Source organism: uncultured Erythrobacter sp., assembly GCF_947492365.1.
In the GTDB taxonomy this organism is placed as follows: Bacteria; Pseudomonadota; Alphaproteobacteria; order Sphingomonadales; family Sphingomonadaceae; genus Erythrobacter.
Genome location: NZ_CANLMB010000001.1, coordinates 1,015,005 through 1,071,848, shown reverse-complemented (window position 1 = coordinate 1,071,848; position 56,844 = coordinate 1,015,005). Strand labels below are relative to the sequence as shown.

Below are 56,844 nucleotides of genomic sequence, written 5' to 3'. Positions count from 1 at the left end.
GGTCGGACCTTACCATGGTCAGCCCTATGATGCTGCTCGGGCCGCCATCGAATGTGGATCGCATTATTGCGATATCGCTGACGCACGCGACTTCGTAACAGGCATTGTTGAGCTCGACGATGCGGCGAAAGTGGCGGAAGTCGCGGTGCTTGCCGGGGCGAGTTCGGTGCCAACATTGACCGCCGCATATCTCGACGAAGCCTTGACCGATATGCGAGCCATTCATCGGGTTGACTACGGGATCAGCGCAGGCGAGCAATCGAATTTCGGTTCGGGGACTGTCGCAGCGGTTCTGAACTTCGTCGGAGAACGCTTCACGATTTTGAAGAACGGCGAAATGGTCCCGGTGCGCGGATGGAGCGGGTTGCATTCAAAGAAATATCCAGAGCTTGGCAGGCGCTGGTTTGGACGCGGAAACATCGTCGATCATGCGCTTTTCGCTGATCGGTATCCCGGCCTTCGGCATTCAACTTTCTGGGCCGGTCACGGTGTTGCACTAATGCATTTCGGTACGGTTATTCTGGGGTGGTTGAGGGCATTGCGTCTGCTGCCACGGCTCGATCAGTTCGCGCCGTTTCTTGCGAAGTTCTCCCGTCTTTTCGATAGGTTAGGGCGCGGTCTCAGCGGTTTTCATATGAAAATCGAAGGCGAGGCGGCCGATGGTTCGGCGACAGTCCGCCAGCATTGGATTATCGCAAGGCAAGGTCACGGACCCTATATACCTTGCACGGCTGTTGTCTTGATCGCAAAGATGCTGGCTGAGGGACAATCAATCCCGTCCGGGGCGCGACCTTGTTTGGATATCATTTCCCTCGATCAATACCGCGCTGGATTTGCGGGTCTTGATATTAATTGGATCGACGAATGACGTGCGATGCATATTCCTATCGCACAGACCCCGGTGTTCCCACTTTCGACGAAAGCCGGCCCTTATTCATCTTTGATGGTGTCTGCGTTCTGTGCTCGGGTGGGGCGGCTTTCCTGATGAAACGCGATACGTGCGGCAGAATTGCTTTTACGTCGGCACAAGGACCTTTGGGGCAGGCCTTGTGTGATCACTACCAAGTAGACTGGGACGAAAGTTACCTCTTTATCCGCAATGGTAAGCCATTCATCAAAAGTGCGGGCTATTTCGAGGTTGCGAAGGCGCTAGGTGGATTTTGGCAGTCGAGTCTGATCTTCAAGATAATTCCACGTCCGATCAGGGATTGGCTGTATGACCGAATTGCTCGCAATCGCTACAGATGGTTTGGCAAGACAGAGGAATCCTGCGCATTGTTAAGTGAAGACCAACGCGCACGCCTGCTCTGACCATTCGCGAGGCGGTTCGACAAAATTCTCTGCAATTTGAGCGTTTTGCTATGTCGGAGCGAGCCAGTGGCTTAAGCCGCTTCACCCGTCATCCGCCCGAATAGCGAGGTCGCGTGGGGCGAGTTGGTTGGGACATAGTCGCAGAAATTGACCATCTTTGCGCCCTTGCGTCCAAACAGCCCGCTGGCGGGGATCGATACGGGTTTGGCCTTTGCGATTGTCGTCATGTCCAACTCTTTCGCCGCGAAAATTGACGCAGCTGTCTTGATTGATTGCCTAGCCAGTGAACTAAGCCTGATCGCCCCGCACGAATTGTATCAATCTGCCATCGGCAACAATTGTCGGATCGATACAATGGCGCCGCGATGCTTGACCTGACGCGCTGGCTCGCGAAGAACAGGTGCATGCACATCAAGGCTCTTCTCGGATCGGCACTCTGCGCGCTCCTTGCCCATCCGCTCGCCGCGCAGGACGATTCTAACCGGCCGCCTGAACACACCGAACCCTTTCCCAATATCGGCACCGGCCAGACCCGCGAGGAGATCGCAGACAGTTTTGACCTCGCCCCGCAGTTGCGGCGGGGAGTGCCGGCGCGTGAATTGCTTGAGCAACGCCGCAGGCTTGCGAGTGCGCTCGATGATCTTGCCCCCCAGCGGCCCGGCATAGTTGACGCCTATGTTGTCACCATCGCACTCGACAGCGATCCCGTCTTTGCCCGCGAAGCGCGCGAGGCGGGGAGGGTGCTCTCGAAACGCTACGACGGCGCGGGGCGCACCTTGTCGCTCGCAGGACCGGATGGGGAGCGCGATGATCTGCCGCGCGGATCAATTGAGAGCCTGCTGGTCAGCCTCGCGCATATCGCCGAAGTGATGGATCCCGATGAGGACGTGCTGGTGCTTTATACGACCAGCCACGGCTTAAAGCTCGGCCTTGCCTATCATTACGGCGACACCGGCTACGGCATATTCTCTCCCGCGCGGCTGAAGGACACGCTTGAGGAGCTGGGGATTGAACGGCGTATCTTGATTCTCTCCGCGTGCTTTTCGGGCGTTTTCGTGCCCGAGCTGGCCAGCCCTGACACCGCGATCCTGACCGCCGCTGCGTCGGAGCGCAGCTCCTTTGGATGTCAGCCGGAAAATGACTGGACGTTCTATGGCGACGCGCTGATCAATCGCGCGATGCGCCAGCCGCAAAGCCTTTCGGAGGCGGCCCACGAAGCCAGCCTGACGGTTGCCGATTGGGAAAGCCGCCAACGCCTGCTCGCCTCGCTCCCGCAAAGTGCCATAGGTGCCAATGTTGCAAACTGGCTGCCGCAGCTCGAAGCACGCATGCCCAGCGTGGCGAGCGCATCTGTCGGACGGCCAGCCGTGGGCGAATAGGCTTATTCTGCTACTTCCAACCGGCGTGCATCAATAATCTCGACCGGCTCTGCGATCATCTGTCCCACCATCATACCTTCGCCCAGATTTGGATCAGTGGGTGACGCGTGGATGGCCGAGACTACGTCCATCCCGTCAATCACATAGCCGAACACCGCATAGCCGTTTTGCCACACCGGCTCGTCGGCATCGGGACGCGCGTCGAGGCCGATCTGGTCAGCGAGCATGATCGAAAAGTCGCCATTGGCGGTGCCCGGATCACCCATCGCCATCGAAAGTGCGCCATTGGTGTGACTGAGGCCGGTCTGAGTGGTCGGCTCATGCGCAATGCCGGGAAGGATGCGCGCAGGATCAAAGCGCGCGCCGCCCTGAATCAGTCCGTTGGGACGCGGCTCGCGCTCCAGCTTCATCGCCCGGTAGAACACCGTTCCGTCAAAACGGTCCTCATCCACATAGCGCAGGAAATTGGCTGCGGTGATCGGCGCGCGCTCGGTCTCGAGGCGGATCGTGATGTTGCCCAATGCGGTTTCGAGCACAACGTCGACCGTCTCGTAATTGACCTCCGGCTCGGGAGTCGCCGCGACCGGCGGGTCGGTGTTTCTGATCTCGAACTTCATCAGCAAGTTGCGCTGGTTGTCGGAAAAGTTGTTGTCGGAGACGAGGTAGAGATAGGTCTGCCCATATTGTTCGCGCACCGCCAGCCCTTCGAAATTATCGAGGGTGAGGGGCGGGAGCAGGGTCGCCAGCACCTGCGGCTCTCCGTCGGCCGGCAGCGCAAGGATGGAAGCGCGGTTTCCCTCGCCGCGGCGGTAGCTGCGGAACAGGACATAGCAGGTGCCGTCAGAGTCGCAGGCCGCATCGGTCGGCGCGCCGCCATGCTCCGCCAGTTCGGGCGGAGCGGGCAGTTCAAAGCGGGTGACGCCGCCCAAGGACGCGTGGATGCAATTGGGCCGTCCGGCCTCGGCCCATTCTCCGCATGCGAGAAGTGTGTTGGCAGTCATCGCAAGCGTTTCTAGCCCGCCATTCGGCGCGGCTTCGGCCACCAGTTCGATCGCGCCTGCGATATCCTCCCGCGCTGGAATGCCGGATGTGCGCTCACCGAGCGTGGGATAGCCCAAGATGCGGTGTGTCCGCTCGAACGCGACCAGCCAGCCGCCATCTGGATCGCGTGCAATCGCTTCGGCATCGCCTTCATCCTTACCTCGCAACCGCCGCCCGCGCTCGTCATTGAGGTCGTCGACGGTGATCGAGAACACGTCGATCAGCCGCCCGTTGATTTCGTCCGGCGTGATCAAGAGCCAGCGGCCATCATCGCTCACCGCGAAGAGCCGGTTGCCGAACCATTCGAGGCCCGAGATGCCGCCAATATCCTCGTCACCCGGCTCGATCGCGACCCCGCCGCGATAGATCAGCTCGCCGACTTCCACCTGCTCGGGGTCTTGCGGATTGAGCAGCACAGGCGCGGTGATTGCGAAGAGTTCGTCCTGATCGCGCACTTCGAGATCGCTTGCCGCGACATCCGGCTCGTCCTGACTGCAAGCGAATTGGAGAGTTCCCGAACCGAATTCCATCGCCCCGTGATGCGTCTCATCCTCCGGTGCTGCGTGCAGCGCGGGATCCAAAAAGTCGCGCCAACCCTGCGGAATTTCGCGTCCTTCAGCTTCGCCTTCGTGACCCGAATCCTGCGAACTCGCCCCTTCAACAATGATCGGGGTCTGCGCCGCTTCGGCTTCGGGATCGGCGGATTGTTGACCGGTTGATGCGGCGCTCAATGCAAGCGCGGCAAATGAAAGCGAAATCCATGTCATTCATCCGTTGTGATCGACAGCGGGCAGAGTTTCAAGCGGGGACGCCAGTGCTCTTTCCGTGAGCATTGATGCAATTCATATGAAATTCACTTCATCGCTCATAACGCACGGCTCATCGTAACAAAGGGGAGTGTGAGATGTCCGAAAAAGATCGAAGCCCAGGGATTAAATTGCTGCTGGCGGGCCTTGTGGGTTTCGCGCTCATCGTCCCCTTGGCAATGGTCTATTTTCTGGTTGATGATCGCCAACATCAGGCACGCATTGCGCAATCCTCAATAGAATCGGGTTGGGCCGGATCGCAAGTACTGGCAGGACCGGTTCTGGTCGTCCCTTACGTCCAAAATAGCCAGACCACAGAAGTTGTTGATGGACGAAGCGTGACGCGTAGCTCCGAAGTGCGCAAACGGCTTTACATTTCCCCTGACAGCCAAAGCATCGCCACAAATGTCGACCCCGAGAAACGCACTCGTGGGGTGATTTATCAAACCGTGGTCTACAATGCGCAAGTGAGCGGTGAGGCGCAATTTACGATGCCTGACGATCTGGTAGGTCTCGGTGTCTCGCCCGACCAATTGCGTTTGGACGAGGCCTTCATCCAGCTACCAATCAGCGACACGAAGGGTCTTCAAACCGACGCTGCACTGAGGGCCAGCGGAGAGGCACTTTCGCTCCAACCAGGCCTAGGCCCCAATTCCGCAGGGAGCGGAGTTCATGCATTCTTGGACTGGTCGGATAGCGAAACGGTGTCGCTCGAATTCTCCTATTCGCTTCGTGGATCCACGGCGCTGAGCTTCGTGCCGCGCGGCAAGGATACCGAATGGAGCGTGACTTCAAGCTGGCCGCATCCGAGCTTTACCGGAGGGTTCCTTCCTGGAGATGAAGACCGTGAGGTGAGCGCGGATGGATTTCGTGCGAAATGGTCGATCTCCAATCTCGCCTTGGGGGAATCTCTGGTCAGCACCAGTCCACCGGCATTCCCAACTTATATGGAGCCGGTTGATGTTGAATACGGACGAATAACAACGGAAGCAGAGACAGGTTCGAGCCTCGCATCAATCGGATTTGTCGAACCGGTTGATCTCTACAAGCAGGTCGAACGATCGCTCAAATACGGATTCCTGTTCATCGGCTTCACCTTTCTCGCCTTCCTGATGTTCGACATCGTTGCCGGGGCTAGGGTGGCATCGGCCGAATATCTACTGACCGGTGCGGGGTTGATCCTGTTCTTTGTGATGCTGCTCGCATTTGCCGAACTGTTAGGGTTCGCGCTCGCCTATGCCTTGTCGAGTGTTGCAGTCATTGGACTGCTCACAGCCTACAGCGCCGCGATCCTGAAGACATGGAAGCGGGCAGGGGTGATCGGCGGGATTCTCCTAGGGCTCTATGCGGTCCTCTATGTACTGCTCAATCTCGAAGCATGGTCTTTGGTGATTGGCTCGGTAATGCTCTTCGCAGCTTTGGCCGGAGTTATGTACGCGACGCGGAACATTGATTGGGGCGGGCTCACCTCGACAATTATCAACGAAGACAAAGAGTCAGCTGCTCCGGGCTAAGATTGGGTCCGAGATACAACGACCGAAGGGTCGGGGAGACCATCCCTGTCCCTTTGCCGTTTGTGTTGTTGGTCGGGATCAGGCTGCAGTTTGACGAAGACCTTAAGGGGAAGGGTACTGTTCATCGCACTGTAATGTTTACATCCGTAGTCGATAAGACTACAGACGTAATCAAAGCCCTGAACTGGCTCGCAAGAGTTCTCAGGGACGTGGGAGGGACTCTTGGCCAAGTCAGACGAAAGACCGGACCGGATCAGCGAAGCGGAGCACGCGGTGATGGAGGTCCTGTGGGATCGCGGCACCGCGACTGCAGCCGAAGTGTGCGACATAGTCTGCGAGGCGCGCGACTGGAGTCTTGCGACGGTCAAAACGCTGCTTTCCCGCCTCGTTCAAAAGAACGCCATCGCAACCCGCCCCGACGGTCGCCGTTACCTTTATACGCCGCTCATCGCGCGCTCGGACTATGTCGGCGGAGAATCGCGGCGTCTGGTCGACCGGCTATTTGGCGGGAAGGCGGCTTCACTGGTTGCCCATCTGGCTGAGACCGAAGCTTTGACGGACAATGATCTCACCGAGATCGAGGCGCTGCTTAAGGAGCTGAAGCAATGACCAGCTGGCTCCTGGAAACGCTCGTCTGGACTGCGGTTCTGATCGCGCTTGTCCTTTTGCTTCGCCGCCCGGTCACGCGCTGGTTCGGCCCGCAAGTCGCATATGCGTTGTGGGCACTGCCGGTACTGCGGCTGATCATGCCGCCTATCGAACTTCCTGCCTGGATGCAGCCGTCAGAGCCGGTTGTTCAAGCAGGCGAAGGGTCCCAGATTGTCTTCCTCGAACTCGCGATTCCAGTTGTGGCGCCTAACGGCCCTGCGGGTTCCGAGGCGGCGGCGTCGAGCATGCCAGTTGCAGTTACCCCTGTGCCGGGCTTTGACTTCGGACCCATGATCGAGCTTGGCATTGCTGTCTGGCTGCTGGGCGCCGCCATCTTTCTTTACCAGCGCTTTGCTGCCTATTTCCGGCTGCGCGACGACCTGCTCGATAGCGCCTGCGAAGTCGGCCGCGAGGGTAAGGTTCGCCTGATCGAAACATCGGGCACCGAGGCACCGCTCGCTTTCGGCGTGATCGACAAGGTAATCGCGCTTCCGCGAGGCTTCCTCGCCCAGCCTGACCGCACCGCGCGCGACCTCGCGCTGGCGCATGAAATGGCGCATCACAAGGGGCACGACCTGCTGATCAATGTGCTCGTGCAGCCGCTCTTCGCGATGCATTGGTTCAACCCGCTCGGCCGTTATGGCTGGCTTGCCTTGCGCCGCGATCAGGAGGCGGCTTGCGATGCGCGGGTGATACAGTCTGAACCTTCGGAGACGCGTCCCGAAACGCGAGACGCTTATGCCAATCTGATCGTCAGCTTTGCTGCCGGATCCAATTCTGCCCCCAGCCACGCTCTGGCCGCCCCGATGGCCTGTCCGGTGCTGGGAGAGAAATCGATAATCCACCGTTTGAGGAGCCTGAAAATGACCGATACCCCCAAGAGCCGCCGCATGGCGGGCCGATTGATGTTGGGCGCTGCCGTGATCGCACTGCCGCTGACCGCTTCGATTACCTACGCCGCCAGCGAAGCGCCGGTTGCTCCCGAAGCGCCCCAAGCGCTAGGCGCGCTTACAGCACCGCCGGCACCGCCTGCTCCCCCAGCGCCGCCAGCTCCGCCGCGCTTTCAGGACGAGGACGTGATTATTCAGATCGATCCGGACGGTGAAGTTTCGGGCGACGGAACCCGCGAGCGTCACGTCATGGTTATCCGGACAAACGACGAGCACGGCGAGCATGCCGAGGGAGCGGAACACCGCGAACACCGGATCGAACGCCGGATCGTGCGCAGTCACGGCGAAATGAGCGAAGAAGAGATCGAGGAAATCATGATCGAAGTGCGTGAGGGGCTCGCCGAAGCTGACGAGGCGCTTGAAGACCTGCCCCGTATCATTGCTGAATCGATGCAGGGTTTGGAAGGCATGGAAGGGCACGAAGGCCGCACTGTCGTTCATATGGAGTGCGACAGCAGCAGCGACGAAGTTGCCACCACCACCGAGGATGGCGAAGGCAATCGCACAGTCAAGATCTGCCAGACCCGCATAATGGCGCATGCTCTTGACGGGCTGCGTGAAGCGCGCGACGAGATTGCCCAAGACACCGAGATGAGCGCGGAAATCCGTGAGCGGGTGCTGCGCGAACTCGACCAGCAAATCGAACGCTGGGAAAACCGCGAGGGCTAACTTTCTCTGTTAGAGATGGCGCGAAGACCGGCGCGATGGGTTAACCTGTCGCGCCGGTTTTTCGTTGTGCGCGCTACTCGGCCTCTTCGGGGCGCGGGGAAGCCGGGTAGTCGCACCCGCGCTGTTGTCCCAGACCTTTCAGGAAACCGCGCCGCACCATGCCTGCGGTGATCGCGGTGTTGACCTCGCGCCGCCTCGCATTGGCTCCGGAAACTTCTCGCACGATCCCGCGAAAGGGGACGAAGGAGCCGATCACACTTTTCGCGATACGCCCGCGGCTGATGCGGCGGCCTTCTTCATCCACTGCCAGATCGAAGTCCGCGCCCAGCACCTGATCGAGCGCTGCGACTTCGCCGACAATGTCATTGCAACTGATTAGACCGTCAGCGGCGTAGGGGTCTTGCGCCGCGATAACGAGCACCTCGGGGATGTCGTCGCTGTCGATGTTGAAATCTTCGAGCGGCGTACGCGCGACGTCTTCGACATCGGGCTCTTCCTCCAGCATCTGGGCATGCGCGGGGGAGGCGGCCAGAAGCGCCAGCATGGCCGCCGAAAGCGCGGCCTTAACGGTAATCGTCGAAATAGACGTCGCAAACACTGTCATTGGCGCTCTCCAAACCTCGCCGGAGCGCTTCCATGCGCTGCCTGCTGGTGCCGTGGGTGAAGTTTTCGGGACTGATGCGCTGTCCGGCGCGGCTCATGATCGTGTCATCGCCGATGGCGCTGGCGGCGCGCAGGCCTTCTTCCATATCGCCGCGTTCGATCAGCCTGCGGTTCTTGCCCGCCCAGACACCTGCGTAGCAATCGGCCTGCAATTCCATGCTGACTTGCAGCTGATTGGCCTGACGCGGATTGGCGGCTTGCGCGCTGCGGACCTGCGATGCGAGGCCGGTCAGGTTCTGGATGTGATGGCCATATTCATGCGCGATCACATAAAGCCGCGCAAAATCACCGCCGGTTCCGCTGATCTGCGCAAGCTGATCGTAGAAGCGCACGTCGATATAGATGCCGTAATCAGCCGGGCAGTAGAACGGGCCCGCCGCCGCGCTCGCATTGCCGCAGCCCTTAGTGGAAACGCGCCCGTCGCGATACAAGTCGAGCACGGGCTGTTCGAAACCGATGCCTGCGCTGCGGAATTCGGGTTCCCATGTCTCGTTGAGGCTGGTCAGCGCTTCGCAGGCTTCCTGCGCGTACGGTCCGCTGGTGCAAATCTGCTGCTCGGTCAGGTCGCCGGACTGCGATGTTGGTGCGCCCTGCTGCTGATCCGCGCCGCCAAGGACCGCGATGGTTTGACCCGGATCGACCCCGAAGACCACCGCGGCAATCAATGCGATCACAATGGTTCCGCATCCAACGCCGCCTGCGCGCCGCATTCCGCCGCCTGCTGTGCTGGAGCGGACCTTGATCTTGTTGGTATCAAACGGATTGAGCCGCATGCGAATTTTCCCTCTTCAAACCATGTACGGCCGCTCTTGCGGTCCAGCGTTAGTTGACTGCCGCGCGCAAATGACTGGACACGGGCCAGCTGCACGGCAAATGTCGGTTTCAACAGCAAAATGCAGGAGTTGGCACAAATGCTCAAGGGAAAGCGCGCACTTATTACAGGCTCCACTTCGGGGATTGGCCTCGCCATGGCGCGCGCGCTCCATGCCGAAGGCGCCGAAGTGGTGCTCAACGGCTTTGGCGATGCGGACGAGATTGCTGCTATTTGCGATGAACTGGGTGCGAGCCACCAGGGTGCAAACTTGCTCGATGTGGGCGCAATCGAGGCGATGATGGCTGAGGTTGGCCCGGTCGATATCCTCATCAACAATGCCGGGATGCAGCACGTCTCTCCGGTCGAGGATTTCCCGACAGACAAATGGGACGCGATCATTGGCCTTAACCTCACCGCTGCGTTCCACACAACGCGGCTTGCGGTCGAAGGGATGAAGGCGAAGGGCTGGGGGCGGCTGATCAACACCGCAAGCGCGCACTCGCTCACAGCTTCGCCGTTTAAAAGCGCTTATAACGCTTCCAAGCACGGCATTGTCGGCTTCACTAAAACGGTCGCTCTCGAGCTCGCGCAGACCGGCGTAACGGCCAACTGCATCTCGCCCGGCTATGTCTGGACGCCGTTGATCGAGGGACAAATTCCCGACACGATGGAAGCGCGCGGCCTTTCGCGCGAGGAGGTCATCAACGATGTCCTGCTCGCCAAGCAACCGACCAAGAAGTTTGTCCAACCCAGCGAAATCGGCGCGCTGGCGGTGTTTTTGTGCCGTGAAGAAGCGGGCAATGTGACCGGTGCAAACTGGAGCATCGACGGGGGCTGGACCGCCGAATGATGCGGGCAGGGGGGCTAATTCTCGCCGCATGCGCGGCCCTCGCGCTTGGTGCATGCGCCAAAGCGCCGCTCGCCGTTGCGCCGACCCCTGAGCGCGACCTGATCGAAGCCAATCTGATGCGGGACATATCGCTGCTCGCCAGCGATGAATTCGGCGGACGCCGACCCGGAACGCCAGGGGAAGAACTGACGGTCGCTCACATAATCGAGCAGCTGGAGCTGGCCGGTTTCCAGTCAGGCACCAACGATCCGGGCAGCGCATGGCGCGCGCCGGTCGATCTGGTGAGCACGCAGGCGCTTGAATCGCGCATCATCGTGCGCACCAATCGCGGTGAAGTGGTGGTTCCCGAAAGCAGCGGGTCCGCTTTTTCTGGCAGCCGCCGTGCGCTGATCGACGGGGTCGAAGTTGTCTTTGTGGGCACCGAGGCGCGGAGCGTCGCGCCTGAAAGCATCACTGGAAAGATCGTGGTGATGCTGGGTGAGCCCGGCGTCAGCCCGCGCCGCCGCGCTACCCTGTTCGAGGCCAATCCGGCCGCAATCATCACCGTGGTTGAAAACGAAGAGTCCATCACAAATGTTCGCCGCGCATACGGACGCGAGCAGCTATTGCTGGCAAGCGAAGCCACCGACCGCCTGACTGCCTTTGTCACGGCCTCCGTGATGGAGCAGGCCTTTCCCGATGGCACTTGGTCCGCGCTGGTCGAAGCGACGAGAGCTGAAGAATTCGCACCGCAAGTGCTCGAGGCAACCATTGCCATCGACGCCCGCACAGCGAAGCGCGAATTTTCCAGCTCCAACGTGATCGGCCTGCTCCCCGGCGCAGTGCCGGACGCAGGCGCGGTTCTGCTGCTCGCTCACTGGGACCATCTGGGCGAATGCGGTAGCGAAGGAGCCGAGGACGTCATCTGCAACGGCGCGATCGACAATGCGAGCGGGATCGCTGTGATGCTGGAACTATCGCGCAGGCTTATCGCAAATGGCCCGCATGACCGTGACATCTATGTAATCGCCACTAGCGCAGAGGAGTCGGGACTACTCGGCGCGCGCGCCTTTGCAGAAGCGCCGCCAATGCCGCTGGAAAGCATCGTCGCCGCCTTCAATTTTGACACAGTCGCGGTTGCCCCCATGGGCGGCCCGGTCGGCTTTGTTGGGGAAGGGCGCACCCCGCTCGATCCAGTCATCCTGCAAGTGATGGAGGAAAGCGGTCGCACGCTAGGAAACCGCGAGTTCGCCGAAAGCTTTGTGCGCCGTCAGGATGGTTGGGCTCTGCTCGAAAAAGGCGTGCCGGCTGTGTTCCTTTCGACTGCATTCGGGTCCGAGATTACCCTCGGCCCCTATCTTTCGAGCCACTATCACCGCCCTTCGGACGAGATCTCGCGGATCGAGCTGGGCGGGGCCATCGACGATCTGTTGCTGCACGAGGAACTGGTGCGCCGTGTCGCCAGCACCACACTTTATCCGCTTTCGGCGCAATAGGCCGTCGATAGTCGCGCATCGGCCCTAGCGCCAATCGCATTGCCACCCTACAGGGACCTGCACGATTCGCTCCATTAGAGATGAAAGCTCACGTGCACATGGATATCCCCCTTGGTCTGACCTTCGACGACGTTCTCCTGCGACCGGCAGAGAGCAATGTTTTGCCGAGCATGGCCAACACCCAAACCCAGCTGACGCGCGAGATTGCGCTCAACATTCCCGTTCTCTCCTCCGCGATGGATACGGTGACAGAGGCGGACATGGCGATCGTCATGGCGCAGCTGGGCGGCATTGGCGTCCTCCACCGCAATCTGACGGTTGAACAGCAAAGCGCTGCTGCACGCGCTGTAAAGCGGTATGAGAGCGGCATGGTGGTCAACCCGATCACAATCGCTCCCGACGCGACGCTCGGCGATGCGCAGGCGCTGATGGACCAGAACCGGATCAGCGGGATTCCCGTGACCGATGCCGGCGGCAAGCTGCTGGGCATTCTCACCAATCGCGATGTGCGCTTTGCCGAAAACCCTGCGCAGCTGGTGCGCGAGCTGATGACGACCGAGAACCTCGCCACCGTGCCGCTGGGCACCGGTCAGGAAGAGGCGCGCCGTCTGCTCCACGCCCGCCGCATCGAAAAGCTGCTGGTGGTGGATGATGACTACAAGTGCATCGGCCTTATCACGGTAAAAGACATCGAAAAGGCGGTGAACTATCCCCACGCGACCAAGGACGCTGCTGGCCGCCTGAGGGTTGCCGCCGCGACCACGGTCGGCGATGCAGGCTTTGCGCGCACCGAAGCTCTGATCGAAGCGGAATGCGATGTCATCATCATCGACACTGCGCACGGCCACAATCAGGACGTTTCCAAGGCCGTTCGCCGTGCCAAGGAAGTCAGCAATTCGGTGCAGGTTGTCGCAGGCAATGTCGCGACTGCCGAAGCTACCCGCGCTTTGATCGACGCAGGCGCGGATGCGGTGAAGGTCGGGATCGGCCCTGGCTCTATCTGCACCACCCGCGTTGTCGCAGGCGTCGGCGTGCCGCAGCTGACCGCCGTGATGGAAAGCGCTGCTGAAGCCGCCAAGTCGGGCGTTCCGGTGATCGCCGATGGCGGCCTGCGCACTTCGGGTGACGCGGCCAAGGCTCTGGCAGCGGGCGCATCGACTGTGATGGTCGGATCGATGCTGGCTGGCACGACCGAAAGCCCGGGCGAAGTGTTCCTCTATCAAGGCCGTTCTTACAAAGCCTATCGCGGCATGGGCAGCGTCGGCGCCATGGCGCGCGGCTCTGCCGACCGCTATTTCCAGCAGGACGTTTCCGCGCTCAAACTCGTTCCCGAAGGGATCGAAGGGCAGGTGCCGTTCAAAGGCCCGGCGGCGGACGTGATCCATCAGCTTGTCGGCGGCGTGAAGGCCGCGATGGGCTATACCGGCTCCGCCACAATCAAAGATTTGCAGGCCCGCGCGAAATTCGTGCGGATCACCGGCGCTGGCCTTTCCGAAAGCCACGTCCACGATGTCGCCATTACCCGAGAGGCACCCAATTATCCCACGCGCTAGAACCGTCCGATGACCCCCTCAGCGCGCGTGCAAGCGGCGATTGAGCTGCTCGACCAGACCATTGAAGGAGCCAAAAGCGTCGGTGCGCCCGCCGACCGGCTGATCGCGGCCTATTTCAAACAGCGTCGCTATGCCGGATCGAAGGACCGGCGGGCAGTGCGCGAGTTGGTCTATCGCGCGATCCGCGAATGCAGCGAAGTGCCTACGACTGGCCGCACCGCGATGCTAGCGCTGGCAGAGAGCGATCCCGCCATTGCCGAGCTGTTCGACAGCTCGGCCCATGGCCCGCCGCGTATTGGCAAACACGAGAAACCGGCGAAGCACGGCGTGGCTCCGCAATGGCTGGTCGAGGCGCTCGACAAATCGGGCGTTTCCGCCGAGGAACAAGCCGCGATGCTGGGCCGCGCGCCGCTCGATTGCCGGGTGAACACGCTCAAGGCAGAGCGCGACTTGCTCGAACTGCCAGTCGCGGGCGAGCACCTTGCCGCGCCAGCAGGTCTGCGCTTCGAAGCGGGCACGCAGGTCGAGCAATGGGAGGCCTACCGCTCCGGACAAATCGAAGTGCAGGACCACGGCAGCCAGCTTGCCTGCCTCGCCGCGGCTGCGCAGCCCGGCGAAACAGTGATTGATCTGTGCGCAGGGGCAGGTGGCAAGACTATCGCGCTCGCCGCCGCGATGCAGAACACCGGCGAGTTGATCGCTTGCGACACTGACGCCCGCCGTCTTGGCCTACTGGGTCCGAGATCGGAGCGCGCGGGCCTGACCAATACGACGCGGCGCGTGCTCAATCCCAAAGCTGAGATGGAAGCACTGTCCGACCTGCGCCAGCGCGCCGATCTGGTGCTGGTTGACGCTCCGTGTTCGGGAACCGGCACATGGCGGCGCAAGCCTGAGGCGAAGTGGCGGCTCACGCCCAAACGCCTCGAACGTTTCGCAGACTTGCAGGATCATGTGCTTGATATCGCGGTGGAATGCACAAAGCCCGGCGGGCGGATTGCCTTCATCACTTGCTCGCTGCTCGACGCTGAGGGCGCTGACCGGGTCGAGGCTTTCTTGGAACGCCACCCAAGTTGGACGGCTGAACAGGCAGAACTACCTCTTGGAAGGCCACACGGGAGCAGGAACGCTAAGGGAATGCGCTTAACACCGTTCCATGACGGCACGGACGGCTTTTTTATCGCCATTCTGCGTTCTGCGTGATAGCGCTAGGGTCTATGGCCCTCAGCACATCTCGCGAGCCTCAGGCCTTCCGGCTCGACCGTTTCAAGGAGCTTTTCATGCGTTTCGCGCCCGCAGCCGCTGCCCTCTCGCTGTTTCTCGCCACCACGGCGAGCGTTTCTGTTGCCGATGATCGCGCTCCCGAACCGCGTGCAGCGATGCTGATTGCCGAAGGTCGCGCCGCTCTTGAAGCAGGCGACACGCAGGCCGCGATCGACGCGTTTGAGGCCGCGTTCACCGTCGATCCGGGCTACACGCCGATCCTGATCGAGCTGGCACAGGCTTCGCGCCGCGAAGGGCTGCAAGGCAAGGCGATCACCTATTACCGCGAAGCGTTGACCCGCGATCCGGGCAATTTCGCTGCAATTTCGGGCGAGGGCGAAGCGCTGGTCGAGAAAGGCGCGCTTGAAAAGGCGCAGCGCAATCTCGCCCGGCTCGAAAGCCTGTGCGGGATCAATTGTCCCGAAACGCTCGCGCTGCAAGCCCGCATCGCCGAAGGACCGCCCGCGCGTCTCGCGGCTGAAACGGCCGAGGATGGACCTGCGGCTAACTGACAGAAGGCTGCAACAATGCTGACGCTTCACCACCTCGAATATTCGCAAAGTTTCCGCATACTCTGGCTGCTTGAGGAATTGGGCGAGCCTTATGAGCTGAAGCTCTACAATCGCGATCCCGAAACCAACCTCGCACCCTCCGATTACAAGGCGCTTTCGCCGCTCGGCACCGCGCCGGTTGTGACTATCGGCACGCTGGTTCTGGCAGAGAGCAATGCGATCATTGACTACGTGCTCGATTCGCACCCCGACAGCACTCTTGCACCCGATCCAGGCGACAAGGATCGTGCACGGCATCTATTCTGGTATCATGCTGCGCCTGGCTCGTTCATGCCTTTGCAGAGCATTGCCATGGTGCTGGGCCTGCTGGAAACACGCGCTCCGTGGCCAATCAGCTCGCTGCTCAAATCGGTGTTCGGGCAGGTGCGCAAAATGTTCCTGAACCCGCGCAACGAAGCTTTGCTCAATCTGATGGAAGAGGATCTGGGCAAGCAAGCTTTCTTTGGCGGCGACTACCTTACCGGAGCCGATATCACGCTGGTCTACCCCATGTATGCCGCGCGCGACAAAGGGGTATTCGACCGCGGTTATCCGAACATCCATGCATGGTTTGAACGGATCGAAGCGCGTTCTGCCTTTAAGTCTGCACGCGCGAAGGATGACCGCGAGCGGATCACATTCCGCTTCACCAATTAGAGCCACGTGCTCCTAGATCAGCGGCGTGAATTCCTCGACAAGCGCCGCGTAGACATCGCGTTTGAACGGCACGATCAGATCGGGCAACTGCGCCGGCTCGACCCAGCGGAATGCGGCGAACTCAGCCGGATTATGCGCGGAGAGGTTCACGTCGGCATCAGTGCCGAGGAACCGCCCGAGATACCAGTGCTGCACTTGCCCGCGATATTTGCCCTTCCACACCTTGCCAAGCAGTTCGGGCGGTAGGTCGTAGGTGAACGGTCTTGAGGCGGGGGCGATCATCTCGACCAGATGCGATGCGATCCCCGTCTCTTCTTCCAGCTCGCGCAGCGCAGCGGTTTCGGGGTCCTCGCCCTCGTCGATCCCGCCTTGGGGCATCTGCCAGAAACCATGCGCGCTGGGATCTATCCGTTCGCCAACAAAGACCTGGCCTGCCGCATTGACCAGCATGAAGCCTGCGCAGGGGCGGTAGGGAAGATCGCTCAACTGGCATCTCCGAGCATCAGCTTCATCGCTGCGATCACGCGCTCAAGATCACCCTGAGTGCTGGGCACTGCCTGCCGCAGATTGGTGAAAGAGTGGGTCACGCCCTTCATCTCCAAGAAGGTAAAATCTGCACCCGCATCTGCCAGCGCTTTGGCATAGTCGCGACCCGAATCGCGGATCGGATCGAGGCTGGCGGTGGCGAGCACTGTGGGCGGGGCGCTTGTGTGGTCTCCCAGAATGGGGAAGCCGCGCGGATCGCTGCGGTCGGCGGCGTAGGCAGCATCGAAGAACTCGATGGCGGCTTTGGACAGCACAAAGCCATCTTCGAACTGCTCCAGACTTGCCGAACCTATCGCGTCGCTGGCGAGCGGGAAGATCGGCACTTGCAGCACAACCGGCACGGCTGCGGCGTCCTTTGCGAACAGCTGGCCAACCGCAATGGTCGCTGTGCCGCCCGCGCTGTCGCCTATGGTGATGATACCCGTCGCCGCGCGGCCCAAAGCTTCGGGTGAAGAGGCGATCCAGCGCGTCGCCGCCTCGCAATCCTCGATCGCTGCGGGGAAGGGGTGCTCAGGAGCGCGCCGGTAATCGACCGCCACCAACGGCAAGTCCATCAATGTCGCGATTTCGGTGCAGAGGCTGTGATGCGTGTCGAGGTCGCCAATCACAAAGCCGCCGCCGTGATAGAATGTGATAACCGGACCGGGCTCGCGGCTCTCGCGCGTATCGTAAAGCCGCAGGGGAATGTCTCCGGCGGGACCGGGGCAAGTCAGATCGCGGATAACCGCCATAGTGCGCGCGGGCCGGTCTGCCATACCGTGCAGCGCGACATAGGACGCGCGCGCCTCAGCCAGAGACATATCCGCCAATGCTGGTCCTCCCATCGCTGTCAGCGCATCGAGGAAGGCCTTCATGTCAGGGCGGATATAGGGGGTGGTCTCGGTCATATTCTGCTCTCTCCCGTGTCGCGCCCTCGCTAATGCAAATGCGCGGGCAATGCCACTTGCTTTGACCGAACGAAAAGCGCGCGCTAGGCAAAACCTCATGGATAATCTGACGCATAGCCTTGTCGGCGCTGTGATGGGGCAGGCGGGTCTGAAGAAGAAGACCGGCCTTGCCATGCCCGCGCTCATTATCGGGGCGAACCTGCCTGATGTGGATGCGGCGTGTTTCTTCTGGCTTGAAGGGGCGGAGCATCTTGGGTTTCGGCGCGGGATCACCCACGGGCCGCCTGCGCTGATCCTGCTGCCGTTGATACTTGCGGGGCTACTCTGGGCGTTTGACCGTTGGCAGGCCAAGCGCGGCAAACGGCCTGAGAAGCGCCTGCCTGTGCATTTCGGATGGCTCTATGCGCTAAGCTTTATCGGTTGCCTCTCCCATCCGCTGTTTGACTGGCTCAACGTCTACGGCATCCGTTTCTTCGAGCCGTTTTCGAGCGCATGGTTCCACGGCGATACGCTGTTTATCATCGACCTTTGGCTGTGGGCGATCCTGGGGCTGACGCTCTGGTGGTCGTTGCGCAAAGAGAAGAAGGGCGGCGAGAATTGGACCAAGCCCGCATGGATCGGGATCGCTGTCGGCGTCGCCTATATCGGCGCGAACTGGCTCATCACATGGTTCGATTACAATGCGGGCGGCAAATATTCAGAGCCCTATCCGGCCGAGTACATCTCCTCGCCTGCTCCGTTCTTTTTCTGGCAGCGCGAAAGGATTGCACGGCTCGAAAGCGGGCGCTGGATCTCCGACGCTTGGGGCGGGACGGCGCGCGAATATGGCTATAGCAATTCCGAAGCCGTGCAATGCGCGCTCCCCGACCTTGAAGAAGAGCGCAAGACCAACTCCGAACTGGACGCCTTTCTGTTCTGGACCCGCGCGCCGATGGCCGAAGGGGAACGCGACGGGTCGGTCGTTCTCTATGATGCGCGCTTTTACGATCCGCGCGCGCGGGACCGGTTCTCGGTCGCGCTGCCGCATATCCGCTGCGATGAAATCCCCGCGGATTGATGCGGTGTTGAGACTATGAGCGAACCCCAGATAGTCTGGCTTAGGCGCGATCTGCGTCTTGCCGATAACCCCGCGCTCTATGCGGCGGCAAAGCTTGGCCCCGTCATCGCGGTCTATGTGCTCGACGATGCGCGGGCCAAGGACCATGCCTATGGCGGCGCGTCGCGCTGGTGGCTGCATCATTCGCTGGACAGCCTCGGCAAGTCCTTCGCGCAAAGACACGCGCGCATTGTGCTGCGCAAAGGCGATACGGTCGAAGAATTGCTTAAGATTGCAAAGGAGACGGGCGCAAAGACCATTCACGCCAATCGTCACTACGAACCGTGGTGGCGCAATGCGCAAAAGGCGCTGGGCGAGAAGCACGATCTCCAGCTTTACGATGGCAATTATCTGCATTCGATAGGATCGGTGAAGACCGGTTCGGGCGGGCAGTACAAGATCTACACGCCGTTTAGCCGCGCAGTGCGGGCGCAATTCCCGCCGCGCGATATGGTGCCGGAGCCGGAGACTTTGTCTTCGCCTGATAATTGGCCCGATAGCGATGCGTTGGAAGACTGGAACCTGCTGCCCACGCGCCCTGACTGGGCGGGCGGGATGCGTAAATTCTGGGAGGTTGGCGAGGCGGCTGCGCACGAACAGCTTGGCTGGTGGGAGGATCACGTCGATGACTATGACGACGCGCGCAATCTCCCCTCGCGCGACAAGGTTTCGCGCCTTTCCCCGCATTTGCACTTTGGCGAGATCAGCCCGGTCCAGATCTGGCACCACTTCAAAGCCAAGCGCTCTGACGGGTGGCGGACCTATGAAAGTGAACTGATCTGGCGCGACTATGCGCAGAATACGATCGCGCAATTCCCGCTCTATGCGCGGGGCAATTACCGCGAGGATTTCGACCGGATTAAATGGCGCGATCCGGCCAGCGATGAAGGGACCGCGCGCGACCTAAAAGCATGGCAAAAGGGGCAGACTGGCTACCCGATCGTCGATGCCGGAATGCGGCAGCTGTGGCAGACCGGGTGGATGCACAACCGCGTGCGGATGATCGCGGCTAGCTTCCTCATCAAGCATCTGCTGATCGACTGGCGACGGGGCGAGCAGTGGTTCTGGGACACTTTGGTCGATGCCGATTACGGATCAAACGCGACCAACTGGCAATGGGTCGCCGGCACCGGCGTCGATTCCAACATGTTCGTGCGGATCATGGCGCCGCTCAGCCAGTCGGAGAAGTTTGACGCGGCAAGCTATATCCGGACCTATGTGCCCGAGCTCGCTGATCTCGACGAACCCTACATCCACGATCCGGAAGAATTTGGCAGGCTGCCCAAAGGCTATCCCGCCAAAATCATAGGGCATCGTGCCGCGCGAGAGCGGGCACTGGCGGCTTACAGGGCTATGAAGGGTGAGTAGGATTGCATCTGCGCGCTTGCAGCCCCTCATCCCGCTTGCTTAAGAGGCCGGTATGAACGCGCAGGGGTTGAGAGGCGAGCATCTGTTAAGCTCGGGCGAGCGCTTTGCCGCGCGGCCGGGGATCTTTGCGCGCCTCGTGGCTCCCGGTTTTTCCAAGATCATCGAACAGGTTGATGCGGGGCTGGAAAGCGGTTCGCTGATCGCGCATCTGCCCGACGGCACCACGCGTATGCTGGGAGGCCGCGCGCCCGGCTTCGATGCCGAGATCACTCTGAAAGACTGGCGCGCGCTGCTGTGGCTCGCCACGGGCGGCGTGATCGGTTTCTATCAGGCGTTTCAGGCGGATGAGTGGGAGAGCCCTGATCAATCCACCCTGTTCGCGCTGTTCTCCGCCAATGTGCAGAGCCTAGGCGACATGGCGCGCAGTTCTGGGGTGTTCAAATGGGCGGGGCGGGTTGCGCATTGGCTCAACCGCAACAACCGCGCAGGTTCGGCGCGCAACATCGCAGCGCATTACGACCTCGGCAATGATTTCTACCGCGCATGGCTCGATGACAGCATGACCTATTCGAGCGCGCTGGGAATGGGCGCGGACAGTCTCGAAGCGGCGCAATTGCGCAAGATGGAAGGGATTGCGGCGCGGCTTGGCAGACCAAAGAGCGTGTTGGAGATCGGTTGCGGTTGGGGCTCTCTCGCGCACCATCTCGCGGAGCAGGGCGCGGATGTGACCGCGATCAGCCTTTCGGAAGAACAGCTCAGCTGGGCGCGCGAGCACCATTCACCCGCCATCGACTTCCGCCTCCAAGACTACCGCGACGTCGCAGGGCAGTTCGATGCGATCATGAGCGTCGAAATGGTCGAGGCTCTGGGCCGCGAATACTGGCCTGATTTCATGGACTGCGTTGCCCGTAATCTCGCCCCCGGCGGCCGCGCGGCGATCCAGTATATCGCGATGCGGGACGACTTATTCGAGGCCTATGCGGGAACTGTCGACTTCATCCAGGCCTATGTCTTTCCCGGCGGTATGCTCATCAAATCCAGCGAATTCCGCGCTCTGGCCGAGGAACGCGGTCTTGAATGGCAGGGTCAGACCGGATTCGGGATCGACTATGCCGACACGCTCAAAGCGTGGCATCAACGGTTCGACAGTGCGGTTGAAGAGGGACGGCTGCCCGAGGGCTTCGACCAGCGCTTCATCCGCCTCTGGAAATTCTATCTGTCCTATTGCGAAGGCGGATTTCGCGCGGGCAATATCGATGTGCATCAGGTAACTCTGGTGAAGAACTGAAACGGGAGAATTCGTGATGCGGTTGAACCTTACAGTAATGGGAGCGGCAGTTTCGCTGGGCGCGCTGGCACTTGGTGGATGCAGCTATGGCGCGGCCGCGGGCCTCGATGCTGCACCTGGGCCGCTCGCTGCGGTCGAGTTCACCGAGCCGCAACCGCGTGATCCATCCGAACTGCAAGTCTTGTTCTGGACCGACGAACAGCGCCTTGCACGTTTCCGCGATATGGAAAGCTGGTTTGCCGGACACGAAGTGCCTGCCGCGAGCAATCCGCGCGTTCTTGCCGAAGGCGAGGCTCTGCCCGACGCGCTTGCTGCGGAAATCCGTCAGGCCATGGCGAGCACCGGCGCGGTTGGCGTGATGGTGGTCAAGAACGGGACCGTGCGGTTTGAGGATTACGCAGGCGGCTTTGCGCCCGACCAGCGCTGGACCAGTTTCTCGGTCGCCAAAAGCTTCACCTCGACCCTGCTTGGCGCAGCGGTGCGTGACGGCTTTATCGCCAGCCTCGATGATCCTGTGACTGCCTATGTTCCCGGCCTTGCAGGCTCTGCCTATGAAGGCGTTACGGTTCGCCAGATCGCGACCATGACCAGCGGCGTTGCGTGGAATGAGGATTACACAGACCCGAACAGCGACGTCGCGGCGATGAACCGCTTTGTCGTCGAACACGGCCCAGAAGCCATCGTCGCCCAAATGCGCGAGCTGGAACGCGAGGCCCCTGCGGGTGAGAAGTGGGTCTATAAGACCGGCGAAACCAACCTCATCGGCCTTGTGATCGAGAACGCGGTTGGCCTCCCATTGGCCGAATATGCGCAAGAGAAGATTGTTGAACCGGCGGGCCTCGAAGGCGGGTTGTTCTGGATGAGCGATCCGCGCGGCGGCAATATTGGCGGGTGCTGCCTCTCGCTCAGCCTTTCGGACTACACCCGCATGGGCTTGTTCGCGCTCGAAGGTGGCGGGGATAGCGTGCCCGAGGGGTGGTTTGCAGAGGCTGGCGATTCGCTCGTCGATTTCGGCGATACCGGCTTTGGTTACGGCTATCAGTGGTGGACCTATCCCGGCGGAGCTTACGGTGCGCAGGGCATTTTCGGACAGTCGATCACGATTGTGCCGAGCGAAGAACTGGTGCTGACTGTGGTCAGCAATTGGTCAACTGCGACCAGCAGCGATCATCGCGCGCTATGGGGCGGGATCGCGGCCAAGATTTCCGCGACGGATTGAGGCATGAATGGTGGGTAGGGAGCGGGTTGGGGGACCCGCTCCACTGCGTCACGCCATCGGGCGATAGACGCCGGTATTGCTGTAACGCTGCAGGATATTGTCGTGCACGATCGGGCTCAGCAGCTCGCTGAACGCGCAGCCAACGATGCAATTGTCCCACCACACAACCTCGGCCTGAAGCGATTCGAGGCCGGGCAGGGTCAGCCAGCACATCTGGCCTTCATGCATGCGGTTGATCGACGCGGCGGAAAAGCCGGAGATCGAAAGGTCGTGAACCACGCTTTGAAAAGCGCGGCCTCCCGAAGCGCGCAAAGTCGCCGGGATTGTGAGCCGCGTACGCGGCCCGCAGCGATCTTCCTGCGCTGCTAGTTTATAACTGCTTTTGTCGGTCGGCATAGCCTCGCAACCTTCTTCCAATCAGCCTGTGGTCTCTGTGCCGTGGAAATTGCGTATTCCCACAGGGACATTTGCCATTCAGTTGCAGAGGAAGGTTAAGGAGCCGGTAACGCACCCCAGTATTTCCACCTATTTTCGCGCGTTTGGCGTTAATATTCGCGCGAAATCAGTCGACGCGTTCGCGGTGGCCGGTTTCAAAGCCCGCTTGCGCCAGCGCGACAAGGCGCTGTGCAACAACTTCCGGTTCTTTGACGCTCTCGGGATTTTCGCCGGGATAGGCGCGGGCGCGCATTTCGGTGCGGGTCGCGCCCGGATCGATAATGGCAACGCGAACGCCGCTCAATTTCTCGACTTCCGCGCCGTAGCTTTCGAGCAGATTGTCAAACGCCGCCTTGGTCGATCCATAGGCCGACCAATAGGGGCGGGGCCCTGCGCCGACGCTGCTGGTCAGGCCGATGACGCGCGCGTCATCGGCATTGCGCAGCAGCGGATCGAAACCTGTCAAAAGCGCCTGCGTGGCGACGACATTGGTCATGATTGCCTGATTGAACTGCTTGGGATCAATCTGCGTAAGCGGTGTGAGATCTGGCAGATAGGCGCCTGATATTACGAGAATATCAAGCTTGTCCCACCGTCCCGCAATCGCACTTGCAAGGCGGCTGATCGCATCGGCTTCGGTCAGGTCAATCGGGGCGATCGTTGAGGTGCCGCCCTTGGCGTGGATCGCATCTTCGACTTCTTCGAGCGCTTTCACCTTGCGCGCAGTCAGGATCACATGCGCGCCGGCCTCTGCCAGCGCAATCGCGGTTGCAGCGCCAATGCCGCGGCTTGCGCCGGTGACAAGCGCGGTCTGCCCGGCAAGCGGTTTTGCGTCACTCATGGTTTAAGCTGCTCTGGAATCAGTGTTGGGCGCGTCGGTGAAGGGAAGCTCGTCGTCTTTCTGCGATTTGCCCGCCAGATCGGTGAGCGAAGTCGGATATTCGCCGGTGAAGCATGCATCGCAGAATTGCGGGCAGCTCTTGTCGCGCTTTTTCGATCCAACCGCGCGATAGAGGCCGTCAATCGAGATGAAAGCGAGGCTGTCCGCTTTGATGAACTCGCGCATTGGCTCCAGATCCATGCGCGCGGCGAGGAGCTTAGAGCGTTCGGGCGTATCGACGCCGTAGAAGCACGAATGCGCGGTGGGCGGGCTGGCGACGCGGAAGTGGACCTCGCTCGCGCCGGCTTCGCGCATCATCTCGACGATTTTCAAACTGGTGGTCCCGCGCACAATCGAATCGTCGATGAGGACGATCTTCTTGCCCGCGACCAGCCCGCGATTGGCGTTGTGCTTGCGCTTGACGCCCGAATGGCGCGCGGCGTCGGAAGGCTGGATGAAAGTGCGCCCGACATAGTGCGAACGGATAATGCCTAGCTCGAACGGAACGCCCGATTGCTGCGCGTAGCCGATCGCAGCCGGAACGCCGCTATCGGGCACCGGCACGACCAGATCGACATCGCAGGGTGCTTCGGTCGCAAGTTCCGCGCCGATGGCCTTGCGGGCCTCGTAAACGCTTTGACCGGCGAAATAGCTGTCGGGACGGCTGAAATAGACGTGTTCGAAGATGCAGGGGCGGGGGGCGGTTTTGCCGAAGGGATGCAGGCTCTTGATATTGCCGTTGAAATCGACCTGAAGCATTTCGCCCGGCTCGACTTCGCGGATCAGTTCAGCGCCGACCACGTCGAAGGCGACGCTTTCGGATGCGAACAGGACCGAATCGCCCAACTTGCCCATAACCAGCGGACGAATGCCCAGCGGGTCACGGCAGGCGATCATGCCTTCGGGCGTCATCACGATCAGGGCATAAGCACCTTCGACCAGACGCAGCGCGTCGATCAGGCGGTCAGCCACCGTGGGATAGCGCGAGGTTGCGACGAGGTGGATGATAACCTCGGTGTCAGACGTCGACTGGAAGATCGAACCCTTGCCGACGAGGTCTTTGCGCAGCGTCTGCGCGTTCGAGATATTACCGTTATGCGCGATGGCAAAGCCGCCGCTGGCCAGTTCTGCATAGAGCGGCTGCACATTGCGAAGGCCTGCTCCGCCAGTGGTTGAATAGCGCACATGGCCCGATGCCATTGATCCGGGCAGTTCCGCGATGGCTTCGGCTGAGGAGAAGTTCTCTGCAACATGGCCAAGCCCTCGCCGCGAGATGAAATCCTTGCCGTCAAAGCTGGTGATGCCGACCGCTTCTTGACCGCGATGCTGCAAGGCGTGCAGGCCCAAAGCGGTGGTCGCCGAAGCATCCTCGGAATTGATCGCGCCGAATACGCCGCATTCCTCACGCAGCTTGTCGCCATCCTCATCGAGGAAGGGGTGCGTAAAGTTGCCCGAAAAATGCCCGAAATCGGTCTGTGCCATCGCTCGTCCAATCACCCGTTATAGGCCCGTTGCGCCACCCCGCCTGTGGGCGGGTCAATGGCGATGTTACAGATCAATTACAAGGTGTCTTTGGGCTGCGGCCCCCGTATTTTTGGCTAGAACGAGCGGATAGGCGCGCCGTTACGCACAGCGAGGGCCGGTTTGCACATTGTGCGAGACAATTTCGCAGCTTACAGCCCCGGTTAAGCCAGTCGTCGCCAAGTGTTCGGACATTCATGCTCACTCCTTTTGAAAGAATGATCGCAAGCCGGTATCTGTGGCCGGGCAAGAGCGAAGGTTTCATCGCGCTGGTGGCGGGCATATCCGTTGGCGTGGTGATGCTGTCGGTTGCCATGCTGGTTCTGGTGATGAGCGTAATGGGCGGCTTCCGCTCCGAAATGCTCGACAAGTTTTCTGGGCTGAACGGCCACGCGATCATTCAGGCCTATGGCGGCGAGTTGGAGGGTTGGGAGAACACCCTCGACCAAGTTCGCGCAACCGAGGGCGTAACCGGCGCTTCCCCGCTTATCGAACAGCCCTTGCTGGTGAGCTTTAACGGACGGGTCAACGCGATCTTTGTGCGCGGGAACACTGCAGAAGATATCGCTGAACTTGATGACAAGGTGCTTCAGGGCAGAATTGCCGATATCCAGCCCGGCACCGACAAGGTGGCTATCGGAGCGCGGCTCGCGGCCAATATGGGCGCGCGGGTCGGTGATACGATCACGATCATCAACCCGCAGGGGCGGACCACTCCGTTTGGCACCACGATCCGGCAGGTACCCTATGAGGTCGGCGCAATCTTCGAGATCGGGCTGTACGATTTCGACGAAACCTTCGTCATTATGCCGATGTCGGACGCTCAGAAATTGCTGCTCATGGGCGATACGGTCGGCCTGATCGAAGTGACGGTCGATGACCCCGACAATGTTGGCGAAATTCTTGGCGATGTCGAACAGGCGTTGCAGGGCAGGGCGCAGATTGCAGATTGGAAGCAGATCAACTCCGCATTGTTCGAGGCTCTCGAAGTCGAACGCGTTGCGATGTTCTTTGTTCTCAGTTTCATGGTGCTGGTCGCCTCTTTTAACATCCTTTCGAGCCTGGTGATGCTGGTGCGTGCAAAGACCCGCGACATTGCGATCATGCGCACGATGGGGGCAACGCGGCGGAGCTTGCTCAAGATTTTTGTAACGACCGGAACGACGGTTGGGACGCTTGGCACGCTAGCCGGACTAACGCTTGGCTTTGTCCTGCTCTATTTCCGCAACCCGATTGTGGAGGGGATTGCTGGCCTCACAGGCGTGCAAATCTGGGATCCGCAAGTGCGCTTCCTCACCAGCCTGCCGGTGCGGGTCGATCTTTGGGAAATTGTCGGGATCACAGCTCTGGCTATCTCGATGAGTTTCCTTGCAACGCTCTATCCCGCGCTCAAGGCGTCCAACACCGATCCGGTGCAGGTGCTGCGCTATGAATAAGAACGGCTCCATCGTCACTTTGCGCGGGCTGAAACGCACATTCGAGCAGGGTGGTCAGAAGATCGAAGTGCTGCGCGGGGTCGATCTCGACATCATGCCCGGTGAAATTGTCGCGCTGCTGGGGCCGTCCGGCTCGGGCAAATCGACCATGCTCCAAGCTGTCGGCCTGCTTGAGGGCGGGTTTGAAGGCTCGATCGAAATTGCGGGCGAAGCGGCGGAAGAGCTGGCGTCGGATCAGCGCACCCGCATCCGGCGTGAGCATCTGGGCTTCGTCTATCAGTTCCACCACCTGCTCCCCGATTTCAACGCGACCGAGAATGTGGTGATGCCGCAAATGGTCGCAGGCGTTGAAAAGGGCGAAGCTGAGGAGCGTGCCGAAAGCCTGCTGACCAGCCTCGGACTTGGCCACCGCCTGACGCATCGGCCCAGCCAGCTTTCCGGAGGTGAGCAACAGCGCGTTGCGGTCGCCCGTGCGCTTGCCAATCAGCCAACATTGGTGCTGGCGGACGAACCGACCGGCAATCTCGACGAGGCAACCTCGGATAATGTGCTGGGCCAGTTCCTCGATCTGGTGCGGGGCGAAGGCAGCGCTGCCTTGGTGGCGACGCATAATGAGCGGCTTGCCGCGCGCATGGACCGTGTGGTCCGGCTGCATGACGGGGTGCTCACCTAGCGGGCGATATCGCACATTCGCAGAATTGCCCTCGCGCCGGATTGCGCTGCGTTTCATATTCTCCCGCAAACAGGGAGGGACTACCATGCTCACATTCACATTACCGCTCTTGCTGCTTCAGGCAGCGCCAGAGGCCACCGCGCCTGCGCCCGCTCCAACCCCGCCGCCGCCTGCTTGCGCAGAGGAAGTGCATGACGGGTTCGATATGTGGGTCGGGGAATGGGACGTCTTTCCCAATGGCAGCGAAACTCAAGTTGCCACGAGCAAGATCGAGCGGCTTTCGGGCGGATGCTCGATCCGCGAAAGCTGGATGCCGTTTCAGGGAAGCGGCGGCACAAGTGTGTCGATGGTCAATCACCGGACAGGTCGTTGGGAACAGCTCTGGATCGGCAGCGACGGACGCCGGGTCGATTTCACCGGCGGTGTTGTCACCAGCGAGGACGGACCAAAGATGGTGCTGACCGGCTATTGGGACGGTGTCGGGCCAAACGGCGGCGACATACTGGCCCGCATGATCTACTCGGCTCAGGCAGACGGAAGTGTGCGCCAGCACGGAGAGGCCTCGACGGACCACGGCCTTTCGTGGCAAACGAGCTTCGATTTTATCTACCGACCGAAGGACCGGGACCAGCCATGACGACAATTGCCGATTTTCAAGTCACCACCAATCGCGGCGAAACGCTCGACCTTGCGACCAAGAAGGGCAAGGTCCTGCTGGTTGTGAACACCGCGTCGAAATGCGGCTTTACTCCGCAATATGACGGGCTTGAGGCGCTGTATCAGCAGTTCAAGGATTCCGATTTCGAAGTGCTCGGCTTTCCCTGTAATCAGTTCGGCGCGCAGGAGCCGGGTAATGCCGACGAGATTGCGGAGTTCTGCAAGGTCAATTTCGGCGTGACCTTTCCGCTGATGCAGAAAGTCGACGTGAACGGCGCGGATGCGTCGCCGCTTTATGACTGGATGAAGAGCGAGAAGAAGGGCCTGATGGGCTCGACTTCGATCAAGTGGAACTTCACCAAATTCCTGATCAACCGCGAAGGCGAAGTCGTGAAGCGCTATGGCCCGCAAGACGCGCCTGCGGGAATCGCCAAGGATATCGAAAAGCTGCTTTAGTCGCCTTCGTCACCCCGGACTTGATCCGGGGTCCCGCTCACTTCGGGCCTGACGCCTGTGTCAAGAAGCTGGGTCCCGGATCAAGTCCGGGATGACGGAATAGATTCCTGTGGAAGCCGCCCTTGGCGGTGCGGCCTTCACGGCGCATATTTGCACCATGCCATTTGCTCCGTTCATCCCCTTGCGCGTGTTGTCCTCCTATTCGATGCTCGAAGGGGCAATCGACCCCAAGGCTATCGCTAAATTGTCGAAGGAGCGCGGCTTTCCCGCCATCGCTATTTGCGACCGCAACGGGCTGTATGGCGCGGTGATGTTTGCGGGGGCTTGCAAGGGCGAGGGCGTGCAACCGATCATCGGCACCCTGCTGGGTGTGGCGCGCGAAGGATCGGAGGGTAAGCAGGTCGATTACCTGCCGCTCTTCGCGCAAGACGAGGCAGGCTACGACAATCTGTGCCACCTCGTTTCGCAGGCGCATTTGGACCGTCCGCTCGAATATGAGCCGCATGTCGAGATGGCCGCACTCGAAGGACACACCGACGGCCTGATCGCGCTGACCGGAGCGGGCGAGGGAGCGCTGACCCGCTTGCTCGCCGAGCAGCAGACACCGGCTGCCGAAGCGCTGGCTGACCGGCTCCAGCAGCTGTTCCCGAACCGCCTTTATATCGAGCTTGCCCGCCACGGTGATCCGGTGTGCGAGCGTGCGGAAGAGCCACTGCTCGACATGGCCTATGCGCGCGAAATCCCGCTGGTCGCGAGCAACCCGGCCAACTTTGCCGAGCCGCATATGCACCGCGCGCATGATGCCATGCTGTGCATCGCCAACTCGACCTATATCGAGAACGAAGACCGCCCGCGCACCAACGAACAGGGCTTCGTCAAATCGGCGAGCATGATGGAGGAGCTGTTCGCGGATATTCCCGAAGCGACCGCCAACACGCTCGTGATCGCGCAGCGCTGCGCCTATGCGCCGCCCTACCGCGACCCGATCCTGCCCAGCCTAGCGGGCGATCTGGAGGGTGAGGCCAAGATGCTCGCCGAGCAATCGCGCGCGGGCCTCGAAGCGCGGCTCGAACCCTATGGCGAAATGTCGGAAGAAGAGCGCGCGATCTATTTCGAGCGGCTCGATTACGAGATCGGCATCATCGTCGGGATGGGCTTTCCCGGCTACTTCCTGATCGTTGCCGACTTCATCATGTGGGCCAAGGATCAGGGCATTCCGGTGGGTCCGGGGCGTGGTTCGGGCGCGGGCTCGATTGTCGCATGGGCGCTGACCATCACCGACCTCGATCCGATCAAGCTGGGTCTGCTGTTCGAACGCTTCCTCAACCCCGAACGTGTGTCGATGCCCGACTTCGATATCGACTTCTGCGAAACGCGCCGCGGTGAAGTGATCCGCTATGTGCAGGAGAAATACGGCGCCGATCACGTCGCGCAGATCATCACTTTCGGTAAGCTGAAAGCGCGCGCGGTCTTGCGCGATTGCGGGCGGATCCTGCAGATGAGCTATGGTCAGGTCGACCGGCTGTGCAAGATGGTGCCCAACCACCCGACCGACCCGTGGACGCTGCCGCGTGCGCTCAATGGTGCTTCGGATTTCAAGAGCGAATATGACAATGACAACGAGGTGAAGCGCCTCGTTGATCTGGCGATGCAGCTGGAGGGTCTGCCGCGCAATTCCTCGACCCACGCGGCGGGCGTTGTGATCGGCGACAGGCCGCTGGCGCAGTTGGTGCCGCTCTACCGCGATCCGCGCTCGGACATGCCGGTGACGCAGTTCGACATGAAGCATGTGGAATCGTCGGGTCTGGTGAAGTTCGACTTCCTCGGCCTCAAGACGCTGTCGGTTCTGCGCAAGGCCGTGGATCTGCTTGAGCTGCGCGGGATCACGATTGATCTGGGCGACCTCCCGCTTGACGACAAATCGGTTTACGACCTCATGCAGGCAGGTAACACGGTCGGCGTCTTCCAGCTGGAATCCGAAGGCATGCGGCGCACGCTGAAGGCAGTCAAACCCTCCAATTTCGGCGACATTATCGCGCTCGTTTCGCTCTATCGTCCCGGCCCGATGGATAACATCCCGCTCTTCGGTCAGCGCAAGGCGGGCGAAGTCGCGATCGAATATCCACATGCCAAACTCGAAGGCATCCTCGCCGAAACCTACGGCATCTTCGTCTATCAGGAACAGGTGATGCAGGCGGCGCAGATCCTCGCCGGATACTCGCTTGGCGATGCTGACCTGCTGCGCCGCGCGATGGGTAAGAAGGTGCAGGCCGAGATGGACGTCCAGCGCGGGCGTTTCGTCGAGGGTTGCAAGGAAAACTCGGATATCGAGGCGAAGCAGGCCAACGAGCTGTTCGACTTGATCGACAAATTCGCAGGCTACGGTTTCAACAAATCGCACGCCGCCGCCTACGCTCTGCTCGCTTATCAAACCGCTTGGCTGAAGGCGCATTATCCCGAGGAATTCTACGCGGCCTCCATGTGCTTCGACATGCACCAGTCGGAGAAGCTCTCCGCGTTCGTGGATGATGCACGTCGCTATCCGGTCGAGCGGGCCGAGGGCACCGGCGTGCAAGTGCTGCCGCCCGATATCAACGCATCCGAAGCGCGCTTTTCCGTCGAGCAGACCGATGATGGTTATGGCGTGCGATACGCGCTCGCAGGCATCCGCAATGTCGGCGAAAAGGCGATGGAAGCGATTGTCGCCGAGCGTGAGGCGAATGGTCGCTATGAGAGCCTGAAGGACTTCTTTGAACGGCTTCCCCAAGGCGCGATGAACCGGCGGCAGTTAGAGGGGCTGATCTGCGCAGGCGCGCTCGACGGGCTTGAGCCAAACCGCGCGGCGCTGTTCGCCAATGCCGATATGTTGCTCGCCGTGGCCGATGCCGCGATCCGGGAACGCTCCAGCGGGCAGGGCGGCTTGTTCGGTGGCGAAGATGCGGCGGCAGAAGACCTGCGCCTGCAAGCGAGCGAGGACTGGTCGCGGGTCGAACAGATGGCCAAGGAGCGCGAGAATTTCGGCTTCTACTTCTCCGCCCATCCGGTGCAGCAATATCGCGAAGTCGCCTCGGCCCAAGGCGCGCGCACCTATCAGAGCCTGATGGAAGCGGGCGCGCCTCCCGGCGGTCGCGGCACAGCCATGATCGCAGCGATGGTGGAGGGTGCGAGCAAGGGGCGGACAAAACGCGGGGCGGAGTTCATTCGCGCCGACTTCTCTGATTCTTCGGGGCAATTCTCTTCGGCCTGTTTCGAGGAATCGCTGGTCGACAAATTCCCCGAATGGGCAGCCAGCGGCGAATGCGTGCTGCTGACGGTCGAGCTGGATTCGCCCAATCCCGGCGAGCCTCCGCGCTTGACCGTGCGCGGCGCGCGGCCGCTTGCTTCGGTCAGCGGGCGCACCCCGATGATCCTGAAGGCGGACATCTTCACCGCCGAAGCGCTGGCGCATCTCAAGCTCGAGCTTTCCACCAGCGAACAAGCGGGCCAAACGGCTATGGGCGAAGTTCTGGTGCGGTTGATCCTAGGTGCGGATGAAGAGGCGCATATGCGGCTAGGCACCAATTTCGTCCTCGATGGAGAGCTTGCCGAGAGGCTTGCTGAGGTTGAGGGGATTGAGAACGTCGCGCTTGAACCGCTGAGAGCCGGCGGGCGGGGCCGGGCAAACCTCAAACTGGTTGCGTAATGGCGTCCGAGATCGAAGACCTGACCGACAAGGAGAAGGAGGCACTTCGGCTGCTGCTGGAGGGGCATGACACCAAATCCTCCGCCTCGCTTCTTGGCCTTTCGGTCCATACGATCAATGATCGCCTGCGCAATGCGCGGCGCAAACTGGGTGTGTCGAGCAGCCGCGAGGCCGCAAGAATCTTGCGGGATGCCGAGGGACTGGCACCCCAAAATCCAGCGCACAGATCTTTCGGGGTCGCGGGTGATAGCAGCAGCGCGGATAATGCAATCCTCACACAAACCAAGCGGGCAGGACCAATCCGGTTCACTTGGCTCGCAGGAGGAATGCTTATCATGTCTATCGTAATCGCCGCCGCAGTTATTGCAGTTGTTTCCAGCCCGGCCAGCGACAGTGCCAGCAGTGCTGCCGGGCCATCAGTCGATGCCTCGTCCACTGCCAGCACGCCGTCCACCAATCCCGATGATGCAGTATCGATGGATCAAGCAGAGATCTTCCTTGCGTCCATTGATGCGGGCGATTTTGCGCAAAGCTGGGAAGATGGAGGTGAATTCTTCCAGAACGAGACAACTCTAGAGGAATGGACCGGAGTGATTGAGCCGGTGCGCAGCCCGCTGGGCGCGGTCGAAGATCGCAGGCTCGCCGCGGTGCAGCAATTATCGACGCTGCCGGGCGCGCCCGAAGGTGACTACGAAGTTCTTCAGTTCCAGACCAAGTTCGCCGGCGTGGATGCCATTTCGGTCGAAACCGTAATTATGGTGCGCAACGGTAGCCGGTTCGATGTCGCGGGCTATTTCATCCGCTAGCCCGCCCGTCTGGCAACTTCTTCGATCGGGCAGAGGTCGGCGCGATCCGGCCTCTGCCTTCTCATCTGTTTTGCCCGATTGCCAAGGCGGCTTTGTCGCGCCATTGTTGCGCGCAAAGACCGCTCGGTAAGCGGGTAATTTCAGGAGAGAAGATGATGCTCACACAAACGCTTGGCGCCATGCAGGACTGGTCGATGCGGATCACCCATGTGATCGATCATGCAGCGCGCGAATCCGGCGGCCGCGAGATCGTGACGCGCTGGGCTGATGGAAGCGAGACACGCACTGACTGGGCTGGTATTCGCAGCGACGCGCTCAAGATGGCGCAGGCGCTGGAGGCGTTGGGGATCAAGCCGGGCGAGCGTGTGGCTAGCCTAGCGATGAACCATTCGCGCCATCTGGTGAGCTGGTACGGGGTCGCAGGGATGGGCGGGGTGCTCCACACCGTAAACCCGCGCCTGTTCGACGATCAGCTCGACTATATCGTCACCCACGCCGAAGACCGCGTGCTGCTCTATGACGCGGCCTTCCAGCCGATCGTCGACAAGATGAAGGACCGCTGGACCACGGTCGAGCATTACATCTGCTACGATTCGGGCGAGCATACGACCGCGTTCGAAGACTGGATCGGCGCGCAGGATGGGAACTATGAGTGGTTCACCGGCGACGAGCGCGATCCTTGCATGATCTGCTACACCTCGGGCACGACGGGCAATCCCAAAGGTGTGCAATATGAGCACCGCTCAACCGTGATGCACGCGATGGCAGGGCTCCAACCGGCGGCGTTCAACTTCTCGAGTGCCTCGGTGATGCTGCCGGTCGTGCCAATGTTCCACGCGGCGAGTTGGGGTCTGCCCTATGCGGGCGCGATGGCGGGGATCAAATTCGTGTTCTCCTGCGTGAACGATCCGGCGGTCCTCCACGATCTGATGATCCGCGAGAAGGTCACTGACAGCGCGGGTGTGCCGACCGTCTGGCTCGCGCATTTCCAGTATTGCGACAAGGAAGGGCTCGACCTGCCTCCGCTCAAGGCTGCGACCATTGGCGGTTCGGCCTGTCCGCGCTTTATGATCGAGCGGCTGATGCGCAACGGCACCCGCGTCCAGCACGCATGGGGCATGACCGAAACCTCGCCCATCGGCACCGTTGGCGGGCCGACTTTCGATTGGGAAGAACTGAGCTTCGAAGAGCGCGTCGACAAGACCGCGATGCAGGGCCGCCCGGTCTTTGGCGTGGAGCTGCGCATTGTCGATCTCGACGACAATGTCACCGAACTGCCGCGCGACGGCAAGACTTCGGGCGCGCTGCAAATTCGCGGACCGTGGATCATCCGCCGCTATCTCAAGGCCGAGAAAGACGCGAGCAGCAATGATGGCTGGTTCGACACCGGCGATGTCGGCATCATCCACCCTGACGGCACGCTGCAACTCACAGACCGGACCAAGGACGTGATCAAATCGGGCGGCGAGTGGATCAGCTCGGTCGAGCTGGAAAACGCCGCCGTGGGCCACCCGGATGTCGCCGAAGCGGCCTGTGTGGGCATGCCGCATCCCAAATGGGACGAGCGTCCGGTGCTGTTCGTGATTCGGAACGAAGGCTCCGATGTCACCGCCGATGACATTATCGAGCACCTCAAACCGCTCATCGCCAAGTGGTGGCTGCCCGATGCGGTCGAGTTCGTCGATGACATCCCGCACACCGCGACCGGCAAGATCAGCAAGAAGGATCTGCGCGAGCGCTTCTCCGACTACAAGCTGGAGGCGTAAGGGGTGGGCGAGCCATACGCCGACCCCGCGCGCATCCATATCGACCCGTCGCCTCAGAACTGGGAGGCATTCAAAAACCTCCCCCGCGACGAGCCGATCCATATGCTCAACCTGCTGCTCTACCGCGATCTGGCCGAGTATCCGGAAGGGCATGAGCATGCGGGCAAGGGCTGGAGCGGCAGGCGCGCTTATGAGGAGTATGGCACCACGTCAGGCCCAATCTTCCGCCGCGTCGGAGGCGAGATCATCTGGCGCGGCGCGTTCCAGACCATGGTGACAGGCCCAAGCGAGCGCGGATGGCACGACGGCTTTATCGCGCAATACCCGAATGCCGGCGCGTTCTTTGAAATGGTGCTGGATGAGGATTACAAATTCGCGGTTCAGAACCGAACGGCGGGGCTGTTGGACAGCCGGTTGATACGGTTTGCGCCGGGGGATGTTGGCGAGGGGTTTGGGTGAGAATGCATGGCCGGTTTGCCGCTCTGCTAGTTGCGCTGCTTAGCGTGTCTGCTTGCACAGATCCTCGGCAAGAAGAGCTAGATGATGCCCAAAACGCGATGGCAAAGCTGGCCGTCCAATGTCTACGGGACACTGAATCGGTGCCAGCGCATCATTCGATGAACTGTATCGAGGCAACCAAGTTTCTGCACCCTTCGCTTCATGCGCAGAGCGTTCAGACTTCACTCATTGGACATTGTTCAGAGTTTGAAAGTGACGCTTGCCGTGAATACGCTCAATCGCTTGCGCATTATCAGTCGATATATTGGAAAGCCGTTGCGCAATCGGTTACCAATTTCGGATTCCCGACCGACTGGAAAGATAGCGAGAGGAAAGTTAATTTCTACGTTTTCTCCGAGCAAATGGAGCCCTACTTCGCCCGGTGTTTGAAGGATCACCCTGACCCGCACCAGCCGCCAGCAGAAAACGAGATTCGTGAACTTGGTGATGTGCCTGAACTCATCATCTATGATCGAAGACAAGAAAACCGCCACTGCATTCCTCTTGGGGGCAACAGGCCGGCCACGTTACCCTGATGTCAGCGATCTTACTCTTGCAGTCGCAGAAAGCTGGACCCCGGATCAAGTCCGGGGTGACGCAAAAGGCGAAGGGCCGTGCCCCTACTTCTTCTTCGCGCTCGCAGCCTCTTCCGGATAAAAATAGGTCGTGAAGTATTCCAGGCTCACCGACCATAGCTCGATCTGCGTGCGGTAGTTCTCCCGCGTGATTCCGCCGTCTGAGATGATGTACATCCGCACCGAGACATCGCCTTCGGGATCGACATAGGCGCGGCCGAAATTCTGTTCGTAATTGTAGGTGTTGATCGCTGTTGTGATCTCCTCCGCCGTCATGCCCGGCTCGGGGTCGAAGATCGCGAGGATCGAGGTGCCGTAGCAGTTCTTTTCCTGCTCATCATCGTCGCAGGCCATCACTGCGCCATTGGCTTTCAGGTTTGAAGCGAAGGTAATGTTGATTGTGCGGTTGTCGCCCGCATCTTCCCATGTTGCGCCCATCGCTTCGAGCGCTCTCTGTAAGTCCGCCCGGTCAAAGGTCTTGATCGTGTCATTGTTCTGCGCCTGAGCGCCCGCCGGTATCAGCGCGAGCGTTGCGAAAGCGGCCAGTGCGACCAGTGCAGATTTCATTGTTGCATACCCCTGAAGTCGAATCCCTTTAGCCAAGGATAATCAAAGCAATCGCATCTGCCCACCCACTTCGGGCGGGCGGAATTTGGAGCAGTCGAGTTCGAATTCAGCCTTGCCGATGCCTGCCTTGCGCCGCGCAATCCTGAACCGCGTTCGCAGCAAGTCCGCCCACACGCCGCTGGGCCGCATACGGGTGTGGAAGTCTGGATCATTGTCCCTCCCATTCCGGATCGAGCGCACGATGCTCATCACCTTTCCCGCGCGCTCAGGGAAGTGAACGTCGAGCCATTCGCGGAAAAGCGGCGCGACTTCATGGGGCAAGCGCAGGGGTATCCAGCCCACGCTCTGCACTCCGATGGCGCCCGCCTTTGCGACAATTGCCTCCAGAAACTCATCGGTGATCGCGGGGATGATGGGGGAGACGGAGCAATGGGTGGGCACGCCGATCTGCGTGAGCTTTTCCAGCGCCTTGATCCGCTTTGCAGGCGCAGCGCAGCGCGGTTCGAGCTTGGCCGACAGGATCGGGTCGAGAGTCGTCACGGAAATGGCAACCGCGACCAGATTCTGCGCGGCCATCTCCTCCAGCAAATCGGCGTCGTGCAAAACGCGGTCCGACTTGGTGGTGATCGTCACCGGATGGCGCGCTTCGAGGCACACTTCGAGGATGCTGCGAGTGATCAGGAAACGCCGCTCAATCGGCTGATAGGGATCGGTGTTGGTGCCCAGCGCGATGGGCTTCGGTTTGTAGCGGGGCTTGGCCAAGGTGGCGCGGAGCAGTTCGGCGGCGTTGGGCTTGGCGAACAGCTTCGTTTCGAAATCGAGGCCGGGGGAGAGGTCGTGATAGGCATGGGTGGGGCGGGCAAAGCAGTAGATGCAGCCATGCTCGCACCCGCGATAGGCGTTGATCGAGCGGTCGAATGGGATGTCCGGCGACTGGTTGAAACTGAGGATCGTTTTGGGGCGTTCCTCGGTGACAGTCGTGCGCAGTTTGACCGGCGGTCCGTCTTCGCCTTTGGCCAGAGTTCGGACATGATCGCGCCGGTCTCCATCGACTTCTCGCGCAGCAAGGCCGAAGCGGGTGGGAGCCTCGCCGGAAGCGGCGCCTCGTCCGTGTTCAAAGTCGGGATGTTCGGGTGTTCCCATGAGGAGAACATATAAAGAACAAATGCGTTCCTGTCACCACCTTCATCATTGCGAGGAGCGCAGCGACGAAGCAATCCAGAATCAATGCTCGGCTATACTCACGACGGTCTCTGGATTGCCGCGCTCCCTTCGGTCGCTCGCAATGACGAAGGGGGGAATAGGCTTTCCTACACACACCCGAAAATGCATGCTCGTGGGATGAAAAAAGCAGTCAAAACGGGAGGTGAGAATTTTTGCCCCAGGACCGTGGTCCATGCGGTCCATGTCTCGACTAAGTGCTTGAAATCACGTGCAGTCAGGATTCGCGCAAACTACTCTCGTAATCTGGGCATCAATTCGACGAAGTTGCAGGGCCGGTTGCGGCTGTCGAGCTGTTCGACAAGGATGCCTTCCCAGCCATCCTTGACCGCTCCGTTCGATCCGGGAAGCGCGAAGATGTAGGTGCCGCGCACGACCACGGCGCAGGCGCGCGACTGGACGGTGCTGGTGCCGATGCTCTTGTAGCTGAGCCAGCGGAACAGCTCGCCAAAGCCGGGTATGTCGCGGGCGTCCGTGATGCGGGAGAGCGCCTCGGGCGTGACATCGCGGCCGGTCAGCCCGGTGCCTCCGGTGGAGACGATGGCGTCGATATTGGTGTCGTCGATCCAGGCTTCGAACTGCGCGGCGAGCAGAGCGGCGTCGTCTTTGACGATGAGGCGCGCGGCGAGCGTGTGACCAGCGCCTTCGATCCGCTGGGCGAGGATGTCGCCCGACGTGTCGTTGTCTGCTGTGCGTGTGTCGGAAACGGTGAGGACGGCGATGTTGATGGGTTTGAAGGTCCGTGTCTCGTCGATCGCCATCTGGATGCTCCGCTATTGGCCGATGTAAGCAGTCCTTGCCGTAGCCATATAGGGGAACTCTGGCCAGCGCCCTTGAGCAAGCGCACGGCGCGAGGGCGAGTCGACACCGGCGGCGCGCTCATACATCCAGTAATTGCGCATCACGATGGAGACATATCCGCGCGTCTCCCAATAAGGGATCGACTCCATCCACAGCAGCGGATCGCCCTGATCGTTGATCTCGGTGTTCCAGCGGCTGACGGGGGAGAGGCCGGCATTGTAGGCGGCCATGATCTTGGGAAGCAGGCCTTGCGTGGCGGGGCTGTCGCGCAGCATCTCCAGGTTCTGCTGACCGAAAGCGAGGTTCACTTCGGGATCGTTGAGATTGACGTAGGAGGCGCTCATGTTGAGGCGCGGAGCATGCTGGCGCACCGTGATCGGCGTGATCTGCATCAGCCCGCGCGCATTGGCGGAGCTGACAGCGCCTGCTCGGAAATTGGACTCCTGCAGCGCATGAGCAAATGCCAGCGAAGGGTCGACCCGCCAGCCGGTCGCAGGCTGCCAACGCGCAACAGGGAAGCGCAGCGAGGGATCGCTCTGCATCCCGTAGGGCGCGTAATGGGCCATGAAGAGCTGGGTCGAAGGCAGGCCAAGCTCACGGGCGAGGCGGGAAATAGCAGGATAGTCCTGGGCGCGGCCAATGCGCGCCTCGTGGCGGAGCACTTCGTCGGCAAGGCCGGGGCGGCCTATCTCGATCAGAGCGGCCGCGATCTGGACGTTGCGGCGGTCGGAAATCGCGCTCCAGTCGCTGGCGGAGAAGGGTTGCGGCGGCGCGGAAGCGGGCAGCTCGATCCCCAGCTGATCGATGGCGAGCATGCCGTAAAGCGTTTCGGGATAGCGGGCGGCAGCGGCAAGGTGCGGCTCGGCCAGTCCCGGCTCGCGGCAGCGGATCAGCGAGCGGTGTGCCCAGTAATGGGCAGCGGACGTCAACTCGACATTGGTCGAGCGGTCGGCAGCGCGGGCAAAGGCCTCACCGGCGAGCGAGCAATAGCCCAGCCGCCATGCAGCAAGCCCTGCGACCCATTCACCCTCGGCCACCCACGCGCCGGAACCGTGGGACACGGTCTCGGCGAGAGCCAGCGCGTTCTGGTCATCGTTCTCTATGTAGAAGCTCCACGCGACCCGCTGACGCCACTCGGCGCGGGCTTCGGAGCTCAATTGCGGGTCGATCTCTTGCAGGACCGCATAGGCACCTGCCGGATCGTCATTGCGGATCGCATCGAGAATGTCGGAGCGGGTGCTCGCCGGCATAGTGCCATCGTCGATAGTGCGCGGACGGATGCGTTTGGAGGCTTCGGGCTGGCGCGCAAAGCTCTGCGCCTGCGGGAAGTAGGGAAGCTGCGCGATGCCGCGGCGCGTTCCCATCCGGCCAAGCTGCTCGGATTGCGGCAGGTCGACACCTGCGGCGAACCAGTTGGTGATCTGCTCGGCTTCGACACGCGGGCTGTTGGCGTGGGTGTAGAACTCGGCAGTAGCGAACTGGTGGAGGATCCCGCCGCGCCGCTGCTCCAACAACTCTGCGACTCGCTCCCATTGCTCACGGTCGATCGCGGTGAATATGTCGCGGTAATGCTCGCGCTCGCGGTCCGAAAGGACAGATGGCACCGAAGTGCTCCGCTGGTCCTCGCGGTCGTAATGCGCGGCCATGCTACCCGACACGTCGCCAGATTGCGCGCCGGCGGCAGGAGTGAATACAAGTGTGGAAAGCGCAGCAAGTCCGACGAAGGCCGGACGCATAGAATTGATCACTTCAAATCGACCGACCATTCGATCCATCTCCGCCAGAAACGTGCTTTGAGGCGGGGCATGGCCAATAGACTGTCCAAACCCTCACTCACCAAGAGTGGCACTTCTGCCGAGTTCTGGTTGATTTCACGTAAAGATGTTTCAGGATTTGATACATCTTGTTTCAAAAGCGGCAATATGTCGCTCCCGAAGACCACCAGTTTTTGCGGTGAAACGAGTCCTATGTGATGCAAAGTGACGTCGTCGAGACCGCTGGCTGCCAAGGAGGCCGTGTCGGCGACCGGCGTGTGGCGGGGCAGAGCGGAGGCGAAGTAGGTCCGCTCGCTCGAAATTCCCATCGCTGCGAGCATGTTAGCCAGCAACTTCCCACGCGGGCCTGACAGCAAATGATCGCGGTCCTGCTCTTCGGGATCGAGCACCAGAACCATCAGATCAGGCTTAGCCACGCCTCTTGGTGCGATCCTCCCGCGTGGTCCGATTGCATCAAGTCCGGGAGCTTCGAGCCACCACTTGCAGAACACCTCAAGCGTGTCAGGGGGCAATTCCCCCATAAGAGCGATCCGCGCGACCTCACTTTTTTGGGGAGAGGCGGACCCGACCTGGCCCTGATTGCGACGCGTGGCGGGAGCATTTTCAGCCGCGTCGCCAGCGCTTTGGGCTGTGACCGCATCCTCGCCCGCCAACCAATCCGTAGCGTCATCGGAAAAGTCATGCTCGACCCCGGCCATCTGCCACCATTGCAGCGCGGCCTTCAATTCATCGGTCAGAGGCGTGGTCGGAGCGTTCATCTCAATTCATAGCAGGCCTTGACTGTCTCGCCCCCTATTAGCAAGTGCAGGGGCACAACTTTTGGCGAACAAATTCGCCTCGAACCTGAGGGATGAGAAGAGCGCATGAGCGAACGCGAATCAATGGAGTGTGATGTCGTGATTGTCGGCGGCGGGCCAGCAGGCCTGTCCGCAGCAATTCGGCTGAAACAGATCAATGAAGAGCTCGAGGTTGTCGTCCTCGAAAAAGGTTCAGAGATCGGCGCGCATATCCTTTCAGGCGCAGTGGTTGATCCCAAGGGTTTGAGCGAGCTGTTCCCCGACTGGCGCGACATGGATTGCCCGATGGCGGAAACGCCGGTGACGGATAACTGGCACTGGGTTCTGACCAAGAACGGCAAGATGTCGCTGCCCCACATCATGATGCCGCCGCTGATGAGCAATCACGGCTGCTACACAGGATCGCTGGGCAATCTCACCCGCTGGCTGGGCGAGCAGGCCGAAGGGCTGGGCGTCATGGTCTTCCCCGGCTTCCCCGCAAACGAAGTCATGTTCGACGATGCCGGCAATGTGCGCGGCGTTGTCACACAGGATATGGGCATTGCCGAGGATGGCTCGCAAAAGGGTGACTATCAGCCGGGCATGGAGATCGAGGCTAAATACACGCTCTTTGCCGAAGGCGCGCGCGGTTCACTCACCAAGCAGATGAAGGCCAAGTTCGACCTTGAGGCCGATTGCGAGCCGCAGGTCTATGGTCTGGGCATCAAGGAATTGTGGGACATTGATCCCAAGAAGCATGTGCCCGGACGAGTCCTGCACACCCAAGGCTGGCCGCTGACCGAAAGCGACACATGGGGCGGGGGCTTCCTTTACCATCAGGCCGGCGGTCAGGTTGCGCTCGGCTTTGTGACCTCGCTCGATTACCGCAATCCGTGGGTCTCGCCCTATCAGGAATTCCAGCGCTGGAAGCAGCACCCGGCGATCCGCGAATATCTCGAAGGCGGCACCCGCGTTGCCTATGGCGCGCGCGTGATCAACGAAGGCGGTTGGCAGTCTGTGCCCAAGTTGGCTTTCCCGGGCGGCGCGTTGATCGGGTGTGCGGCTGGCTTTGTGAACGTGCCCCGGATCAAGGGCAGCCACACCGCGATCAAGAGCGGCATGCTGGCAGCTGAAAGCGTCGCGGCAGCGATTGCTTCGGGTCACGAGAAGACCGAACTCAATGATTATGACGATGCGGTGCGTTCAAGCTGGATCGCGGACGAACTGAAGAAGGTTCGCAACGCACAGCCAGCGGTCGCCAAATATGGCGGTGATATCGGGACGGTTCTGGCAGGCGTCGATATGTGGATGCGCACGCTCAAGATCGGCCTTCCGATCAGCATGAGCCACCACAAAGACCACACGATGACGGGCCGGGCCGATCTCTATACCAAGATCGACTATCCCAAGCCCGACGGTGTGATCAGCTTCGACCGGCTCACCAATGTCGCCTACAGCTTCACTAACCACGCAGAGGATCAACCGGTCCACCTGCAACTCGGTGACGCGGCGCTGCAGAAGGCCAGCGAGCACGACATCTTTGGCGGACCGTCGAGCCGCTATTGCCCAGCGGGCGTCTATGAGTGGATCGAGGAAGAGGGCAAAGAGCCGCGCTTCCAGATCAACTCGCAAAACTGCGTCCACTGCAAGACCTGCGACATCAAGGACCCGAACCAGAACATCAACTGGGTAACGCCCGAAGGCGGCGGCGGGCCGAACTATCCGAATATGTAGAATTAGCCTCCGTTTCTTCGTCATTGCGAGCGTAGCGAAGCAATCCAGCAACTACGGTATCGCTTTGGCGCAGCCTCAGAAGCTGGATTGCCGCGTCGCCTCCGGCTCCTCGCAATGACGATCGTGTAACTTTTGCCGTTTTCAGAAACCGCCTACGCCAAGATCAACCTCGCGCTCCACGTCCGCAGGCGGCGGGAGGATGGGTATCACGAGCTTGAGACGCTGTTCGCCTTTGTCGATACGGGTGACACGCTGACTGCTACGCAAGCGGAGCAGGACCGCGTCACCACCATCGGCGAGTTTGCGGGTGGGATCGAAGACCCATTCGACAATCTGGTGGCAAAGGCGCTTGCGGCGCTTCCTCGCGCGGAAGGCCTTGCAATTACGCTTGAGAAGAACCTGCCCGTCGCGGCTGGTCTCGGAGGCGGTTCAGCGGATGCGGGTGCGGTGTTCCGGTTGGTCGAGCGCTTGCATCGCCTGCCAGACGATTGGCAAGCCCGTGCCGCAAAGCTCGGTGCAGATGTGCCCTCCTGCGTGCGTAGCGAGATGGCGATCGGGCTGGGGACAGGCACCGAGCTTGTAGCAGTCGAGAATGACCTTGCGGGGACCGCGGTCTTGTTGATCAATCCGCGCATTCCCCTTGCAACAGGGCCTGTCTTTAATGCGTGGGACGGCGAGGACCGTGGGCCGCTGCCAAGAGGCACCGCGCGCGAAATTGCGCTTGCAGGCCGCAATGATCTCACCGACCCGGCGCTCAGCCTCTTCCCCGAAATCGGCAATGTCTTGGACGCGTTACAGCCGGATGACCCGTGGCTCACACGCATGTCCGGCTCCGGCGCTACCTGTTTTGCGCTATACGCAACGCCAGAAGCGCGTAATGCGGCCATGAACAGGATCAAGGACGAGCACCCCGATTGGTGGATGCTCGCGGGGAAATTGCGATGATCGACGGACGGCCGTTTGAGCAGATGGGTGATGTAACCCGCGGCGGACTCGTCTGCGTGGCCGATCATGCGTCGAATTTTGTGCCCGAGGATGTGCCGCTTGGCATACCTGACGCCCTTCTCGATACCCACATCGCGGTCGACATCGGCGTGAACGGAGTGGCCGCGCGCATGGCTCGCCGTCACGCCATCCCCGCGCATCTTGCGACCGTGAGCCGCCTTGTGGTCGATCTGCACCGGGAGGAGGATCACCGCAATGTCGTTCCCACAAAGAGCGATGGCCACCTGATCCCCGGCAATATCGGAGCCAATGTCGAGGCGCGGCTCGAACAGTATTACCGCCCCTATCATAAGGCGCTTGAGGAATGGCTCGACGCCGCACAGCCAAAGCTCATCATCTCGCTGCACAGCTTCACGCCGAAGCTGGAAACCAGCGATGAAGAGCGGCCGTGGGAGGTTGCGCTTCTCCACAATCAGGACGACCGCGCCGCGCGCCACGCAATCCGGTTGTTCGGGGAACAGGGCCTGACGGTGGGCGATAACGAGCCATATTCGGGCGTAGAGCTCAATGCGACGATGAACCGCCATGCAGAGGCGCATGGCCATTACTACTGCGCGATCGAGGTGCGACAGGATCTGATCGCCACCCGCGCAGATCAGGCGCGATGGGCGACAATGATTGCCGACGTTGTCGGAAGGGTTGCGCTCGCGCTCGACTGACGGCACAGGCTATTTCCCCAGAAGCACTCTACGGGAAAGAAAATGTCCTTCGACAAGTCCAAACTGCCCAGCCGTTACGTCTCGGTCGGCCCCGAACGCGCGCCGCAGCGCTCTTACTATTACGCCATGGGGATGACCGAAGAAGAAATCGCGCGTCCGTTTGTGGCGGTCGCCAGCGCTGGCAATGACTCAGCGCCGTGCAACACCACGCTCGATCCGCAGGCCGATATCTGCCGCGAAGGCGTGATTGCCGGGGGAGGAACACCGCGCCGCTTCAACACGATCACCGTGACCGACGGGATCGCGATGGGCCATCAAGGCATGAAAAGCTCGCTCGCCAGCCGCGAAGTGATTGCCGACAGTGTCGAGCTATCGGTGCGCGGACATTGCTATGATGCGCTCGTCGGATTTGCCGGGTGCGACAAGAGCTTGCCGGGCATGATGATGGCGATGCTGCGGCTCAATGTGCCTTCGATCTTTGTCTATGGCGGTTCGATCCTGCCCGGCACGCATCACGGCAAGGACGTGACCGTCGTTGATGTGTTTGAAGCCGTAGGTCAGCACGCCGCCGGCAATTGCCCGCTGCAAGAGCTGATCGCGCTCGAAAAAGTTGCCTGTCCGGGCCACGGCGCATGCGGTGGTCAGTTCACAGCGAACACTATGGCGTGTGTGGGCGAAGCAATTGGATTGAGCCTGCCAAACAGCAACATGGCGCCCGCACCTTACACTTCACGCGAAGAAATTGCGCGCGCTGCCGGTGCGCAGGTCATGGTCCTTCTGGAGCGCAATCTGCGCCCGCGCGATATTTGCACACGCTCTGCATTCGAAAACGCCGCCCGCGTAGTAGCCGCGACCGGTGGATCGACCAATGCTGCGCTTCATCTGCCCGCCATGGCCAGCGAATGCGGAATCGAGTTCGACCTGTTCGACGTGGCTGAAATCTTCAAGTCGACGCCTTACATCGCCGACCTCAAGCCGGGCGGGAAGTATGTCGCCAAGGACATGCATGAAGCGGGCGGGGTCTATATGGCGATGAAAACGCTGCTCGATGGCGGTTTCCTTGACCCCGAGCCGATAACTGTGACCGGCAAGACGCTGGGCGAGAATATCGAGGAGATCACCTGGAACCCCGACCAGAAGGTGTTTTATGATGTGAAGACCCCGATTACGCCCACAGGCGGCGTGGTCGGTCTCAAAGGCTCGCTCGCGCCTGACGGGGCGATTGTTAAGGTCGCTGGTATGGAGCGCTTGCAATTCACAGGCCCCGCACAGGTCTTTGAATGCGAAGAGGACGCTTTTGCTGCGGTTGAAGCGCGCGAAATCATCGAAGGCAGTGTTGTCGTGATCCGCTATGAAGGGCCCAAAGGCGGACCCGGCATGCGCGAAATGCTCGCCACCACTGCCGCGCTGTACGGGCAGGGTATGGGCGAGAAGGTCGCGCTTATCACAGATGGACGTTTCTCAGGCGCGACACGCGGCTTCTGTATTGGCCATGTCGGCCCCGAAGCAGCCGAGTGCGGTCCGATTGCTCTGGTCGAGGACGGCGACACGATCAGCATCGACGCCGAAGCAGGCACGATCGAACTCGAGGTTGACGAGGCTGTGCTGGAAGAGCGCCGCAAGGCATGGCAGCCACGCACGAATGATTACCAATCGGGCGCATTGTGGCGCTATTCGCAAAACGTTGGATCAGCGCGCAAGGGGGCACTGACCCATCCGGGCGCAAAGGCGGAAACCCATGTTTTTGCGGATATTTAGCGCGGGTGTTCTTCTAGCGGCTTTGACCGCGTGTGGCGCAAACACTTCGCCTGACGCTGAGGGGGCGGAGGTCGAGTGCGCGATTGGACCGGGGGCAGGCTTCGAGCCGGTTTGCACGCTTGAACAAGTCTCGGATGACGAATTCGTAATTCACCATCCCGATGGGGGCTTCAGGCGTTTTTACAGGAGGGACGACGAACCCCACCTGCTTATTGTTGCTGATGGTGCGGAACCCATCAATTATGAACGGCTTTCGCTGCCGGGATTGGGCGCCGACGGGCCGACTATTTGGGAATTTGGCGTGGAAGGATCAAGGTACCGACTTTCTGCCGATCTGCTTGCATTCCCAGCTAATGAATGACTCACAGATCCTCACCGCCGCTCAAATGCGCGCCGCCGAACAAGCACTCTTCGATGCCGGAACGAGCGTTACGCGGCTGATGGAGGTCGCGGCGGGTGGCGCTGCGGAGTGGATCAGGCGGATTGCTTGCGGGCGCTCTGTCACGGTTCTGTGCGGCCCGGGCAACAATGGCGGCGATGGCTATGTGATCGCGCGGCTATTGCGCCAAGCAGGCAATGAAGTGCGTTTGATCGCTCCGGTTGATCCTAAGACCGATGCAGCGCGTGAAGCGCGGAGCAAGTGGACAGGAGAAGTCCTGACTTCGGGCGGTTCAGTGCATGGCGGTATCTTTGTCGATTGCCTGTTCGGATCGGGGCTCGCGCGACCATTGTCGGGAGAACATGCTTTGTTGCTGCGCGATCTGGCATCGCATCATGCACTTAGCGTTGCGGTCGATTTGCCGTCGGGGATCGCCAGCGATGACGGGGCGCTGCTCAACGAACCGCTACCGAATTACGATGTGACGCTTGCGCTGGGGGCGTGGAAGTACGCGCATTGGTGCTTGCCAGGTAGCTCTGTGATGGGCGCAAAGCGGTTAGTGCCGATCGGGATTGAGGCCGTTGAGGGCGCGGCGCAGCTCGTGACGCGGCCCAGTCTCACACCGCCAGCGCTAGACGCGCACAAATATACCCGCGGACTTGCGGTGATTATTGGCGGCGAGATGCCCGGAGCGGCTACTTTGGCAGCTAGCGCCGCGCAAAGAGCAGGTGCGGGCTATGTTAAGTTGCTTGCCGAAGGGCATGTCTCGCTTGATCCGGGTCTGGTTTGCGAAGGCACGCCGCTGGTGGACGCGATATCCGACCGGCGTATCTCGGCTCTGCTGATAGGGCCGGGTTTAGGACGTGATGCGGGGGCAAAGCAAAAGCTAGAAGCGGCGCTCGGTGCAGGTGTTCCAAGCGTGCTGGACGCCGATGCGCTGATGCTTCTGCAGCCAGACATGTTGCGCAAGGATCAGCTTTGTCTTGCAACTCCGCATGAGGGCGAACTCGAAGCCCTGTGCCGCAGTTGCTCTGTCATTGCCGAGGGGCGCCGCAACCGCGCACAAGCTCTGGCGCAGGCCAGCGGAATGGTGGTTCTGGCCAAAGGTCCGGACACGGTCATTGCTGCTCCGGATGGGCGCATCGCTCTCGCTCCTCGCGCGCCAAGCTGGCTGTCCGTTGCCGGCAGCGGCGATGTGCTGGCGGGCATTGCGGTCAGCCGCATGGCAAGCGGGCGTGGTCCCTTCGAGGCGGCGTGTGAAGCGGTCTGGCTGCACAGCAGGGCTGCACGAATAAGCGGACCGGCCTTCACCGCAGAAGAGCTGGCCAACAACACCTCGAAAGCACTGGAGCGCTGCCTGTGAGTGACCATTCGCAAATCGTACGCCTTGCAGCGAAAGGTGACGGCGTCACGGATAGTGGCCAGCATGTCGCACTGGCAGTCCCCGGCGACACAGTTACGGCTCACGGTGAAGTCGTGCCTGGAGCACATCATATCGAGCCGCCATGCCCGCATTTCGGCACCTGTGGAGGCTGTCAGTTGCAGCATGCCGATGAAGAGACGCTGCGCAACTTTGTTCATGACCGCGTTATCAATGCGGCAAAAGGGCAGGGGCTTGAAGCGGGTGAGGTGCTCGACACCCACCTGTCGCCTACCAATGCGCGGAGACGCGCTACACTTCACGCAATGCGCACTCATAAAGGCGCGGTTCTGGGTTTTCGCGAAGGCGGATCGCACCGATTGGTTCATCTGGATGAATGCCCGGTGCTGCATCCAGATCTTACGCGGCTGCTTGGACCATTGCGAGACTTTGTCGGAAGTCACGGTCCCAAGGGCAACGTCAATTTGGCGCTTTCGCTGTGCGATCAGGGAGTGGATTTGGGGCTCGAGCATTTCCCGCTTGATGGCTTGGAAGCGACCGAGGCCTCACTCGACTTCGCGCGTGACAATGCGCTGGCGCGCCTGACAATCGATCAGGGCTACGGAGCCGAGACCGTGTGGGAGCCGGAGCCTGCCACCGTCACCTTATCCAGAATGCCCGTTGCGATGCCTGCTGGAGCTTTCCTGCAAGCCACTGCCGAAGCGGAAGCGCTTATGGTAGCGGATGCTTGTGAGTGGTTGGGCGAGGCGCGGCTTGTGGCGGATTTGTTTGCAGGGCTGGGCACATTTGCTTTTGCTCTCGCGGGTAAAGGGCCATCTTCGCGCAAAGTCCTTGCGGCAGAGGCTGATCAGACGGCGCACCTGGCTTGCAAGGCCTCAAGCGCGCGAATGGGTGGCAAAGTTCTGGCGATCCACAGAGATCTATTCCGCAACCCCTTGCAACCCTCTGAACTTGATCGGTTTGATGCGGTTTTGCTGGACCCGCCTCGTGCCGGTGCGAGAGCACAAATTGCCGAAATCGCTGCGGCGAGCGGCCTCGAGCGCGTGGTCTATGTCAGCTGCAATCCGTCAAGCTGGGCACGCGATGCAGCGATCCTGGCTGCAGGCGGGTTCAAACTCGCAAAACTTCGCCCGGTCGGTCAATTCCGCTGGTCCACGCATGTCGAGCTGGTCAGCCTATTCGAGCGCTAAGCGCGCAAAGCGGTGAGAATTTGCTGTTCTAACCATGCGCGATGCTCGGGCTCGACATAGGCATGTCCCGCCCCTTCGCAGCGCTTGATGCGCGGATCCGCTTTGTCCCATGCGCTTTCAAACAATTGAGCGGTGCGATCTCCGGTTGCCAGGAGGAAATCGACCTTACCCTCGAAACCCGCGATCCCCGCTCGCATTTCTTGAGCCAGTCCGCTGGCGGTTGGAGCAGGACGCAAGGAAGAGAAGAGGCCGCGCGCCAGCTTTCGCAAGTTTACGCCGCCGCGCAACAAACGGCCGATCTCGCGCGGGTTTCTGAGCTTCTCGATATAGCGCGCGCGCACCGCGTCGGGAGTATGGATAGGTCCGTCAGCGGCATCGCCTTCGATGGTCCACGGATTGGAGAGCACCAAAGCGTCGAAACCCTTGCCCGCGCTCAACATCAAGGCCGAGGCAGCATCGCAATTGCCGAAGCCCACAACGCGCTCCAACTGCGGAGCCATCGCTCGGAAAGCCTCGAGCGCGGCGCGGAGATCGCCTTCGCTGGATCGGAATTCGCGGTTCTCGCCCTCGCTGTCGCCAATGCCGCGGCGGTCAAAGCGGAACACGGGAAAGCCTGCGCGCGCTATTGCGGCTGCAAGGTGTGATTGGCCCGAGAACGCGCCCGAGCGTATCTCATTCCCGCCGCTCACCAGCAGCAACCCCGTAATTCCCGGAGCGGTGTCGAGCGCGCCAGCAAGTTTTAGGCTTCCGCAGCCAAATTCAAAATGCAGTCTGCTCATACCTCTGGATCCTCGGAGCCAGCGATAAGCGTTGCCAGTCGATGCGCTTGCTCCGCATCTTCATCAGGCTCGGCACGCAGCCACAATCCGCGCCCGCCCAAGGCCTTTTGCTCGATGACGCGCTGAGTCGTTCCGTCGTTCGCAGCTTCCAGCTCTGCAAACATTGCTGCACCGATAGGCCAACCAGCAAGGACCAGACCCTCGGCCCGGCCCAACTCGCTCAATGTCTCCGTCAATTCTTCATGACCCGCTTCACGTGCGGCAATGGTTCGGGCACGGAGCATGGCGCGCAGCTGCTTGGGGCCGGTTTGCGGGGCGTATTGTTGGCCATCAAGTCCTTCGGGCGCAATTAGAGCGCCTGCGCGGATTGAGAGATACTCGTTCGCGTCAAGCGCCTCCGCCGCAGCGCGCGCAGCAATGCGCCAGCTCTTCAACGTTTGATTCTCGAGCGGCTGCAAACTCTCATTCTGCCCGGGCAAATCGGGTAAAAAACTGTCAATCCCGAGCGCATCAAGTGCCCGCATCACTTGCAGCGTAAACCGCCGCATCTTGTTAGCTTCGTCAAACAGCGCAGGCAGAATTAAAACCCGGCGTGCGCGCCCTTGATCGAAGGAAACCAGCAATTCTTCGCTGTATTTCTCGTCGTCGAGCGGAGCTTGCCAGGTCGAGATCATCAAGGGGCGCGAGCGCGGGCCGGATCAGCCCTCGGCCAGCTTGCCTTCTGCAAAGGCGAGCAAGCCGCCATAGGTTTCGAGCATCTCGCCATCGACATCGTCATCTTCGATCACGATGTCGAGCCGGTCTTCCATTTCGGTGAGCAAGCCAGCGACGGCCATCGAATCGAGTTCAGGCAGATGGCCGAACAAACCGCTCTCATCGGTCAACTCGCCCGCCTGCTCCTCGTCAATGCCGAGCACATCGCTGATGATCGATTTGAGCTCTCTATCGAGCGCCATGCGGCTCATCGGCAAGCCCGAAGCTTCTTCGCGAGCTTCAGTGCTTTCAGACAGGTCACCAGTGGCTGGGTTGGTGCTCATCTCACTTCGATCCTTCATGTCCGCCGCTCTTCGTGCAGCGCTGTTGCGATCCGGTTAGACCGGCGCCCTTACCGTCGCGGGGGGAGCGGCGCAAGTTCGGGGACATCATCAGACCGCAATCGGCCAAGTGTCAGGCGTGCAAGATCGATCCAAGCTTTGGGTGCAGCAAGGTTCAGACAATCGATCCGGTAACGCGGGCGCACCGCGTTCATCCAGTCGCTCTTATAGCTTTGATCGCCGGTGCCGAAGTCGACTTCATTCACGCGGTCGGTGTCTATGACATGTGCGAATAAAGCAGCCGAAAGAGTGGTTCCGGCGGACAGCTTCTTTGCGCTTTCGAGATAGGCGAGTTTGTGAATGAAGGCGGTTCCTGCTTCTACGGTCCAGCATTGCGCCGCGACCGGCTTGCCATCGTGCCACGCCATGCCAAACCGCAACCGTCCCGCTGCACCTTCTTCGCGTGCGAACTGGCGCAGCATGGCAGGGTGGTCTTCTTCGGGCTTCCAGCTGTCGGCGTAAATCGCCTCATAGTCGTCCCACAACGCTTCATCGAAGTGGGTTAGAACCTTGCACTCGACATGTTTGGCCTTGCGTTTGAAGGTCGTGCGCAAAGGGCCAGGGCGTTCGGCCCAATACTCGGCGAAGCTCTTGCCGCTGAGATGGAGGACATGATTGACATCGCAGCTGGTGACTTCAACCCTCCAACCCGCCTGCGCAAAAGCCTGCGCGAGCCGGGTGGCCGATCCGTCTTCGTCGGGCACGGGTTCGAGCGTGACGCGGTGCCCGCGGGATTTGAGCTGCCGTGCTATCTCGATCAATAACCGGTCGCCTTGCTTTCCTGCTGGAGCCAACTGGCGCCATGTAAAGCTATACCAATTGCGCAACGGAGTGATGCGAGCTGCATCTTCAATCAGTGCAAGTGCGGCGCTGTGATCCGCATCGCTAGCGATCGCAATCAGCGGCGTCAGACCTGTTTCGGCAAGCAGCGCATACCATTCGGCCCGATCAAACGGGGATACCGCAGGCGCGCCCTTTGCAAAGAGGTCTTGCAAGACGTTAACCCTGTCATGATACCGCGCTTCGATCACTTGACCCCAAAACCCTTTCAGGAACCTGATGCCCGATAGCCCCGATCTGACGCCTTACCCGCTTGACCATCTCGCCGAATTGGCGAGTGCGCGGGGGTATGGCGAGGCACCGGCGCTGGTGCTTCGTGACCGCGTGCTTAACCACGATGGGTTAAAGAGCTGTGTCGATTGGCTCGCCGGTTGGCTCGCGAGCGAAGTGTCTGCAAAGGGCTCAAGGGTTGCGACATGGGCGGCCAAGGGCGAGCTCACTTGCCTGATGCCATTGGCTGCGGCGCGAGCGGGACTCGTCCATGTGCCGATCAATCCGCTGCTCAAACGCGCGCAGGTTGCGCATATTCTGGCCGATAGCGGGGCGGTGATGCTGATCGGAACGCCCTCACGGCTCAAGACGCTGGAAGAAGGCGATGTCCGTGGCGATTGCGCGATCTGGAGCGAGAAGGACGCGCTAAGCGCGGCATATTCAGCTGAGATCCCGCATGGCCCCTCCAGCGCCGCCCCTGATGATCTGACCGCCATTCTCTACACGAGCGGATCAACCGGCAGACCAAAGGGCGTGATGTTGAGCCATGCCAATCTGTGGCTCGGCGCAGTGAGCGTGGCGCATTACGTCAAACTGGCGAGCGATGATGTGACGCTTGCGGTGCTGCCATTGTCGTTCGACTACGGTCAGAACCAGCTGCTTTCAACGTGGTATGCGGGCGGCTCGGTTGTCCCGCTGGATTTCCTGTTTCCGCGCGATGTGGCCAAGGCTTGCGCTAAGCATTCGGTGACGACATTGGCTGCAGTCCCGCCGCTATGGGTGCAATTGACCGAGCTAGACTGGCCCGCCGAAGCCAGCGGTCCGCTCCGCCGCCTGACCAACAGCGGAGGCGCTCTGACTACCGACCTCGTGAGCGATTTGCAGCGGACCTTTACTGAGGCAGACCTATACCCGATGTATGGTCTCACCGAAGCGTTCCGCTCGACCTATCTCGATCCCTCGCTGGTAGACGAGCACCCAACCTCGATGGGCACCGCAATTCCCTTTGCGGAGATTTTGGTCATCAATGATGAGGGCGAAGTCGCTGCGCCAGACGAAGAAGGCGAGCTAGTCCATTGCGGCCCTCTGGTTGCGCAAGGATATTGGCAAGATCCAGAGCGGACGGCTGAGCGTTTCAAGCAGGCACCTTCGCAATCGACCTACGCAGGTGTTGCTGTCTGGTCGGGCGACCGAGTGAAACGTGCAGAGAATGGCTTGCTCTATTTCGTCGGCCGCCGCGATGCGATGATAAAGAGCGCGGGCAATCGCATTAGTCCGCAGGAAATCGAGGAAGCGGCCATCGCAACCGACATGGTGGCCGAAGCTGTTGCGCTTGGCATTCCCGACGAACGGCTCGGCCATGCAGTGCATCTGGTGGTACGCGGGACTATGGACGGTAATGAGCAGGCGCAATTGCCCAAGGTTTTGCTGAAGGAGCTGCCCAATTTCATGCAGCCACAGATGATCCACTGGCGCGAGAAGTTGCCGCTCAACCCCAATGGCAAGATCGATCGCACGGCGCTTTATCGCGAGCTGACAGGGGAGGGTTCAGAATGAAGACCAAGGCACTTGGCCCCATTCCCGCAGGTTACGATGCGCTCGACGGTGAGCTAGCGATTGGGGGGCGGACCGCAAGCGATCTGGTCGCATCTGCTCGAAGCACGCCGCTGTTCGTCTATTCGCGTACGCATCTGGATCGACGCATGGCCGAATTGCGCGCCGCTCTGCCTAAGCGTGTCGGGATCAATTACGCGGTCAAAGCCAACCCGCACCCTGATGTGATCGCGCATATGGAGCCGCTGGTGGACGGGTTTGACATCGCCTCCTCGGGCGAACTGGCGATGGTGCAAGCGCAAAGAATTGATCCGACTCGGGTGAGTTTTGCGGGGCCGGGTAAGCGCGATGAAGAATTGGAAGCCGCGATTTCTGCGGGCGTCACGCTCAACTGCGAATCCGAAGGAGAAGCGGCGCGCTCGCTCCATATTGGACAGCGGATCGGTAAGACGCCGCGCATTGCGATACGGGTTAACCCTGATTTCGAGCTTAAAGGCTCGGGGATGAAGATGGGCGGAGGTGCAAAACCTTTTGGCGTCGACGCCGAACGTGTGCCCGCATTGGCGCGCTCGATCATCAATGAAGGAGCTGATTGGCGCGGCCTTCATATCTTCACAGGTAGCCAGGCTCTGAGTGCCGAAGCCATCTCGGAAACGCAGAGCAACGTGCTGAAACTGGCTGAGAAACTGTCCGGCGATATTGGAGAGCCGCTGCCCAAGCTCAATATGGGAGGCGGTTTTGGCATTCCCTATTTTCCGGGCGACGAGCCGTTGGATTTGGGCGCCGTGGGCAGTGCGCTTGAGCGCATGGTCGATAATCTCCCGGACAGCTTCGATGATACGCAATTATGCGTAGAACTCGGCCGGTATCTGGTTGGTGAGGCAGGGGTCTATCTTTGCCGCGTGATCGACAAGAAGGTGAGCCATGGCACCACATATCTCGTCACTGATGGGGGCCTTCACCACCAGCTCGCTGCATCGGGCAATTTCGGAACCGTCGTCAGGCGTAATTATCCAGTCGCGATCGCGTCCAACTACTCAGGCGAAGCACAGGATGTGGTTAACGTTGTGGGCTGCCTTTGCACGCCGTTAGACCGGCTTGCTGATGCGGCTCTGCTACCAGCTGCCGATGTTGGCGATATCGTCGCGGTGTTCTGCGCGGGTGCCTATGGCGCCACCGCATCCCCGTCGGCGTTTCTGGGGCACGGGGCAGCTACTGAGCTGCTTGTTTAGGCTTTGGTAAGACACTGTCCCGAAACGGGATAGGGCTGCATTCGAGTCGGTATCACTAACATTATGTTCACCATTATCAGCGAGAAACTGCGGGTCATTCACGGACCCGGTTTGTGCAGGTAGCTCCTGCGCGTCCATCCTGGTCCGTTCACCTGACCAAGGATACGTATCGATGTTTAACTCGCTGTCACTCGCCCGGCTTACGGGAATTGCTTTTGCAAGCGTCACTCTAGCCTCCTGTGCGGGTAGCGGTGCTGAACTGCCTTCTGCAAGCTATGCGGGCGAACAGAACGCGCCGAGCGAGGAGTACATCATTGGCCCGCTCGATCAGCTGACCATCCATGTCTGGCGCAATCCTGAATTGAGCGCTGAGAACATCCAGGTCCGCCCCGATGGACGGATCACCATTCCGCTGGTGCGTGACATGCCCGCTGTCGGCAAGACCGCGACCCAGCTGCAGAACGATATTCACGACGAACTGGTTCGTTACATCGAGCAGCCTATTGTCTCGGTGATCGTGAGCGAGTTCAATTCTACATTCGACCAGCAAATCCGGGTGGTTGGCTCGACCGAGCAGCCCGCAAGCTTGCCTTACCGTGCGAACATGACTGTGCTCGACGCGATGATCGCGGTGGGCGGACTGGGCGAATTTGCTGCGGGCAACCGCGCAAAATTGCTGCGCATCAACCGCACAACCGGAGAGCAGGTGGAATATCGCCTGCGTCTCTCCGATCTGCTCAAGCGCGGTGACAGCAGCGCCAATGTAATGCTGCGCCCGGGCGACACAATCATCATTCCGGAGAGCCGTTTCTAAGGCGCGTGGCTGACATATGAACGAGATCTTCGAAGAACTGCGCACAGCGCTCTATTCGGTCTGGCATCGCCGCTGGCTTGCGCTGGCGGTGACGTGGGGCGTGTGCCTGCTGGGTTGGCTGGTCGTTGCCATGATCCCCAACACCTACGAATCCAGAGCGCGCATCTATGTCGATACCGACGATGTGCTGTCTGACCAGCTGGGCATTGCGGGCAACGGACAAGAAGAAATCACCAAGGTTCGCCAAACCCTGCTCAGTTCGGTCAATCTGGAAAAAGTCATCACTTCGACCAAGCTGGGTGAAGAAATCACCGGCCGGTCCGAGATGGATTCCGCGATTGCGCGCCTCGCCGAGAACGTGCGGGTCGAAAGTGAAGAGGATAACCTCTTTTCGATCACGGCCGAAGTAGGCGTGGGCGGGTTGAGCGATCCGGAAAACGCCGTTCTGGCGCGCAATGTCGTGCAGAAGCTGCTCGACATCTTCCGCGAAGAGCACATTTCCGGCGGCCGAGCAGAGATCAGCAGCGCGATCGCCGATCTCAACGAACAACTTGATGAACGCAAACTCGAACTCGAATCCGCTGAAGAGCGCCGCCTGGCGTTTGAAGCACAATATCCCGATCTGATCGGCGGTCCCGCGGCGCTTACGACACGTGTGCAAAACGCTCGCACCGAACTGCGCGACATTGAAGCCGATCTTGCTGCCGCTGAAAGCGCGTTGGTGTCGCTTAACGGCCAGCTCGCCAACACGCCTCGTACAGTTGCCGGCGGTTCTGGCGATGTCGGTCCGCGCGGTGCGTTGCTTCAGGCGCAATCACAGCTCGCAAGCTTGCGTTCGCGCGGTTTGACTGATGAGCACCCCGATGTTGTATCGACGCGCCGTCAGGTAGATCTGCTCGCGCGCCAGGTCGCAGCAGAAGGGACAGGTCAGGCCTCGGGTACGCCCAATCCAACCTATTCATCGCTGCTCGCTCTTCGGGCTGACCGTCAGGCCAGCGTGGAATCGCTTCAGGCCCGCCGTGCTGCGATCCAGTCGATGCTGGCTTCACTCGCGGCAAGTCAGGCCTCCGAACCTGCGGTTGCCGCGGAAGCGAACCGGATCAGCCGTGACTATGATGTGCTGCGGACCAATTACGAACGGCTGC

General features: G+C 60.7%; 53 protein-coding genes (2 of these 53 running past the window's edge). 35 read left to right on the top strand and 18 right to left on the bottom strand.

All coding sequences use genetic code 11. The features are described from left to right. Both Q0887_RS05200 and Q0887_RS05195 read left to right on the top strand, forming a co-directional pair. Window positions 1-868: the 3' portion of a saccharopine dehydrogenase NADP-binding domain-containing protein gene (locus Q0887_RS05200; RefSeq protein ID WP_299192914.1), read on the top strand. 230 nt of this gene lie to the left of the window's left edge; 868 of the gene's 1,098 nt are visible here — the last part of the coding sequence; its start codon lies off the left edge, out of view; it ends in the stop codon at window positions 866-868. Further along, on the top strand, window positions 865-1,311 hold the full coding sequence (locus Q0887_RS05195; protein ID WP_299192912.1) for a DCC1-like thiol-disulfide oxidoreductase family protein: 447 nt from the start codon (window positions 865-867) through the stop codon (window positions 1,309-1,311). Before Q0887_RS05200 ends, Q0887_RS05195 begins: the two co-directional genes overlap by 4 nt. A 71-nt stretch (window positions 1,312-1,382) precedes the next feature. Here Q0887_RS05195 and Q0887_RS05190 read toward each other — a convergent pair whose 3' ends face one another. Continuing rightward, a complete protein-coding gene (locus tag Q0887_RS05190) occupies window positions 1,383-1,538 on the bottom strand; it encodes a hypothetical protein (RefSeq protein ID WP_299192910.1) in 156 nt (51 codons plus the stop codon). A 177-nt stretch (window positions 1,539-1,715) separates the two neighbouring features. On the opposite strand from Q0887_RS05190, the gene Q0887_RS05185 reads away from it, so the two are divergent. Next, window positions 1,716-2,690 (top strand): C13 family peptidase, encoded by a 975-nt coding sequence (locus Q0887_RS05185; protein WP_299192908.1) that lies wholly within the window; start codon window positions 1,716-1,718, stop codon window positions 2,688-2,690. A 2-nt stretch (window positions 2,691-2,692) separates the two neighbouring features. On the opposite strand, the gene Q0887_RS05180 is transcribed toward Q0887_RS05185, so the two are convergent. After that, complete coding sequence (locus Q0887_RS05180; protein ID WP_299192907.1) at window positions 2,693-4,498, bottom strand: esterase-like activity of phytase family protein; 1,806 nt, start codon at window positions 4,496-4,498, stop codon at window positions 2,693-2,695. A gap of 137 nt (window positions 4,499-4,635) precedes the next feature. Here Q0887_RS05180 and creD point away from each other — a divergent pair, with 137 nt between their 5' ends. The 3 genes from creD (at window position 4,636) to Q0887_RS05165 (ending at window position 8,318) form a co-directional block, all read left to right on the top strand. After that, window positions 4,636-6,051: a cell envelope integrity protein CreD gene (creD, locus tag Q0887_RS05175; protein WP_299192905.1), complete on the top strand. Its 1,416-nt coding sequence runs from the start codon at window positions 4,636-4,638 to the stop codon at window positions 6,049-6,051. Window positions 6,052-6,273: 222 nt separating this feature from the next. Beyond that, window positions 6,274-6,660: a BlaI/MecI/CopY family transcriptional regulator gene (locus Q0887_RS05170; protein WP_299192904.1), complete on the top strand. Its 387-nt coding sequence runs from the start codon at window positions 6,274-6,276 to the stop codon at window positions 6,658-6,660. After that, window positions 6,657-8,318 carry a M56 family metallopeptidase gene (locus Q0887_RS05165; protein ID WP_299192902.1) on the top strand — a complete coding sequence of 554 codons (1,662 nt, stop codon included), beginning with the start codon at window positions 6,657-6,659 and terminating at the stop codon, window positions 8,316-8,318. Before Q0887_RS05170 ends, Q0887_RS05165 begins: the two co-directional genes overlap by 4 nt. Window positions 8,319-8,391: 73 nt before the next feature. Here Q0887_RS05165 and Q0887_RS05160 read toward each other — a convergent pair whose 3' ends face one another. Both Q0887_RS05160 and Q0887_RS05155 read right to left on the bottom strand, forming a co-directional pair. Continuing rightward, window positions 8,392-8,922 (bottom strand): hypothetical protein, encoded by a 531-nt coding sequence (locus tag Q0887_RS05160; RefSeq protein ID WP_299192900.1) that lies wholly within the window; start codon window positions 8,920-8,922, stop codon window positions 8,392-8,394. Then, window positions 8,882-9,754 carry a neutral zinc metallopeptidase gene (locus Q0887_RS05155; protein WP_299192899.1) on the bottom strand — a complete coding sequence of 291 codons (873 nt, stop codon included), beginning with the start codon at window positions 9,752-9,754 and terminating at the stop codon, window positions 8,882-8,884. Before Q0887_RS05155 ends, Q0887_RS05160 begins: the two co-directional genes overlap by 41 nt. A 138-nt stretch (window positions 9,755-9,892) precedes the next feature. On the opposite strand from Q0887_RS05155, the gene Q0887_RS05150 reads away from it, so the two are divergent. From Q0887_RS05150 to Q0887_RS05125, 6 genes are all read left to right on the top strand, one after another. Next, a complete protein-coding gene (locus Q0887_RS05150; protein ID WP_299192898.1) occupies window positions 9,893-10,645 on the top strand; it encodes a 3-hydroxybutyrate dehydrogenase in 753 nt (250 codons plus the stop codon). After that, a complete protein-coding gene (locus Q0887_RS05145; protein WP_299192896.1) occupies window positions 10,642-12,120 on the top strand; it encodes a M20/M25/M40 family metallo-hydrolase in 1,479 nt (492 codons plus the stop codon). Before Q0887_RS05150 ends, Q0887_RS05145 begins: the two co-directional genes overlap by 4 nt. Before the next feature lie 98 nt (window positions 12,121-12,218). Beyond that, window positions 12,219-13,673, top strand: coding sequence for an IMP dehydrogenase (gene guaB, locus Q0887_RS05140; protein WP_299192894.1), 1,455 nt, complete (start codon window positions 12,219-12,221; stop codon window positions 13,671-13,673). A 9-nt stretch (window positions 13,674-13,682) separates the two neighbouring features. Beyond that, window positions 13,683-14,873: an RsmB/NOP family class I SAM-dependent RNA methyltransferase gene (locus Q0887_RS05135; RefSeq protein WP_299192893.1), complete on the top strand. Its 1,191-nt coding sequence runs from the start codon at window positions 13,683-13,685 to the stop codon at window positions 14,871-14,873. A gap of 14 nt (window positions 14,874-14,887) precedes the next feature. After that, complete coding sequence (locus Q0887_RS05130) at window positions 14,888-15,445, top strand: tetratricopeptide repeat protein (RefSeq protein WP_299192891.1); 558 nt, start codon at window positions 14,888-14,890, stop codon at window positions 15,443-15,445. Between the two features lie 15 nt (window positions 15,446-15,460). Further along, a complete protein-coding gene (locus Q0887_RS05125; protein ID WP_299192889.1) occupies window positions 15,461-16,141 on the top strand; it encodes a glutathione S-transferase family protein in 681 nt (226 codons plus the stop codon). 12 nt (window positions 16,142-16,153) lie between these two features. Here Q0887_RS05125 and Q0887_RS05120 read toward each other — a convergent pair whose 3' ends face one another. Further along, window positions 16,154-16,627, bottom strand: a complete 474-nt coding sequence (locus Q0887_RS05120; protein ID WP_299192887.1) for an RNA pyrophosphohydrolase — start codon at window positions 16,625-16,627, stop codon at window positions 16,154-16,156. Further along, the gene (locus Q0887_RS05115; protein WP_299192885.1) at window positions 16,624-17,574 is read right to left on the bottom strand and encodes an alpha/beta hydrolase; all 951 of its coding nucleotides are present in this window, start codon (window positions 17,572-17,574) and stop codon (window positions 16,624-16,626) included. The genes Q0887_RS05120 and Q0887_RS05115 overlap by 4 nt, the downstream gene beginning before the upstream one ends. 97 nt (window positions 17,575-17,671) lie before the next feature. Here Q0887_RS05115 and Q0887_RS05110 point away from each other — a divergent pair, with 97 nt between their 5' ends. From Q0887_RS05110 to Q0887_RS05095, 4 genes are read left to right on the top strand one after another with little or no spacing between them, the layout of a single operon-like run. Next, window positions 17,672-18,631, top strand: a complete 960-nt coding sequence (locus Q0887_RS05110) for a metal-dependent hydrolase (protein WP_299192883.1) — start codon at window positions 17,672-17,674, stop codon at window positions 18,629-18,631. Window positions 18,632-18,646: 15 nt separating this feature from the next. Beyond that, on the top strand, window positions 18,647-20,038 hold the full coding sequence (locus Q0887_RS05105) for a deoxyribodipyrimidine photo-lyase (protein WP_299192881.1): 1,392 nt from the start codon (window positions 18,647-18,649) through the stop codon (window positions 20,036-20,038). 52 nt (window positions 20,039-20,090) lie between these two features. Then, the gene (locus Q0887_RS05100) at window positions 20,091-21,326 is read left to right on the top strand and encodes a cyclopropane-fatty-acyl-phospholipid synthase family protein (RefSeq protein ID WP_299192880.1); all 1,236 of its coding nucleotides are present in this window, start codon (window positions 20,091-20,093) and stop codon (window positions 21,324-21,326) included. Window positions 21,327-21,342: 16 nt separating this feature from the next. Beyond that, the gene (locus Q0887_RS05095) at window positions 21,343-22,545 is read left to right on the top strand and encodes a serine hydrolase domain-containing protein (RefSeq protein WP_299192878.1); all 1,203 of its coding nucleotides are present in this window, start codon (window positions 21,343-21,345) and stop codon (window positions 22,543-22,545) included. Window positions 22,546-22,593: 48 nt separating this feature from the next. Here the strand turns inward: Q0887_RS05095 and Q0887_RS05090 are convergent, their stop codons facing one another. From Q0887_RS05090 to purF, 3 genes are all read right to left on the bottom strand, one after another. Beyond that, complete coding sequence (locus tag Q0887_RS05090) at window positions 22,594-22,941, bottom strand: PilZ domain-containing protein (RefSeq protein WP_299192876.1); 348 nt, start codon at window positions 22,939-22,941, stop codon at window positions 22,594-22,596. Between the two features lie 166 nt (window positions 22,942-23,107). Further along, window positions 23,108-23,821, bottom strand: a complete 714-nt coding sequence (locus tag Q0887_RS05085; protein ID WP_299192875.1) for an SDR family NAD(P)-dependent oxidoreductase — start codon at window positions 23,819-23,821, stop codon at window positions 23,108-23,110. 3 nt (window positions 23,822-23,824) lie between these two features. Further along, window positions 23,825-25,342: an amidophosphoribosyltransferase gene (gene purF, locus Q0887_RS05080; RefSeq protein ID WP_299192873.1), complete on the bottom strand. Its 1,518-nt coding sequence runs from the start codon at window positions 25,340-25,342 to the stop codon at window positions 23,825-23,827. A gap of 236 nt (window positions 25,343-25,578) precedes the next feature. Between purF and Q0887_RS05075 the strand changes: the two genes are divergently transcribed. The 9 genes from Q0887_RS05075 (at window position 25,579) to Q0887_RS05035 (ending at window position 35,891) form a co-directional block, all read left to right on the top strand. After that, window positions 25,579-26,817 (top strand): lipoprotein-releasing ABC transporter permease subunit, encoded by a 1,239-nt coding sequence (locus Q0887_RS05075; RefSeq protein ID WP_299192870.1) that lies wholly within the window; start codon window positions 25,579-25,581, stop codon window positions 26,815-26,817. Continuing rightward, window positions 26,810-27,490: an ABC transporter ATP-binding protein gene (locus tag Q0887_RS05070; protein ID WP_299192869.1), complete on the top strand. Its 681-nt coding sequence runs from the start codon at window positions 26,810-26,812 to the stop codon at window positions 27,488-27,490. The genes Q0887_RS05075 and Q0887_RS05070 overlap by 8 nt, the downstream gene beginning before the upstream one ends. An 85-nt stretch (window positions 27,491-27,575) precedes the next feature. Continuing rightward, on the top strand, window positions 27,576-28,127 hold the full coding sequence (locus Q0887_RS05065; RefSeq protein ID WP_299192867.1) for a hypothetical protein: 552 nt from the start codon (window positions 27,576-27,578) through the stop codon (window positions 28,125-28,127). Continuing rightward, a complete protein-coding gene (locus Q0887_RS05060; RefSeq protein WP_299192866.1) occupies window positions 28,124-28,603 on the top strand; it encodes a glutathione peroxidase in 480 nt (159 codons plus the stop codon). The genes Q0887_RS05065 and Q0887_RS05060 overlap by 4 nt, the downstream gene beginning before the upstream one ends. Window positions 28,604-28,760: 157 nt before the next feature. Further along, the gene (dnaE, locus tag Q0887_RS05055) at window positions 28,761-32,285 is read left to right on the top strand and encodes a DNA polymerase III subunit alpha (protein ID WP_299195240.1); all 3,525 of its coding nucleotides are present in this window, start codon (window positions 28,761-28,763) and stop codon (window positions 32,283-32,285) included. Then, complete coding sequence (locus Q0887_RS05050) at window positions 32,285-33,091, top strand: DUF4019 domain-containing protein (RefSeq protein WP_299192865.1); 807 nt, start codon at window positions 32,285-32,287, stop codon at window positions 33,089-33,091. Before dnaE ends, Q0887_RS05050 begins: the two co-directional genes overlap by 1 nt. 152 nt (window positions 33,092-33,243) lie before the next feature. Next, window positions 33,244-34,857, top strand: a complete 1,614-nt coding sequence (locus tag Q0887_RS05045; RefSeq protein ID WP_299192863.1) for a long-chain fatty acid--CoA ligase — start codon at window positions 33,244-33,246, stop codon at window positions 34,855-34,857. Window positions 34,858-34,860: 3 nt separating this feature from the next. Beyond that, on the top strand, window positions 34,861-35,316 hold the full coding sequence (locus Q0887_RS05040) for a DUF1330 domain-containing protein (protein ID WP_299192861.1): 456 nt from the start codon (window positions 34,861-34,863) through the stop codon (window positions 35,314-35,316). Window positions 35,317-35,474: 158 nt separating this feature from the next. Further along, window positions 35,475-35,891: a hypothetical protein gene (locus Q0887_RS05035; RefSeq protein ID WP_299192859.1), complete on the top strand. Its 417-nt coding sequence runs from the start codon at window positions 35,475-35,477 to the stop codon at window positions 35,889-35,891. Between the two features lie 84 nt (window positions 35,892-35,975). Here Q0887_RS05035 and Q0887_RS05030 read toward each other — a convergent pair whose 3' ends face one another. From Q0887_RS05030 to Q0887_RS05010, 5 genes are all read right to left on the bottom strand, one after another. Then, the gene (locus Q0887_RS05030; RefSeq protein ID WP_299192857.1) at window positions 35,976-36,497 is read right to left on the bottom strand and encodes a YbjN domain-containing protein; all 522 of its coding nucleotides are present in this window, start codon (window positions 36,495-36,497) and stop codon (window positions 35,976-35,978) included. 42 nt (window positions 36,498-36,539) lie between these two features. Then, window positions 36,540-37,640: a PA0069 family radical SAM protein gene (locus Q0887_RS05025; protein WP_299192856.1), complete on the bottom strand. Its 1,101-nt coding sequence runs from the start codon at window positions 37,638-37,640 to the stop codon at window positions 36,540-36,542. A 311-nt stretch (window positions 37,641-37,951) separates the two neighbouring features. Then, window positions 37,952-38,479 (bottom strand): molybdenum cofactor biosynthesis protein B, encoded by a 528-nt coding sequence (gene moaB / locus Q0887_RS05020; protein ID WP_299192854.1) that lies wholly within the window; start codon window positions 38,477-38,479, stop codon window positions 37,952-37,954. Window positions 38,480-38,491: 12 nt separating this feature from the next. Continuing rightward, window positions 38,492-40,285 carry a lytic transglycosylase domain-containing protein gene (locus Q0887_RS05015; protein ID WP_299192852.1) on the bottom strand — a complete coding sequence of 598 codons (1,794 nt, stop codon included), beginning with the start codon at window positions 40,283-40,285 and terminating at the stop codon, window positions 38,492-38,494. After that, window positions 40,264-41,052: a hypothetical protein gene (locus Q0887_RS05010; protein WP_299192850.1), complete on the bottom strand. Its 789-nt coding sequence runs from the start codon at window positions 41,050-41,052 to the stop codon at window positions 40,264-40,266. Before Q0887_RS05010 ends, Q0887_RS05015 begins: the two co-directional genes overlap by 22 nt. 105 nt (window positions 41,053-41,157) lie before the next feature. Here Q0887_RS05010 and Q0887_RS05005 point away from each other — a divergent pair, with 105 nt between their 5' ends. The 6 genes from Q0887_RS05005 (at window position 41,158) to Q0887_RS04980 (ending at window position 49,176) form a co-directional block, all read left to right on the top strand. Next, complete coding sequence (locus tag Q0887_RS05005; protein ID WP_299192848.1) at window positions 41,158-42,804, top strand: electron transfer flavoprotein-ubiquinone oxidoreductase; 1,647 nt, start codon at window positions 41,158-41,160, stop codon at window positions 42,802-42,804. A 132-nt stretch (window positions 42,805-42,936) separates the two neighbouring features. Next, window positions 42,937-43,749 carry a 4-(cytidine 5'-diphospho)-2-C-methyl-D-erythritol kinase gene (locus Q0887_RS05000; RefSeq protein WP_299192846.1) on the top strand — a complete coding sequence of 271 codons (813 nt, stop codon included), beginning with the start codon at window positions 42,937-42,939 and terminating at the stop codon, window positions 43,747-43,749. Beyond that, the gene (locus Q0887_RS04995; RefSeq protein ID WP_299192844.1) at window positions 43,746-44,468 is read left to right on the top strand and encodes an N-formylglutamate amidohydrolase; all 723 of its coding nucleotides are present in this window, start codon (window positions 43,746-43,748) and stop codon (window positions 44,466-44,468) included. Before Q0887_RS05000 ends, Q0887_RS04995 begins: the two co-directional genes overlap by 4 nt. A gap of 42 nt (window positions 44,469-44,510) precedes the next feature. Further along, a complete protein-coding gene (ilvD, locus tag Q0887_RS04990; RefSeq protein WP_299192842.1) occupies window positions 44,511-46,226 on the top strand; it encodes a dihydroxy-acid dehydratase in 1,716 nt (571 codons plus the stop codon). Between the two features lie 353 nt (window positions 46,227-46,579). Further along, on the top strand, window positions 46,580-47,968 hold the full coding sequence (locus Q0887_RS04985) for an NAD(P)H-hydrate dehydratase (protein WP_299192841.1): 1,389 nt from the start codon (window positions 46,580-46,582) through the stop codon (window positions 47,966-47,968). Then, entirely contained in the window at window positions 47,965-49,176 is a 1,212-nt protein-coding gene (locus Q0887_RS04980; RefSeq protein ID WP_299192839.1) for a class I SAM-dependent RNA methyltransferase, read from the top strand. The genes Q0887_RS04985 and Q0887_RS04980 overlap by 4 nt, the downstream gene beginning before the upstream one ends. On the opposite strand, the gene Q0887_RS04975 is transcribed toward Q0887_RS04980, so the two are convergent. The 4 genes from Q0887_RS04975 to Q0887_RS04960 all read right to left on the bottom strand — a co-directional run bounded on the left by Q0887_RS04975 (window position 49,173) and on the right by Q0887_RS04960 (window position 52,044). After that, on the bottom strand, window positions 49,173-49,955 hold the full coding sequence (locus Q0887_RS04975; RefSeq protein WP_299192838.1) for a hydrolase 1, exosortase A system-associated: 783 nt from the start codon (window positions 49,953-49,955) through the stop codon (window positions 49,173-49,175). The genes Q0887_RS04980 and Q0887_RS04975 overlap by 4 nt on opposite strands. Then, entirely contained in the window at window positions 49,952-50,629 is a 678-nt protein-coding gene (locus Q0887_RS04970) for a hypothetical protein (RefSeq protein ID WP_299192836.1), read from the bottom strand. Before Q0887_RS04970 ends, Q0887_RS04975 begins: the two co-directional genes overlap by 4 nt. A gap of 24 nt (window positions 50,630-50,653) precedes the next feature. Continuing rightward, a complete protein-coding gene (locus Q0887_RS04965; protein WP_299195238.1) occupies window positions 50,654-50,920 on the bottom strand; it encodes a phosphopantetheine-binding protein in 267 nt (88 codons plus the stop codon). Window positions 50,921-51,060: 140 nt separating this feature from the next. Further along, window positions 51,061-52,044: a GNAT family N-acetyltransferase gene (locus tag Q0887_RS04960; RefSeq protein WP_299192835.1), complete on the bottom strand. Its 984-nt coding sequence runs from the start codon at window positions 52,042-52,044 to the stop codon at window positions 51,061-51,063. A 64-nt stretch (window positions 52,045-52,108) separates the two neighbouring features. Here Q0887_RS04960 and Q0887_RS04955 point away from each other — a divergent pair, with 64 nt between their 5' ends. The 4 genes from Q0887_RS04955 to Q0887_RS04940 form a co-directional block, all read left to right on the top strand. Continuing rightward, window positions 52,109-53,656 (top strand): acyl-CoA ligase (AMP-forming), exosortase A system-associated, encoded by a 1,548-nt coding sequence (locus tag Q0887_RS04955; RefSeq protein ID WP_299192834.1) that lies wholly within the window; start codon window positions 52,109-52,111, stop codon window positions 53,654-53,656. Continuing rightward, window positions 53,653-54,885: a pyridoxal-dependent decarboxylase, exosortase A system-associated gene (locus Q0887_RS04950; RefSeq protein ID WP_299192832.1), complete on the top strand. Its 1,233-nt coding sequence runs from the start codon at window positions 53,653-53,655 to the stop codon at window positions 54,883-54,885. The genes Q0887_RS04955 and Q0887_RS04950 overlap by 4 nt, the downstream gene beginning before the upstream one ends. 172 nt (window positions 54,886-55,057) lie before the next feature. Beyond that, window positions 55,058-55,699 (top strand): XrtA/PEP-CTERM system exopolysaccharide export protein, encoded by a 642-nt coding sequence (locus tag Q0887_RS04945; protein WP_299192831.1) that lies wholly within the window; start codon window positions 55,058-55,060, stop codon window positions 55,697-55,699. Window positions 55,700-55,715: 16 nt separating this feature from the next. Beyond that, window positions 55,716-56,844, top strand: partial view of an XrtA system polysaccharide chain length determinant gene (locus Q0887_RS04940; RefSeq protein WP_299192829.1) — the 5' portion only. It continues 395 nt past the right edge of the window; the window shows 1,129 of its 1,524 coding nt (coding positions 1-1,129); its start codon is at window positions 55,716-55,718; its stop codon lies off the right edge, out of view.

Coding starts and splice junctions, on each gene's coding strand:
- Q0887_RS05195 (WP_299192912.1), top strand. CDS start 865: ATGACGTGCGATGCATATTCCTATCGCACAGACCCCGGTGTTCCCACT.
- Q0887_RS05190 (WP_299192910.1), bottom strand. CDS start 1,538: ATGACGACAATCGCAAAGGCCAAACCCGTATCGATCCCCGCCAGCGGG.
- Q0887_RS05185 (WP_299192908.1), top strand. CDS start 1,716: ATGCACATCAAGGCTCTTCTCGGATCGGCACTCTGCGCGCTCCTTGCC.
- Q0887_RS05180 (WP_299192907.1), bottom strand. CDS start 4,498: ATGACATGGATTTCGCTTTCATTTGCCGCGCTTGCATTGAGCGCCGCA.
- creD (WP_299192905.1), top strand. CDS start 4,636: ATGTCCGAAAAAGATCGAAGCCCAGGGATTAAATTGCTGCTGGCGGGC.
- Q0887_RS05165 (WP_299192902.1), top strand. CDS start 6,657: ATGACCAGCTGGCTCCTGGAAACGCTCGTCTGGACTGCGGTTCTGATC.
- Q0887_RS05160 (WP_299192900.1), bottom strand. CDS start 8,922: ATGACAGTGTTTGCGACGTCTATTTCGACGATTACCGTTAAGGCCGCG.
- Q0887_RS05155 (WP_299192899.1), bottom strand. CDS start 9,754: ATGCGGCTCAATCCGTTTGATACCAACAAGATCAAGGTCCGCTCCAGC.
- Q0887_RS05150 (WP_299192898.1), top strand. CDS start 9,893: ATGCTCAAGGGAAAGCGCGCACTTATTACAGGCTCCACTTCGGGGATT.
- Q0887_RS05145 (WP_299192896.1), top strand. CDS start 10,642: ATGATGCGGGCAGGGGGGCTAATTCTCGCCGCATGCGCGGCCCTCGCG.
- guaB (WP_299192894.1), top strand. CDS start 12,219: ATGGATATCCCCCTTGGTCTGACCTTCGACGACGTTCTCCTGCGACCG.
- Q0887_RS05135 (WP_299192893.1), top strand. CDS start 13,683: ATGACCCCCTCAGCGCGCGTGCAAGCGGCGATTGAGCTGCTCGACCAG.
- Q0887_RS05130 (WP_299192891.1), top strand. CDS start 14,888: ATGGCCCTCAGCACATCTCGCGAGCCTCAGGCCTTCCGGCTCGACCGT.
- Q0887_RS05125 (WP_299192889.1), top strand. CDS start 15,461: ATGCTGACGCTTCACCACCTCGAATATTCGCAAAGTTTCCGCATACTC.
- Q0887_RS05115 (WP_299192885.1), bottom strand. CDS start 17,574: ATGACCGAGACCACCCCCTATATCCGCCCTGACATGAAGGCCTTCCTC.
- Q0887_RS05110 (WP_299192883.1), top strand. CDS start 17,672: ATGGATAATCTGACGCATAGCCTTGTCGGCGCTGTGATGGGGCAGGCG.
- Q0887_RS05105 (WP_299192881.1), top strand. CDS start 18,647: ATGAGCGAACCCCAGATAGTCTGGCTTAGGCGCGATCTGCGTCTTGCC.
- Q0887_RS05100 (WP_299192880.1), top strand. CDS start 20,091: ATGAACGCGCAGGGGTTGAGAGGCGAGCATCTGTTAAGCTCGGGCGAG.
- Q0887_RS05095 (WP_299192878.1), top strand. CDS start 21,343: ATGCGGTTGAACCTTACAGTAATGGGAGCGGCAGTTTCGCTGGGCGCG.
- Q0887_RS05090 (WP_299192876.1), bottom strand. CDS start 22,941: ATGCCGACCGACAAAAGCAGTTATAAACTAGCAGCGCAGGAAGATCGC.
- Q0887_RS05085 (WP_299192875.1), bottom strand. CDS start 23,821: ATGAGTGACGCAAAACCGCTTGCCGGGCAGACCGCGCTTGTCACCGGC.
- purF (WP_299192873.1), bottom strand. CDS start 25,342: ATGGCACAGACCGATTTCGGGCATTTTTCGGGCAACTTTACGCACCCC.
- Q0887_RS05075 (WP_299192870.1), top strand. CDS start 25,579: ATGCTCACTCCTTTTGAAAGAATGATCGCAAGCCGGTATCTGTGGCCG.
- Q0887_RS05070 (WP_299192869.1), top strand. CDS start 26,810: ATGAATAAGAACGGCTCCATCGTCACTTTGCGCGGGCTGAAACGCACA.
- Q0887_RS05065 (WP_299192867.1), top strand. CDS start 27,576: ATGCTCACATTCACATTACCGCTCTTGCTGCTTCAGGCAGCGCCAGAG.
- Q0887_RS05060 (WP_299192866.1), top strand. CDS start 28,124: ATGACGACAATTGCCGATTTTCAAGTCACCACCAATCGCGGCGAAACG.
- dnaE (WP_299195240.1), top strand. CDS start 28,761: ATGCCATTTGCTCCGTTCATCCCCTTGCGCGTGTTGTCCTCCTATTCG.
- Q0887_RS05050 (WP_299192865.1), top strand. CDS start 32,285: ATGGCGTCCGAGATCGAAGACCTGACCGACAAGGAGAAGGAGGCACTT.
- Q0887_RS05045 (WP_299192863.1), top strand. CDS start 33,244: ATGATGCTCACACAAACGCTTGGCGCCATGCAGGACTGGTCGATGCGG.
- Q0887_RS05035 (WP_299192859.1), top strand. CDS start 35,475: ATGAACTGTATCGAGGCAACCAAGTTTCTGCACCCTTCGCTTCATGCG.
- Q0887_RS05030 (WP_299192857.1), bottom strand. CDS start 36,497: ATGAAATCTGCACTGGTCGCACTGGCCGCTTTCGCAACGCTCGCGCTG.
- Q0887_RS05025 (WP_299192856.1), bottom strand. CDS start 37,640: ATGGGAACACCCGAACATCCCGACTTTGAACACGGACGAGGCGCCGCT.
- moaB (WP_299192854.1), bottom strand. CDS start 38,479: ATGGCGATCGACGAGACACGGACCTTCAAACCCATCAACATCGCCGTC.
- Q0887_RS05015 (WP_299192852.1), bottom strand. CDS start 40,285: ATGGTCGGTCGATTTGAAGTGATCAATTCTATGCGTCCGGCCTTCGTC.
- Q0887_RS05010 (WP_299192850.1), bottom strand. CDS start 41,052: ATGAACGCTCCGACCACGCCTCTGACCGATGAATTGAAGGCCGCGCTG.
- Q0887_RS05005 (WP_299192848.1), top strand. CDS start 41,158: ATGAGCGAACGCGAATCAATGGAGTGTGATGTCGTGATTGTCGGCGGC.
- Q0887_RS04995 (WP_299192844.1), top strand. CDS start 43,746: ATGATCGACGGACGGCCGTTTGAGCAGATGGGTGATGTAACCCGCGGC.
- ilvD (WP_299192842.1), top strand. CDS start 44,511: ATGTCCTTCGACAAGTCCAAACTGCCCAGCCGTTACGTCTCGGTCGGC.
- Q0887_RS04985 (WP_299192841.1), top strand. CDS start 46,580: ATGAATGACTCACAGATCCTCACCGCCGCTCAAATGCGCGCCGCCGAA.
- Q0887_RS04975 (WP_299192838.1), bottom strand. CDS start 49,955: ATGAGCAGACTGCATTTTGAATTTGGCTGCGGAAGCCTAAAACTTGCT.
- Q0887_RS04970 (WP_299192836.1), bottom strand. CDS start 50,629: ATGATCTCGACCTGGCAAGCTCCGCTCGACGACGAGAAATACAGCGAA.
- Q0887_RS04965 (WP_299195238.1), bottom strand. CDS start 50,920: ATGAGCCGCATGGCGCTCGATAGAGAGCTCAAATCGATCATCAGCGAT.
- Q0887_RS04955 (WP_299192834.1), top strand. CDS start 52,109: ATGCCCGATAGCCCCGATCTGACGCCTTACCCGCTTGACCATCTCGCC.
- Q0887_RS04950 (WP_299192832.1), top strand. CDS start 53,653: ATGAAGACCAAGGCACTTGGCCCCATTCCCGCAGGTTACGATGCGCTC.
- Q0887_RS04945 (WP_299192831.1), top strand. CDS start 55,058: ATGTTTAACTCGCTGTCACTCGCCCGGCTTACGGGAATTGCTTTTGCA.